This window comes from Streptomyces sp. NPDC000345, from assembly GCF_042898825.1.
In the GTDB taxonomy this organism is placed as follows: domain Bacteria; phylum Actinomycetota; class Actinomycetes; order Streptomycetales; family Streptomycetaceae; genus Streptomyces.
Genome location: NZ_JBIAZE010000028.1, coordinates 1 through 56,798, shown reverse-complemented (window position 1 = coordinate 56,798; position 56,798 = coordinate 1). Strand labels below are relative to the sequence as shown.

Genomic DNA, 56,798 nt, shown 5'->3' with positions numbered 1-56,798 from the left:
GGCGTCGCCTCCGGCAACGGCAAGGGCCAGATCTTCGTCAAGGGCGAGGTCATCAAGACCGTCCCCGAGTCGAAGATCGTGGAGACCCTCATCGAGGAGGCCATGAAGCTGGCCGAACAGATGGAGGCAGCGGGCGTCCCGTCCGGGGAACCGTCGGTGGCGGTAGCGGGCTGACGCCCTCGTCCGACGGGTGGGGGCCGGCGCACCGGGTGTGCGGCGGGGGCGCGAAACCCAGCCCTTTCCGCGTTCGGGGGCGGAAAGCCAGCCCGTCCGGCGTTCGAGGACGAGGCCCGTTCAGGGCCGGCGAGGGGGCGGGGGGCGGCAGCCCCCGGCGGGGTGACGGCAGCCGGCGGTCACCGTCGGCACACCGGGGGCGGCGCGGCTCAGCTTCCGCGGGTACAGTGCGGGGACCAGCAGCCCTGAGTGTGAGGCCCCGCAGTTGTTGACCCAGACCACCTCCCGGGTCCTCGAACCGAGCGACCTGGACGCCGCGCTCGCCGTCCTCGACCGCGAGCCGGTGGCCAACGCCTTCGTCACCTCCCGCGTCCAGGTCGCGGGCCTCGACCCCTGGCGGCTCGGCGGCGAGATGTGGGGCTGGTACGAGGACGGCATGCTGACCTCCCTCTGCTACGCGGGCGCCAACCTCGTCCCGATCTGCGCCACCCCGCGCGCGGTACGCGCCTTCGCCGACCGCGCGCGCAGGGCCGGCCGCCGCTGCTCCTCCATCGTCGGCCCCGCCGAACCCACCGCCCGGCTCTGGAGCCTCCTCGAACCCCACTGGGGCCCCGCCCGCGAGGTCCGCGCCCGCCAGCCCCTCATGGTCGCCGACCGGATGCCCGCCGACATCGCCCCGGATCCCTACGTCCGCCGCATCCGCAAGGACGAGATGGAGACGATCATGCCGGCGTGCGTGGCGATGTTCACCGAGGAGGTCGGCGTCTCCCCGATGGCCGGCGACGGAGGGCTGCTGTACCAGGCGCGCGTCGCCGAACTCGTCGGCTCCGGCCGTTCCTTCGCCCGCCTCGACGACGGGGGCAGGGTCGTCTTCAAGGCGGAGATCGGCGCGGCGACCCCGCAGGCCTGCCAGATCCAGGGCGTGTGGGTGGCCCCGGAGTACCGGGGCAGGGGTCTGGCCGCTCCGGCCATGGCAGCCGTCCTGCGCTACGCCCTCGCGGACATCGCCCCGGTGGCCAGCCTCTACGTCAACGACTTCAACACGGCGGCGAGAAGGACGTACAGGAGGATCGGCTTCCAGGAGGTCGGGGCATTCATGAGCGTCCTCTTCTGACCCACCTGTAGGCTCCCCGCCATGGATCTCGTCATCGGCCCCCTGGACCTCCCCGCCCACGTGGACGAGGCCCTCGCGGTCCAGGCGGTCGCCTTCGGACTGGGCCCGGACGAGGTGGCCGTCCGCCGGCAGATCGTCCTGCGCCACATGACGTACCCGGGCGCGCGGGCCCTCGGCGCGACCACGGCGGAGGGCCGGCTGGCCGGATTCGTCTACGGCATGCCCAACGACCGCACCCACTGGTGGTCCACCGTCGTGGAGCCCTACCTCCGGGCCCAGGGCCACGACCTCTGGCTCGACGACTCCTTCGTCATCACCGAGCTGCACGTCCACCCCGCGTACCAGAACCGCGGCGCGGGCCGTGCCCTGATCACCGGGATCACCGACAGCGCGACCGAACCCCGCTCGATCCTCTCCGCGATCGACATCGAGAGCCCCGCCCGCGCCCTCTACCGCTCCCTCGGCTACCAGGACCTGGCGCGCCGCGTCCTCTTCCCCAGCGCACCCCGCCCGTACGCCGTGATGGGCGCCCCGCTCCCCCTGCTTCGGAAGTAAGGATTTCCGGCGACACCGCGCTCCCGGCTAACCTCCTAGCCATCACCCTTACCCGGCAGGAGTACGAGAACCATGGCGAACGCACCGGTCCAGCGCATGTCCCAGTTGATGGCGAAGACCCTGCGCGACGACCCCGCGGACGCCGAGGTCCTCAGCCACAAGCTCCTCGTCCGCGCGGGCTACGTCCGCCGCACCGCGGCCGGCATCTGGAGCTGGCTGCCGCTCGGCAAGAAGGTCCTCGCCAACGTGGAGCGGATCGTCCGTGAGGAGATGGACGCGATCGGCGCCCAGGAGGTGCTGCTCCCCGCTCTGCTGCCGCGCGAGCCGTACGACGCGACGGGCCGCTGGGACGAGTACGGCGCCGAGCTGTTCCGCCTGAAGGACCGCAAGGGCGGCGACTACCTCCTCGGCCCGACCCACGAGGAGATCTTCACCCTGCTGGTGAAGGACCAGGCGTCCTCCTACAAGGACCTGCCGGTCGTCCTCTACCAGATCCAGCACAAGTACCGGGACGAGGCCCGCCCGCGGGCCGGCATCCTGCGCGGCCGCGAGTTCCTCATGAAGGACTCGTACTCCTTCGACCTGGACGACGAGGGCCTCGCCCACTCCTACGCCCTGCACCGCGAGGCCTACCAGAAGGTGTTCGCGCGCCTCGGCCTCGACTACCGCATCTGCGCCGCCACCGCCGGCGCGATGGGCGGCTCCAAGTCCGAGGAGTTCCTCGCCCCGGCCGGCGCCGGCGAGGACACCTTCGCGGACTGCCCGAACTGCGACTTCGCCGCCAACACCGAGGCGATCTCGTACGAGCTGAAGCCGGTGGACGCCGACGGCGTGGCAGCGCTCGAGGAGATCCCCACCCCGGACACCCCGACCATCGAGACCCTCGCCGCCCACCTGGGCGTCCCGGCCTCCGCCACGCTGAAGAACCTGCTGGTGAAGGTCGACGGCGAGATCGTGGCCGTGGGCGTCCCGGGCGACCGCGAGGTCGACATGGACAAGGTCGAGGCGCACTTCGCCCCGGCGGTCGTCGAGATGGTCACCGAGGCGGACTTCACGGGCCGCCCGGACCTGGTCCGCGGCTACGTCGGCCCGCAGGGCCTCGGGGAGAAGGTCACGTACATCGCCGACCCGCGCGTGGCCCCCGGCACCGCCTGGATCACCGGCGCCAACAAGGAGGGCACGCACGCGAAGAACGTGGTCGCGGGCCGTGACTTCGAGGTCGGCGCGTACGTCGACGTCGTGGTCGTCCAGGAGGGCGACCCCTGCCCGAAGTGCGGCACCGGCCTCAAGCTGGACCGCGCGATCGAGATCGGCCACATCTTCCAGCTCGGCCGCAAGTACGCCGACGCCCTCAAGCTCGACGTCCTCGGCCAGAACGGCAAGCCGGTCCGCGTCACCATGGGCTCCTACGGCATCGGCGTCTCCCGTGCGGTCGCGGCCCTGGCCGAGCAGACCGCCGACGACAAGGGCCTGTGCTGGCCGGCCGAGGTGGCCCCGGCCGACGTGCACGTGGTCGCCGCGGGCAAGGCGCTGCAGACCGAACTGGCGCTCGAGGTCTCCGAGAAGCTGCGGACGGCCGGTCTGCGGGTCCTGGTCGACGACCGGGCCGGGGTCTCCCCGGGCGTGAAGTTCACCGACTCCGAGCTGATCGGCGTACCGAAGATCCTGGTCGCGGGCCGCCGCTCGGCGGAGGGCGTCGTGGAGCTGAAGGACCGCAGGACCGGCGAGCGCGAGGAGCTGACGGTGGACGAGGCCATCGCCCGTCTGACCGCGTGACGCTTTAAGGCACCTCTCAGAGACTTCTGTCGGGGCGTATGGCCGCCTCACAGACTTCTCTCAGACCGTTCCCCGACCGTAGTGCGTGACAGAACGTCACTACGGAGGGGAACGGTCATGGCGACCAGGGAAGAGGAGCGGGGGGCCGCGGCGGCGGTCCGCAGAGGCGCACGGCGTGCGGCGGCCTTCGCCGCCGCCGTCACGCTGGCCGGGGCGGCGGGCGTGTTCGCCCTGATCGGCACCATGCAGGCGGACGCCGGCACGACGGCGAGCGGCAGCGGGACGAGCTCCAGCACGAGCAGCGGCACGGACACGTCGAGTGACACGGCCGGCGGCTCCTCCACCGACACGTCGGGCGACTCGTCCTCGTCCTCCGACGACTCCTCGTCGAGCAGCTCCTCCTCGGACGGCTCCGGCGGCTCCGGCGGCCTCACCCCGCCCTCCGGCGGCTCGGCCGACTCCACCTCGGGGGCGTCGTGACGACCACGCCGCTCAAGCACCGCGCCACGGCCGCCACCGAGTGGCGTGCCCTCGGCACCACGGTCCGGCTGGTCGTCACCGACCCGGCCCTGCTGGACTCCTGCAACCTGCTCCTCGCCCGGCACCTCGCCGAGGTCGACGCCGCCTGCAGCCGCTTCCGCCCGGACTCCGAACTCGCCGCCCTCGACACCACCGCCGGCCGCCCGGTCCGGGTGAGCCCCCTGCTCGCCGAGGCCCTCGACGTGGCCCTGCGCGCGGCCGAGGCGACCGACGGGGCGGTGGACCCGACCGTCGGCTCCGCGATGGACGCGATCGGCTACGACCGGGACTTCACCCTCGTCCGCGAGGACGACCGCCCGGTCCGGCTCACCCTGCGCCGCACCCCCGGCTGGCGCACCGTCACCCTCGACCGCGCCACCGGCACCGTCACCCTCCCCGCCGGTGTCCGCCTCGACCTCGGCGCCACCGCCAAGGCCTGGGCCGCCGACCGGGCCGCGCGGACACTGGCCGACACGGCCGGCTGCGGGGTCCTGGTCGGCCTGGGCGGCGACACGGCCGTCGCGGGCGCGGCCCCGGCGGGCGGCTGGCAGGTCCGCGTGCAGGACGTCACCGGGCCCGTCGACGACACACCCGCCCACGGCGCGTACGCCACCGTCGGCCTGCACAGCGGCGGCCTCGCCACGTCCGGCACCACGGCCCGGCGCTGGCGGCGCGGCGGCCACGAGCTGCACCACATCGTCGACCCGCGCACCGGCCTGCCCGTCCGCTCCCCCTGGCGGACCGTCTCGGTCGCCGCGGCCACCTGCGCCGACGCCAACGCGGCGAGCACAGCGGCCCTGGTGAAGGGCGCGGGAGCGGAGCAGTGGCTGACCCGCCTGGGCCTGCCCGCACGGCTGGTCACGCGGAACGGGGCCGTCGTCACCACGCCCGGCTGGCCCACCGAGGCCGGAGAGGCCGCCGCGTGAACTCCGCGACCCTCTGGTACGCCGACCGGGCCACCGGTGCCGTCTGCCTCGTCCTCTTCACGGTCGTCGTACTCCTCGGCGTCGCCGTCCGCCTGCGGACCCGCGTCCCCGGCCTGCCCCGCTTCGGCACGATGAGCCTGCACCGCTCGCTGTCCCTCTCCGCGACCGCCTTCCTGGCCCTGCACATCACCACCGCGGTCATGGACACCTACGTCGACATCACCGTCGCGGACGTCCTGCTCCCCTTCGTCTCCGACTACCAGCCCCTCTGGCTCGGCCTCGGCACCGTCTCCGTCGACCTGATGCTCGCCGTCCTGATCACCAGCCTCCTGCGCGAACGCCTCGGCCACCGTGCCTGGCGGGCCGTCCACCGGCTGGCCTACGCCGCCTGGCCGGTCGCCCTCGTGCACGGCGTCGGCATCGGCACGGACACCGGCACCGACTGGATGACCTGGCTGACCGTCGCCTGCGTCGCGGCCGTGACCGCCGCCTTCGCCGCCCGCCTCGCCCACGCGGCCCGCGCCGCCCGCCGCACCCCCGCCGCCCTCCTGCGCACCGCCGAAGGAGCCCGACCGTGACCGCCGCCTACGCCGACCTCCACATGTCCCCCCGTCTCCTCGCCCCCGGCGCCGCCCCGGCCGACCTCGCCGCCCATCACCGGCGCTACGGCCCCCTCTCCTACGGCGCCCCCGAGGACATCCTGCGCGCGGTGGCCGCATCAGGTCTCACCGGCCGCGGCGGAGCCGCCTTCCCGACGTACCGCAAGCTCGTCTCGGTCGCCGAGGCCGGGCGCCGTACCGGCCGGGCCCCGGTGGTCGTGGCCAACGGCGCGGAGAGCGAACCCGCCAGCCGCAAGGACGGGACGCTCCTGCACCTCTCTCCCCACCTCGTCCTCGACGGCCTGCAGATCGCGGCCCACGCGGTCGGCGCGGGGGAGGCGTACATCGGCGTGGAGGACGGCGCGACCTGGCTGGAATCCGCCCTCGCCCAGCGCACCGCCGACCCGCTGCCCGTGCGGGTCGTCCGGCTGCCCACGTCCTTCCTCTCCGGACAGGCCTCCGCCCTGGCCCGGTTCGTCTCCGGCGGCCCCGCCCTCCCCGCGCACCGGCTCCCGCCGGTCCGCGAGCGGGGCGTGCACAAGGCCCCGACGCTCGTCCAGAACGTCGAGACCCTCGCCCACCTCGCGCTCGTCGCCCGCTACGGCGGCGACTGGTACCGCAGCGCCGGCACTCCCGCCCAGCCGGGCAGCGCCCTGTGCACGATCCACGTCGCCGGACGCGAACCCCGGGTGGCCGAGGCCCCGTACGGCTTGCCGCTCGCCCGTCTGCTGCCGCTGGAGGGCGCCTCGGCGGTCCTCGTGGGCGGCTACCACGGCACCTGGATCCCGGCCCGGGAGGCCGCCGAACTCACCGTCGACGCCGCCTACTTGGGCGCCGGCGTGCTGGCCGTGCTGCCCGCGGCCCGGTGCGGCCTCACCGAGACGGCCCGCATTCTGCGCCACCTCGCCCTGCAGTCGGCCGGCCAGTGCGGCCCCTGCCTCAACGGCCTGCCCCGCATCGCCGCCGCCTTCCGCACCCTCGCCGCACCCGGCCCCCAGGGCACCGTCCGCATAGACCTCGCCCGCTGGTGCGGCCTCGTCGAGGGCCGGGGCGCCTGCCACCACCCCGACGGCACGGTCCGTCTGGTCCGCAGCGCCCTCACCACCTTCGCCGCCGAGGCCGACGCCCACGCCCGCGGCCACTGCACGGCGACCGACCGCACCCCGCTGCTGCCCGTTCCCCAGGAGGCCTGACATGGACCCGCACATGGAGATGGACATCGACCGGACGTCCTGCCGGGGCCACGGCCTCTGCGCGGAACTCCTCCCGGACCACATCACCCTGGACGAATGGGGCTACCCGCTCGTGGACCGCAGCCCCCTCCCGGCCCGCGCGGTGAAACGGGCCCGCAGAGCGGCGGCGGACTGCCCGGTCCTGGCCCTCAGACTGACGGCCAGTCCGGCACCCTGACCGGCGCGGGGAACCGCGCGAGCCGGCACCCCGCGCCCGCGGCCGACGACGAACCGACGCCCCTCACAGCCATCCCGCGAACTCCAGCAGCAACTCGGCATCCCTGGGCCGCCCCACGCGCAGGGCCCGCACCCCCGACTCCACGGCCCGGAAGAGACTCCACCCCCGCACCCGCTCCTGATCCAGCTCCAGCGACTCCGCCAGCTTCCGCACCCGCCGCCGAGTGGTCGCCGCCCCCGACGGCGAGGCGATCAGGTCCTCCACCCGGTCCCGCACCAGCCGCGCCAGATCGAACGCACACTCCCCGACCACCGGATCCGGACCCACCGCCAGCCACGGCGACCGCTCGCCCGCCAGCACCTTGCTCTGCCGGAACGTCCCGTGCAGCAACCGCCGCTCCGGCTCCGCCGCCACCAACTCCTCCCGGGCCAGGAGAGCCGCGTCCACCAGCGCGCCCACCTCGGAGCCGACGGCGGTCCCCCGCATCGCCTCCGCCTGCCGCCCGGTCCGCTCTGCCACCGTCTCGAAGACACGCGCGCCGCCCGCACCGCTCTCGTCGGGCGGCTCCACCCACAGCCGTCGCAGCGTCCCCGCCGCCTCCAGCAACGCCTTCGCCTCCGGCAGCGACCGCACCGACACATCCGGGTGCAGCCGCTCGAGCAGCAGCACCCCCTCCGCCGAGGGCCCTTCCAGCAGGTGGACGGCGCCCAGGCCGCCCCAGTGCGCCAGCGCGGTCCGCTCCGCCTCCGGCCGGAACCGGGGCGGGGCCAGCTTGAGCACGGCGGGCGTCCCGTCCGCGCGGCGCACCAGTACCACCAGGCTGCTGCGGCCGCCCGGAACCTGCACCCGCTCGACGGTCAACTCGCGTAGAGCGGCGGCCTGTTGGACCGCCGCCGGCAGCTTCTCCAACCAGTCGTCACCGCTCGGTGCCGTCTCACCGAGCGCCCTCACCAGACGCTGCGGCGGTTCGAAAGCCATGCGCGAGTCGTTCCCTTCCCTCTCCGGGCTACGCGGTCGGTGTCGCCGAAACTCCGGAGGTGGCCGCGTCCGTACCGGCCCGCTCGGCGAGCCCAGGGAAGGCTACGCTCCCGCCGCGCCAGCGCGCCGCGCGCACCGCCGCCTCCCGCAGCGCCCCGGCGGCCTCCCTGCGCCGCTCGTCCCCGGCTGCCCGCACCAGGTCGGAGTACACCCCGGCCACGCGGTCCTCCAGCTCCGCGGCGAGCCGGACCGCCGTCGCCGAGTCCGCCACCGGGAACGGCAGCGCGTACCCGGCGCTCGCCGCGACCGGCTCGCCGCCCAGGTCGCGCACCTCGCGCACCAGCGCGTCCCGGCGGGCCCGGTGCGCGTCGTACGCCGACCGTGCCTCGGTGCGCCGCTCCTCGCGGATGCGTCCGCCGACGACGCCGTACCCGTACACGGCGGCGTGCTCGGCGGCCAGCGCCGCCTGGAGTGCCGTCAGTTCCGCGCTCGTCGCCCCGCGCGCCTTCCTCATCGCTTCCCCTCCGTCAGCAGATACGCGTGGGCGGCGCCGGCCGCCGCCACCGAGGCCAGCAGCCGGGCCAGTTCGCCGGGGACGTCCACCAGCGCCGCGGCTCGGGTGTCGGCCAGCGTCCGCTCGGCGGCGGCGAGGGAGGCGAGAGCGTCCTTCTCGGACGACGGGGAGGCCGACGGGGAAACGGACGCCGGGGGAGACCCTGTTGGAGACCCCGACGGAGACCCCGACGGGGAGCCCGACGGGGAGCCCGACGGAGAAGCCGGGGGCGACGGGGACGCCGGTGCCTTCTCGGCGCCCCCGAACGCCTCCACATGCCGCGCCACCTCGGCCCGCAGCGGTGCGAGCCGTGCCGCCAGCGCGGGATGGGCGGCGAGGACGGTGTCGTACCGCTCCACCAGTCGGGCGCTCTCCCGCGCCGCACGCGCGCGTGCCCGCTCGGTGACCGAGGGGCTGCCGCCGACGCTCTCCTCGGGGCCGTCGGAACGGGACGAGCAGCCCACGAACAGCGCGGCCCCGGCGGCCGATGCGAGCAGGGTTCTTCTGCGCGGCCCCGAGGGGGCGCGCGACGGGAGCGGGAACGGCACGGCAGACGTCCTCGGGGAACTCGTACGAAAGAAAGACGAAGCAGGGAACAGGCCCCTGATCACCGTACCTTCGGACCCGCCCGGCCGAGGTCTCCGCCACCCTCCGTGCACAGGTGGACGGCAACACTCCCCGCGACCGGATACCCTTTGACCAGACACGCGACCCATCCCACAACAGCACACGCGGCCGAGGAGTCACCCGGATGAGCACCACCCAGAGCGAGAGGCTGCGAGAGCTCCTGGAACCGCTCGTCGCCTCCCAGGGCCTGGATCTCGAAGAGATCGCCGTGGACTCCGTAGGACGCAAGCGCGTGCTGCGTGTCGTCGTCGACTCCGACACCGGGGCGGACCTCGACCGGATCGCCGATGTGAGCCGTGCGCTCTCGGCGAAGCTCGACGAGACGGACGCGATGGGCCAGGGCGAGTACACCCTCGAGGTCGGCACCCCGGGCGCGGAGCGCGCCCTCACCGAGCACCGCCACTATGTGCGCGCCACGGGCCGCCTGGTGAAGTTCCAGCTGGCCGAGGGCGGCGAGCTCCTCGCGCGGATCCTGAAGGCCGACGACGACGGCCTCGACCTCGAAGTGCCCGGCGTGAAGGGCCGCAAGGCCACGACCCGCAGAGTCGCCTTCCCGGAGATCGAGAAGGCGCGCGTGCAGGTCGAGTTCAACCGCAAGGACAAGGACGAGAAGGAAGAGGAGGCGTAGCCGTGGACATCGACATGAGTGCCCTGCGGGGCTTGGTACGGGAGAAGGAGATCTCCTTCGCCCTGCTGGTCGAGGCGATCGAGTCGGCCCTCCTCATCGCCTACCACCGCACCGAGGGAAGCCGCCGGCACGCGCGCGTGGAGCTCAACCGGGAGACCGGGCATGTGACCGTGTGGGCGAAGGAGGACCCCGAGGACCTCGAGGAGGGCCAGGAGCCCCGCGAGTTCGACGACACCCCGTCCGGCTTCGGCCGTATCGCCGCCACCACCGCCAAGCAGGTGATCCTGCAGCGGCTGCGCGACGCCGAGGACGACGCGACGCTCGGCGAGTACGCCGGCCGCGAGGGCGACATCGTCACCGGAGTGGTCCAGCAGGGCCGCGACCCCAAGAACGTTCTCGTGGACATCGGCAAGCTGGAGGCCATCCTGCCGGTGCAGGAGCAGGTCCCGGGAGAGACGTATCCGCACGGCATGCGGCTGCGGTCGTACGTCGTCCGGGTGGCGAAGGGGGTGCGCGGTCCCTCGGTCACGCTTTCGCGTACCCACCCCAATCTGGTGAAGAAGCTCTTCGCCCTCGAGGTGCCGGAGATCGCCGACGGGTCCGTCGAGATCGCCGCCATCGCGCGTGAGGCGGGTCACCGCACGAAGATCGCGGTCCGTTCCACCCGTTCGGGCCTGAACGCCAAGGGCGCCTGCATCGGCCCCATGGGCGGCCGGGTGCGCAACGTGATGGGCGAGCTGAACGGCGAGAAGATCGACATCGTCGACTGGTCGGACGACCCTGCCGAGATGGTGGCGAACGCGCTGTCCCCGGCCCGGGTCTCCAAGGTCGAGGTCGTGGACCTCGCGGCCCGTTCCGCGCGCGTGACCGTGCCCGACTACCAGCTGTCCCTGGCGATCGGCAAGGAGGGGCAGAACGCCCGTCTCGCCGCCCGTCTCACCGGCTGGCGGATCGACATCCGACCGGACACGGAGCAGGCGTCCGAGTAGACGTCCGACCTGCGGGAGGGCCGGCCGGGGAATAGATCCAGGCCGCGGCCCGCTTAGATCACGTCAGATGTATCGCGGCAACTGTTCGAATCCTGCCCCAAAGGGGTGAGGTGGCCGCGGGGAGGTAGACTTAAGAGTGTCTGGCCGGACGCACGCCGGAGCATGCCCTGAACGCACCTGTGTGGGGTGCCGGGAGCGGGCGGCCAAGACGGATCTGCTGCGCATCGTGGCGATCAAGGACGCATGCGTCCCCGATCCTCGCGGTACGCTGCCCGGCCGGGGTGCGTACGTACACCCCGCACTGGTCTGTCTCGACCAGGCGGTGCGCCGCCGGGCGTTCACGCGGGCGTTGCGCGCCGCGGGAGCGCTCGACACAAAGGCGTTGCGCCAATACGTCGAGCAGACGACAGTTGCCGATCAGGCAACACCGTAAGAAGCGCGTCGCGCGGAACGTCCGTGCGGCTCAGGTACCCCGCGAGTTGGAAGTAGGTCGAGATTGCGATGAGCACTCGATGAGCACGCGATGAGTACGCCCATGAAGTAGCGACGGTCCGGACGCAACCCGGACCTAAAAGGAGCGAAGTGGCTAAGGTCCGGGTATACGAACTCGCCAAGGAGTTCGGTGTGGAGAGCAAGGTCGTCATGGCCAAGCTCCAGGAACTCGGTGAATTCGTCCGTTCGGCGTCTTCGACCATCGAAGCGCCCGTAGTCCGCAAACTGACTGACGCCTTCCAGGGCGGCGGCGGCAAGTCCGCCAAGCCCGCCCCGCGCAAGGCCGCCCCCAAGCCCGGTGCGCCCTCCCCGGCGCAGGCCGCGCGTCCGGCCGCCCCGCGTCCGGCCGCCCCCCGGCCCGCTGCGCCCCAGCCGCCGGCGGCTCCCGCCGCCCCGGCTCCGGCCGCCTCGTCGGCCCCCGCGCCGGCCGCCCAGGGTCCGCGTCCGGTGCCCGGCCCCAAGCCCGCGCCGCGTCCGGCCCCCGCCGCCCCGGAGTTCACCGCTCCGCCGTCGGCTCCGGCCGCCCCGCAGGCCCCGCGTCCGGCCGCCCAGGGCCCGCGCCCCGGCGCGCCGCGCCCCGGTGCCCGTCCGGGTGGGCCCGGCCAGGGTCAGGACCGTGGCCAGGGCTCGCGTCCCGCCGCCCAGGGTCAGCGTCCCGGTGGCGCCGGTGCGCCGCGTCCGGGCGGTGCCCGTCCGGCCGGTCCGCGTCCGGGCAACAACCCCTTCACGTCCGGCGGCAACGCCGGTATGGCCCGTCCGCAGGCGCCGCGTCCGCAGGGCGCGCCGCGCCCCGGCGGCCCCGGTGCCCCCGGCGCCGGTCCCCGTCCGCAGGCGCCCGGCGGCCAGGGCGGCGGTCCCCGTCCCCAGGCTCCCGGTGGCGCGCGTCCCTCTCCGGCGGGCATGCCCCGTCCGCAGGGTGCGGGCCCCGGCGGTCCGCGTCCGGGCGGTCCGCGTCCCAACCCCGGCATGATGCCGCAGCGTCCCGCTGCCGGCCCGCGTCCCGGCGGTGGCCCCGGCGGCCGCGGTCCGGGCGGTGCGGGTCGTCCCGGCGGCGGCGGCCGTCCCGGTGGCGGCGGCTTCGCCGGCCGTCCGGCCGGTCCCGGTGGCGGTGCCCGTCCGGGTGGTGGCGGCGGTTTCGCCGGCCGTCCCGGCGGCGGTGGCCCCGGCGGCGGTGGCGGCGGCTTCGGTGGCGGCGGTGGCCGTCCCGGCTTCGGCGGTCGTCCCGGCGGTCCCGGTGGCCGTGGTGGCACGCAGGGCGCCTTCGGCCGCCCCGGCGGTCCCGCGCGTCGTGGCCGCAAGTCGAAGCGTCAGCGTCGCCAGGAGTACGAGGCCATGCAGGCCCCGTCGGTCGGCGGTGTGATGCTGCCTCGCGGCAACGGCGAGACGATCCGTCTCTCCCGCGGCGCGTCGCTCACCGACTTCGCGGAGAAGATCAACGCCAACCCGGCGTCGCTCGTCGCGGTCATGATGAACCTCGGCGAGATGGTCACCGCGACCCAGTCCGTCTCCGACGAGACCCTCCAGCTCCTCGCGGGCGAGATGAACTACGAGGTTCAGATCGTCAGCCCGGAGGAGGAGGACCGCGAGCTGCTCGAGTCCTTCGACATCGAGTTCGGCGAGGACGAGGGCGACGAGGACGACCTGGTGGTCCGTCCCCCGGTCGTCACCGTCATGGGTCACGTCGACCACGGAAAGACCCGCCTGCTCGACGCCATCCGCAAGACGAACGTCATCGCGGGCGAGGCCGGTGGCATCACCCAGCACATCGGTGCCTACCAGGTCGCGACCGAGGTCAACGACGAAGAGCGCAAGATCACCTTCATCGACACCCCGGGTCACGAGGCGTTCACCGCCATGCGTGCGCGTGGTGCGAAGTCGACGGACATCGCGATCCTGGTGGTCGCGGCGAACGACGGCGTGATGCCGCAGACCGTCGAGGCGCTCAACCACGCCAAGGCGGCCGACGTCCCGATCGTCGTCGCGGTCAACAAGATCGACGTCGAGGGCGCCGACCCGACCAAGGTGCGCGGTCAGCTGACCGAGTACGGCCTGGTGGCCGAGGAGTACGGCGGCGACACCATGTTCGTCGACATCTCCGCCAAGCAGGGTCTGCACATCGACGACCTGCTCGAGGCGGTCATCCTGACCGCCGACGCCTCGCTCGACCTGCGGGCCAACCCGAACCAGGACGCGCAGGGCATCTCGATCGAGTCCCGCCTCGACCGCGGCCGCGGTGCGGTGGCGACGGTCCTCGTCCAGCGAGGCACGCTGCGGGTCGGCGACACGATGGTCGTGGGCGACGCCTACGGCCGCGTGCGCGCCATGCTCGACGACAACGGCAACAACGTGGCCGAGGCCGGCCCGTCGACGCCGGTCCAGGTCCTGGGTCTGACCAACGTCCCGGGTGCCGGCGACAACTTCCTCGTGGTCGAGGAGGACCGTACGGCCCGCCAGATCGCCGAGAAGCGTGCGGCCCGCGAGCGCAACGCCGCCTTCGCCAAGCGCACGCGCAGGTTCTCCCTGGAGAACCTGGACGCCGCCCTGAAGGCGGGCGAGGTCCAGCAGCTGAACCTGATCATCAAGGGCGACGCGTCCGGATCGGTCGAGGCTCTGGAGTCCTCCCTCCTCCAGCTGGACGTCGGCGAAGAGGTCGACATCCGCGTCCTGCACCGCGGTGTCGGTGCGGTCACGGAGTCGGACATCGACCTGGCCATGGGCTCCGACGCCATCGTCATCGGCTTCAACGTGCGCGCGGCCGGCCGTGCGCAGCAGATGGCCGAGCGCGAGGGCGTGGACGTCCGCTACTACTCGGTCATCTACCAGGCGATCGAGGAGATCGAGGCGGCCCTGAAGGGTCTCCTCAAGCCGGAGTACGAGGAGGTCGAGCTCGGTACGGCGGAGATCCGCGAGGTCTTCAAGTCGTCCAAGCTGGGCAACATCGCCGGTGTCCTCATCCGCTCGGGCGAGGTCAAGCGCAACACCAAGGCGCGCCTCATCCGCGACGGCAAGGTGGTCGCGGAGAACCTCACCATCGAGGGCCTGCGTCGCTTCAAGGACGACGTCACCGAGATCCGCGAAGGGTTCGAGGGCGGTATCAACCTCGGCAACTTCAACGACATCAAGGTCGACGACGTCATCGCGACGTACGAGATGCGGGAGAAGCCGCGGGTGTGACACCCCGGTGTACGGGTGCCGGTCCGCGGGGACATCGTTCCCCGCGGCCCGGCACCGCGCCGTGTCCCGGGGGCTACCGCCCCCGGACCCCCGCCGTCGGCCCCGGAGGGCCTCGTCCTCGCATGCCGGACGGGCTGATTGCGTCCGGCCGGCGCCGAGGCGGCGAACCCCGGCCCCTGAGGGACCGAAGCCCCGGCGGACCCGACGTCCCTTCCCGTCCGGCCGACCCGGGCGGGTGAGGGTGCGGGCCGCGCCGAAACCCCGTCGAGCCGACCGCCGGTTCGGGGTACCGTTCTTGATGCCCCTGTCCCATACGGCCGACAGGGCCATCGATCCCGTACCGGCGGGTGAACCGGCAGATACATGTACGTGGGGACTCTGTCCTTCGACCTCCTCCTGGGCGACGTACGGTCGCTGAAGGAGAAGCGCTCCGTCGTCCGCCCCATCGTCGCCGAGCTCCAGCGCAAGTACGCGGTGAGCGCGGCCGAGGTCGACGACCAGGACCTCCACCGCAGGGCCCGGATAGGCCTCGCCGTGGTCTCCGGTGACGCGGAGCACCTGACCGACGTACTGGACCGGTGCGAACGGCTCGTCGCCGGCCGCCCGGAAGTGGAGCTGCTGTCGGTCAGACGCCGCTTCCACGGCGAAGACGACTGACCGCAGAACCGAACAGCAGCAGACAAGCAAGCGAAGCAGGAAGAACGGGAGACGGAGCAGTGGCCGACAACGCGCGCGCCAAGAGGCTGGCGGACCTCATCCGAGAGGTGGTGGCGCAGAAGCTGCAGCGCGGGATCAAGGACCCGCGGCTCGGCTCCCACGTCACCATCACGGACACCAGGGTCACCGGTGACCTGAGGGAGGCGACCGTCTTCTACACCGTGTACGGGGACGACGAGGAGCGGAAGGCAGCCGCCGCCGGCCTGGAGAGCGCCAAGGGCATCCTGCGCTCCGAGGTCGGCCGCGCCGCCGGCGTGAAGTTCACGCCCACCCTGGCCTTCGTCGCCGACGCCCTCCCGGACACCGCCCGCACCATCGACGACCTCCTGGACAAGGCGCGTGCCGCCGACGAGAAGGTCCGCGAGGCGTCCGCGGGCGCCGGGTACGCCGGCGAGGCCGACCCGTACCGCAAGCCCGGTGACGACGAGACGGACGACACCGCCGAATGAACCGCAAGACCACCGCGCCCGACGGCCTCGTCATCGTCGACAAGCCGTCGGGCTTCACCTCCCACGACGTCGTGGCCAAGATGCGGGGGATCGCCAGGACCCGCCGCGTCGGCCACGCGGGCACGCTCGACCCCATGGCCACGGGCGTCCTCGTCCTCGGCGTGGAGAAGGCGACCAAGCTCCTCGGGCACCTCGCCCTCACCGAGAAGGAGTACCTCGGCACCGTCCGCCTCGGCCAGACGACCCTGACGGACGACGCCGAGGGCGAGATCACCGCCTCCGTCGACGCCTCCCGGATCACCCGGGACGCCGTCGACGCCGGGATCGCCAAGCTCAGCGGCGACATCATGCAGGTGCCGTCCAAGGTCAGCGCCATCAAGATCGACGGTGTGCGCTCGTACAAGCGGGCCAGGGAGGGCGAGGACTTCGAGATCCCGGCCCGCCCGGTGACCGTCTCCTCCTTCGCCGTGTACGACGTCCGCGACGCCGTCGCCGAGGACGGCACGCCCGTCCTGGACCTGGTCGTCTCCGTCGTCTGCTCCTCCGGCACCTACATCCGCGCCCTCGCCCGCGACCTGGGTGCGGACCTCGGCGTCGGCGGGCACCTCACCGCCCTGCGCCGCACCCGCGTCGGGCCGTACAAGCTGGACTCGGCCAGGACGCTCGACCAGCTCCAGCAGGAGCTGAGCGTGATGCCGATCGCCGACGCCGCCGCGGCCGCCTTCCCGCGCTGGGACGTGGACGCCAAGCGGGCCCGGCTGCTCACCAACGGCGTCCGCCTGGAGATGCCCGAGGAGTACGCGGGCGCCGGCCCCGTCGCCGTCTTCGACCCGGAGGGCCGCTTCCTGGCCCTGGTGGAGGAGCAGAAGGGCAAGGCCAGGAGCCTGGCCGTGCTGAGCTGAGCCACACCTGCTCCGCTGTGCCCGTGGAGCGGCGGACACGGGGTGACACATCGCCCCGCCGCTCCACGGTCCCCCCTCGGTTCCCCCACCCCTAGGGTGTATCCAGCGCTCGCGGTTCATTCACCCGTCCGGGCAGGCGCTCGGAGTGAACCGAGGGAGCGCAGGGGGGCGCGTTCGTCCCGGTACCTGTTTTCTTGATCACCGCGCGCCTACCGTCGAGCCTGAGGACACACGGGCACGGCGGGGAGGTACCACGATGGCGGGACGGGGCCCGCGGACCGACGACGGCCACCGCGCACCCACCGGAGCGCCCGGCGCCACCCACCCCGCCCCCGGCGCTTCCCGCCGTGACGCCCCGAGCGCCCTTCCGGGCCCCGCCCACCCGGACGCCTCCCTCGTCCGCATCCGCGATCTCGCGGGACGTCCGCGCGGCACCGGCTTCGTCGCCGACCACCTCGGCACGGTCGTCACCAGCCACGAGGCCGTCGACGGCCTGCCCCGCCTCGTCCTGTACGGCGCCGGTGACCGCTGCTGCGCCGTCACCGCGGACGCGGTCACCCCGCTGCCGGAGCTGGACCTGGCCCTCGTCCGCACGCAAGGCCTCGGCCTGGACCCGCTCCCCGTCACCGTCCGGGAGCACGTCGGGACCGGTACGTACGTCCGGCTGGCCGCGGGCTGCTGGCGCGAGGCACGGGTGCTGGACGCGACGCGGGTGACGTACCCGGCCCCGGGCCGCCCCCACCTCGTCGACGGCGCCCTGGAGCTGGCGATCGGCACGGCCGGCCGGGACGCGCTGCGGGCGGGCGGCGGCGCGGCCGGGGGACCGGTGCTCGACGCCGGGACCGGTGCCGTCGTCGCCGTCCTGGGCACCGCCCTCCGGTCCGGCGACCGCGACGCCGCCTTCGCCGTACCCTTGCGTCCCGCCGCCGCGGGACCGCTGGCCGGCCTGCTCGCCCGCAACGCGGCGACCGTCCCCGCCTACGGCGCCGACCTCAATCTCGCGGGCGTCCTGGAACTCACCGCGGCCGCGGTGAGCGCGGACGGCCCGCCCGGCGCCCTCTCCGGATTCCCTGGCGGACCCGGCGCCGGAGCCGTGGCACCGGTCGAACGCGCGCACACAGCAAGGGAGTTCGCCGCCTTCCTCACCGGCCCGGCGGCCGTGCTCGGCCTCGTCGGCGCACCGGGCAGCGGCCGTACGACGGAACTCGCGGCCCTCGCCGCCCGCCGCGGCCGGGGCCCGGAACCCGCCCCCACCCTGTGGCTGCGCGGCGCCGATCTGAGGGACGAGGACGACTCGGTCGCCGACGCGGCCCGCCGCGCGCTGACCCGGGCGGCCCGCATCGTGGCGGCCTCGGCCGGAGTGAGCCCCGCCGCCCTCGGCGACCTCGGCCCCGACCGCGTGGCCCGCCTCGCGCACGCCGCCGGCCGCCCGCTGCTCCTGCTGCTCGACGGCCCCGAGGAGATGCCGCCCGCCCTCGCCCACCGCACGGCCGACTGGACCGAAAGCACGGCGCGTTGGCTGCGGGAGACGGGGGCGCGGCTGACGGTGGCGTGCCGGGCCGAGTACTGGGAGGAGGTGGGCACCGGATTCCCGCCCGAGATGCTGCACGACGGCCGGGAACCCGGCGAGGGGACCCCGCCCGGTGCGCTCCCGCCCTGCGTCCCGCTCGGCGACCTGACCCCGCAGGAGGCTCGCGAGGCCCGCGCCCGGCACGCCGTTCCCGGCACCGCGCTCACCGGCCCCGACGCCCGGCACCCCCTCACCCTGCGGCTCCTCTCCGAGATCCGCGCCATCCAGCCCGCCGCCCTGCCCGCCGCCCCCGCGGCCGCCCCGGTCGACCGCGACGACGTCCTCTCCGCCCACCTCGACCTGATGTGCCTGCGGGTCGCGGTCCGTCTCGCCGCCGAGAACGGCCTGCGCGGCCCGGCCGTGCGCCGGCTCGCGGCCAGGGTCTCCGGCCAGGTGCACGAGGCCGCCCGCCGCAGTCTCGGGCCGGGACAGGGCGAACTGGACCGGGCGTCGTTCGAGGCGCTGTTCCCCCGGGGCCCGGCGCCCGCCCGCCTCGGCGGCGGCACCGGCTGGGCGTCCGCCGTCCTCACCGAAGGACTCCTGGTGCCCGCCGGCAGCGGCTACCGCTTCGCCCACGAGGAACTCGCCGACTGGATCCAGGGCGTCCACCTCGACCTGGACGGCGCCCTGCGCGCCCTGGTCCACCGGCACACCCCCGAAGGCGACCACCCGCTCCCCGTCCCGCACCACCGCATCGGCCCCGTCGTCCAGGCCCTGCTCCACCTCGCCCGCCGGCAGGGCACGGCCCACCTCCTCGTCCGGCTGGAGGAGCTGACCCGGGCCCTGGAGGCCGACCCCTCCTCCTGGTGGGCCGCCCGGCTGCTCGCCGAGACCCTGCCGCGCGTCCCGGACGCGACCCCGTACGCCGGAGTGCTGCGCCCGCTGGCCGACCTGATCGCGGCGGGAGGTGAACGGGCGGCCCGGCGCCCCGAGTTCGGACCCGGCTTCTGGACCCGGCTCGCCCTCCCGCCCGAGCTCCGCCTGGACCTGCTGCGCCGGCTGGTCCTCGCCGACGGGCCGCCGGGCGACCTCGGCGCACCCCGTCATCTCGACGCCGTCGCCCGTCTCCTCGCCGCCGACGCCACCGCCGTACAGCCGTGTCTCACCCGCTGGTTCGACGACGAGCGGCCGCTGCCGGCGGCCCCGCACGCCACCGTGGCGACGGCCGCACAGGCACTGCTGCACACGCACCGGCACCGGGCGCCGGACGACCTCACCGACGTCCTCGTCGGCTGCGGACACCGCCGGGCGGACGAACTGCTCGCCGTGCTGGCGGAGGACGAGCCGTCCGCGCTGTGCCGGGCCGTCGACCGGTGGGCGCACGACGAGCGGCCCGCCCGGCGGGCCTCGGCGGTGACGTACGGTCTGCGCGCCGCGCCCCATGTGACGACCGAGACCGACCGGGCGCTGCTGCGCCACGCCGCGCTCGCCCTGCTCGCCCGCCCCGCCGACTCGCCCCTGCACGGCGGCGCGCTCGCCCTCCTCGTCCACGACCCCGGGAGCCGGGCCCGCCACCTGCCCCGTGCGCTGGAGCGGTTCGCGGCACGCGATCCGCACCTGCCGCCCACGGCGCTGTTCACCGCGCTCGCCACGCACCCCGAGCCGGTCCTGGACGCCGTCCGGGCCCGGCTGGGCGGCCCCCGGGAGTCCGGGGCGGACGGCATCCTGCGCGCGCTCGCCGATGCCACCCCGCCCGGACTCGCCCATCGGGTCGCCGCTCTCGTGCGGGAGGCGGTGGCACGGAGGCCGGAGACCGCCGGGCACATGGCCGCGTACGTCGACCGGCGCCTGGACCGGGGCCCGGCCGTCCGTGCCGTGCTCTTTCCACTGGTCGCGGGCCTGCTCGACAGCAGCGGCCCCGAGCAGGTGCGGGCCGCGCTGGCTGTCGTGCTGCTCGCCCCCGGCACCCCTGAGTCGCGTCCGCTCCGGCGCGAACTGCTGGATTTCCTGCTGGCGCAGGAGCAGGCGCCCGCCGTTCTGGACGCGGTGCTGCACGCGGTCCCACAGCGCGGCGGAGCGGAGCTGCGCGCGCTCGTCCACCGCACCGGGCGGCTCATGACCCGCACCCCCGACGGCGCCACCCGCTTCGACCGCGGCCTGGTCGAGCTGGGACGGCACGTCCCGGGCTTCGCCGCGCAGGTGGCCGGCTGGCTCACCGAGGCGCCGGAGGACTGGGCCGCGGTGATCGGCCCCGGGACACGCCGCATGCTGGAGGGCCTCCCGGGGGTGCGGGTGCCCGCATGACCCGCGGAGGCGCCCGGGCCTGCGCAGGCGCCCGGGGACCCGGACGCACCCGGCTCGGAGCATGGGCCCGTGCACGGGGATGCGCCCGGGTCCGAGCATGTGCCCCCGCACACGGATACGCCCGGGTCCGAGCACGCGCCCGGGGCCGTGGATTCCCCTCCGGCGCACGTGGGCCGAGTCACAGCCTCCATGCCGATGCGGGCAGGAAGCACCCGGCATGGCACCCTTAGACCTGCGCAAGAGGCAACGAAACATACGGACACGGGTTCGAGGAGCGGTCACAGTGCAGCGCTGGCGTGGCTTGGAGGACATCCCCGAGGACTGGGGACGCAGCGTCGTCACCATCGGCTCTTACGACGGGGTCCACCGCGGGCACCAGCTGATCATCCGGCACGCCGTGGACCGCGCCCGAGAGCTGGGCGTCCCCTCCGTCGTCGTCACGTTCGACCCCCACCCGAGCGAGGTCGTCCGCCCCGGCAGCCACCCGCCGCTGCTCGCCCCGCACCACCGCCGCGCCGAGCTGATGACCGAGCTGGGCGTCGACGCGGTTCTGATCCTCCCCTTCACGACCGAGTTCTCGAAGCTGTCCCCGGCCGAGTTCGTCGTGAAGGTCCTGGTCGACAAGCTGCACGCCAAGGCCGTCGTCGAGGGCCCGAACTTCCGCTTCGGCCACAGGGCCGCCGGGAACGTCGAGTTCCTCGCCGAGCAGGGCAAGGTCTACGACTTCGAGGTCGAGGTCGTCGACCTGTTCGTGTGCGGGGAGGCAGGGGGCGGCGAGCCGTTCTCCTCGACCCTCACCCGGCGCCTGGTCGCCGAGGGCGACGTCGCGGGCGCGGCGGAGATCCTGGGCCGGCCGCACCGCGTGGAGGGCGTCGTGGTGCGCGGCGCCCAGCGGGGCCGCGAGCTCGGCTTCCCGACCGCCAACGTCGAGACGCTGCCGCACACCGCGATCCCGGCCGACGGCGTCTACGCGGGCTGGCTGCACGCGGGCGGCGAGGCGATGCCCGCCGCGATCTCGGTCGGCACCAACCCGCAGTTCGACGGCACCGAGCGCACGGTCGAGGCGTACGCCATCGACCGCGTCGGCCTCGACCTGTACGGCCTGCACGTCGCCGTGGACTTCCTCGCCTTCGTGCGCGGCCAGGCGAAGTTCGAGTCGCTGGAGGGGCTGCTGGAGCAGATGGGCCGGGACGTGAAGCGCTGCCGCGAGCTGGTGAGCGCGGCGTCGGAGTAGCCGACGACGGCTCCGTGAACGGCCGAAGGGCGGCCGGTGTCCTCGGACACCGGCCGCCCTTCGTTCATGGCCGCACGCGCACGGCCGCGGGGCCGCTCCGCCGTCGCCGTTACTGCTGCGGGGGCGGCGGGGGCGGTGCCTCGCCGCCGTCCTGCTGCGGCGGGACGGGGGCCTGCGGCGGCTGCGGGTAGCCGTAGCCCGCCGGCGGCTGGGGCGGCTGGGGGTAGCCGTAACCGGCCGGCGGCTGGGGCTGGCCGGGCTGCGGCGGGTACGGCTCATGCTGCCCCGGCTGCCGGCCCTGCGGCGGGTACGGCTGTCCCGGCTGCGGTGCCTGGGGGTGCTGCGGTGCCTGGGGGTGCTGCGGTCCGCCGTACGGCTGTCCTGCCTGCGGCGGATAAGGCTGTTGCGGCTGCGGCGGATACGGCTGGCCCGGGGGCTGACCCTGGTAGGGCTGACCGGGATACGGCTGACCCGGCCCCGGCTGGCCGGGATGGGGCTGACCAGGTCCGGGCCGGCCGGGATAGGCCTGATCGGGATAGGCCTGACCGGGATACGGCTGACCGGGTCCGGGCTGGCCCGGCATCTGCTGGCCCGGCATCGGCGGGGCCGCGACCGGCGGCGGGTTGCCGTCGCTGGTCCACAGGCCGTGCATCTGCTGATGGCGGACGAAGTCCTCCGCGACCATCGCCGCCAGGTTGAAGTACGCCTCCCGCACCTTCGGCCGCATCATGTCGAGGTCGACCTCGGCACCGGCGGCGAGATGCTCGTCGAAGGGCACGACGACCACACCGCGGCACCGCGTCTCGAAGTGCGACACGATGTCCTCGACCTTGATCATCTTGCCGGTCTCGCGCACCCCGGAGATGACGGTGATGGACCGCGAGACCAGCTCGGCGTACCCGTGCGCGGACAGCCAGTCCAGCGTCGTACTGGCGCTGCTCGCACCGTCGACCGACGGCGTCGAGATGATGATGAGCTGGTCGGCGAGGTCCAGCACCCCGCGCATCGCGCTGTAGAGCAGGCCCGTGCCCGAGTCGGTGAGGATGACCGGGTACTGCTTGCCGAGCACGTCGATCGCGCGCCGGTAGTCCTCGTCGTTGAAGGTCGTGGAGACCGCCGGGTCGACGTCGTTGGCGATGATCTCCAGGCCGGACGGGGCCTGGGAGGTGAACCGCCGGATGTCCATGTACGAGTTGAGGTACGGGATCGCCTGGACGAGGTCACGGATGGTGGCCCCGGTCTCGCGGCGCACCCGGCGGCCGAGCGTACCGGCGTCCGGGTTGGCGTCGATCGCGAGGATCTTGTCCTGGCGCTCGATGGCGAGGGTGGAGCCGAGCGCGGTGGTCGTCGTGGTCTTGCCCACGCCGCCCTTGAGACTGATGACCGCGATCCGGTAGCAGGACAGCACCGGCGTGCGGATCAGCTCCAGCTTGCGCTGCCGCTCGGCCTCCTCCTTCTTCCCGCCGAGCTTGAAGCGGGAGGAGGAGGCGGTGGGCCGGCCGCTCTTCGCCTTCTGCTTCTTGTTGTTGAGCAGCCGGTCCGAGGACAGCTCCACGGCCGCCGTGTAACCCAGCGGCGCGGCACCGGGGTTGACCGGCTGCCGCTGGTCGTGCTGGATCGCCTGCGGCCAGGCGGCACCGGCCCGGGGATCGACGGGCTGCTGCGGGGCGTGCGGGGCGTGCGGGACCTGCGGGGCGTGTCCGGCCTGAGCGGCGTCCGGGGCGGGCGCCGGGGCGGGACCGGGCGCCTGGGGCCCGTGCGGGGCGGCTCCGTGCGGCGGCTGCCCCGGGAAGCCCTGCGGAACTCCCTGGGCGTCCGCCACCGGGCCCGGCTGCGGCTGCTGCGGCTGCTGCGGTGCCTGCGGGGCGGGGGGCTGCGGGAAGCCGTAAGCGCCGGGCGTGTTGGGCGCGGGGGGCTGGGGGAAGCCGTACCCACCCTGGGCGTGGGTCGCGGGCGGCTGCGGGAAGCCGTACCCGCCCTGGGCGTCGGGAGCCGGGGGCTGCGGGAATCCGTAGCCCGGCTGGGGAGCGGCGGGCGGCTGCGGTGCCGGTTCCGGTGTGGGTGCGGGTGCCGGGGCGGCAGCCGGGGGCTGCGGGAAGCCGTACGCGGGCTGCGGCGGAGCCGGGGATGCCTCGGGGCCCGGTGCGTGGGGTGCCGTCTGCGGCGCGACGGGCGGCTGCTGGGCTGCCGCAGGGTCGGCCGGCTGCGGCTGCGGCTGGGGCAGCGGCTGGGGCTGGGCCGGCCACTCGGCCGCCGGTGCGGGGGCCGCGGGCTCGTACGACGGCGGCAGCGGCGGCAGCCCGCCCTGCGGGACCGGCGGCGGAGCCCATGCGGGCGGCGCGGCGGCGACCGGGGGCTGGGTCGTCCCGTCCTGCGACTCGGCGGTGTCCGACGACTCGGCGGTCTCCGACGATTCGGTGGTGTCCGTGGACTCGGCGGTGTCCGAGGACTCGGGTGCGTCGGCGGAGTCGTGCTGAGCCGCCGGGTCCTCCGCGGGGGTGCCCTCGGACTCGGGGTCCGTCGGGACGTCGGCGTCCTGAGCCGCCGCCTCGCCGGAGGCGTCCGCCTCGGCCTCGGCGGCACCGTCGTCGGCCGAACCGTCGGGGGAGGCCGTGGCCTCGGCGGCCCCGTCGGTCTCCTCCTGCGCGACCGCGGCGTCCTCATCGGCCGGCTGCCCGTCGGTCTCCGCGCCCTCGGCCTCCGCCGGGCCGGTCTGTTCCGCGATCTGCCGCTTGAGGGCGACCGGTGAGAAGCGCATGGTGGCGCCGCTCTCCAGGTCCCCGCTCACGGGCCGACCCTGCTCGGCGGCCGGGGCCGGCACAGCGGCCGGGTTCGGCGCGGCGGCCGGAGCCGGTGACTCGGCCTGCGGCGGCTGAGGCTGCTGCGGCTGGAACCCGCCGTTCACCGGAAGCCCGGGCACGGCGACGGGCTCCCCCGTGGGAGGCGCGAACGGCGCGGGCGGCGCGGGAGGGGGAGCGAACGGCGCGGGAGCGGCCGGCGGCGTGGCGTGGGGAGCGACGGGCGGTGCGTACGGCGCCGCGGGCACGGCGTTCGCGGGCGCCGCGGTGGCCGGAAACCCGGGCATACCCGGCCCACCCGGCACACCCGGCGGAGCCGGAACGTGCGGAGCGGGAGCGGGAGCGGGAGCCGGTGGCGGAACGGGAGCCGGAGCCTGAGGGGTCGGAGCCGCCGGAGCCTGAGGGTTCGGAATCTGAGGGTTCGGAATCTGAGGGTCGGGAACCGGAGCCGGAACGGGAGCCGGTGGTCCCGGCGGAGGTGCCGCACCCGTGTCCCCTCCCGCACCCGCCGCCGGACCCCCGCCCGCGTTCTGCGTGTACCAAGCGGGCGGCGCGTAGTCGATGGTGAACTCACCCGTCATCTCGATGGCGGATTCCGCGTCGGGCTGGTCATCGCCGGGTGTGGCCCAGCCCCCGCGCGTCCCGTCCCGATCGCTGCTCACAATTCCTCCTGGTGTGGTCGAGCACCCTCATGCACGCCTGTGCCGTGCCGGGGCGCGACCATGTCTCGTCGTACGCAGTGGTTTCGAGGCCGTCCGAGGTCGTCCGACACACCGGCCCTCCCCGGGGACGTCGACACCCACCCCATGGTTTCCGGCACCGCGCCCCACACCAGCCTAATCATCAGATGCCCCGCCCCGGCAGGCCCGCCCACTCTCAGAAGCCGACAAAGGCTGTGAAAGGCTCCGCTGCCCGGTCAGTCCATGCGCCGAGGCGTGCCCAGCAGCCCGATCTCCGCGTCCGTCGGCTGCGTCATCACATACTGCCGGTCGCGGTCGGCGCACCACAGCGTGAAGCCGTCCACCAGCGTGGGCAGTGCCTCCACGTGCTCCCGGGGCAGCGTCAACGCACGGCCCACCTCGGCGGCTTCGTCGGGCGAGATCCGCTGCACACCGACCAGCCGGGCCTGCCGTATCAGGCGCGGCGCGACCGGGCTGAGGTACGGCAGCAGGGTCAGCACGGACTGCCAGGGACCGGAAGCGACCCGTCCGCGCGGCGGCCGCATCCCGCAGTCCCGCACCACCAGCACCGGAGTACCCGCCGAGGCACCCTGCGGGGGCACCCGGCCGACCTCGTACACCGCGAGCCCGTTCTGCCCGCCGCCCATCGCGTGCACCATCTGCACCCAGGCCTGCGGCCGTCCCGTCTCCACGGCCACCCGCGCCCCGGTCGCCGCCGCTCTGAGGGCGAGGACCTGCGCGGTCCACAAACCGCCGATGAGGACGACGTCGTACGGCGTCGGCCGGTTGAACCCGAGCACGGCCGGCCGCCCCTCGGTGTCGACCCCGACGACGACCCCGTCGTCCCCGATGGGCAGGGCGAGGGCGTCCAGTTGGTCCGCCGGCAGGACATGCCGTCCGTTGCGGGGGCCCAGCAGGCCGAACCCGGTGGCCAGTAGGGAGCGGGCCCGCCGGGGCGCCGCGGGCCGCACGCCCCGCGGGGCGCCGGGTGCCCCCGGACCGGTGGCCGTCTGGGGAATGGAGGACGTCACCGGGCACCTCCTAGGGGCAGCGTGGCGAGTACGCCGGGCAACTGCTCACGGTCGAGGCGGGCGAGTCCGGCGCCCGCATGCCGGGCGGCACCCTCCAACGCGCGCCGCGCCGCGGTGAGTTCGTCGGCGCCCCGCCCGGTCACCCGCAGATGGCCGCTGAGCGAGACCTCGTTGCGCTCCGCACGCGTGAGCGTGAGGCTGAAGGTGGTGGCGAGCGCCGGTATCGCGGTGACCAGCGCGAGGAACTGCGGCAGCGAGGGCGCCCTCAGCCCGCCCAGCTGAGGCCAGCGGCGGATCCAGTACACGGTGTGCCGCCGGTTGTCGCAGCGCCAGCTGCGGCCCGACTCCTCGGTGCGGCGGTCCAGCGTGCCGGCTCGCCCGGCCTCGGCCGTCACCAGCGGGTTGGCGCAGGCGGACGTGGCGATGGCGGAGACCAACTCCTCCTCGTTGAGCACGGTCGACCGGAAGCCCGCACCGGTGAGCCGGCTCGCCAGGTGGTCCGCGACCCGTACGACGCACTTCTGCGTCCCGACCAACCCGCCGCCGCGCGCCTGCACCGCCTCCGGGCACAGCTCGGGATCCAGCTTCAGGGCGATCCAGGTGATGCGCACCGCCGGAGCACCCGTCTGCTCCTGCAGCGGCGCGTAGTTGGCGACGGCGACGGACTGCTGGGGCAGGTGCAGCGCGGGCGCGGGCTGGGTGTGCTGGACGATCTGCGCCGACTCCAGCCGGATGCCGTCCACGTCCAGGGCGTCGCGGACCAGACCGAGCGGCAACGGGTGCCGGTCGCGCTGGGCGCGCAGCGCGGTGGCGTCGGCCTCCACCTGGAGAACGGCGGTGACGAACGTCCCGTCCCCGATGAGCCCGACCGGACGGCGGTCACGGGGGCCGAACGCGTAGGTGCGCAGGCTGGGATCGCATTCCACAGCCGGCGCCAGTCCCGGCTCGGTGCCCTCGGGCAGCGTGAGCCGCGCGGCCCGACGCTGCCGGGCCTTGAGCGCCCGTGCGGTGGCGAGCCACTCCGGCAGGGAACGGCCCCGCCGGCGGACGAAGGCGAGCGCCACCAGCAGCACGGCGACCACGGCCGAGGGAATCAGCGCGACCGGGTCGATCACCCAGCCGACCAGCAGCACGGCGCCGGCGAGCTCGAGCAGCACGAGCCGTTGCAGCCGGAACGAGCCGCCCTGTCCGCGACGCGTCCTGAGGTGGAGTGCGCCGCCCTCCCGCGTCGGGGCGCCCGAATCCGGCCGCATCGGCGCCGGTTCCCCCGCAGACGCCGGGGAGATTCCTGTCCGCACCCGCCCACGCGATCGGGCCCGCGTTGCGGAAGCCATCACGCCATCCCCCCGTTTTGCTCACAACCTGCTGGAAATTCCGCGCCACACAGGGCTCTTGAAGCCCACGTACCCTACCCGCTCCACAAGTCCCCGCGGATACCAGGCATAGTAGGGGGCCGGTCTGACATCGGGCGGCGGGGGACTCGGGCCCGCCGGGTGGGGCACGGGGAGACACACGCACTCATGGCATCACGGCGGGACGAACTCAACGCCTACACGTTCGCGAAGCGTCGCACTCTGGCGGCCTTCCTCCAGCCTTCGCCCTCGGGATCGGAGGAGGGTGCGCCCAAACCCCTCCGGGCCGTCGTGCCCAGCATGATCGCCGGCGCGCTGACCCTGGCGGCCTTCGGGGCCTGGGGCATGTTCCAGCCCACGGCGCCGAAGGGCTGGGACGAGCCCGGCACCCGGGTGATCGTGGGCAAGCAGTCCACGACCCGGTACGTCGTCCTCAAGACCGGCAAGACCACGCGACTGCACCCTGTTCTGAACCTGGCCTCCGCCCGGCTGCTGATGAAGGACGCCAACTACCAGGTCATCCAGGTCGCCGACGCGATCCTGGACTCCGGCGACCTGCCGCGCGGCCCGATCCTCGGTATCCCGTACGCCCCCGACCGTCTGCCCTCCGCGGACGAGGCCGGAAAGGCCAAGCGCTGGGCCGTCTGCGAGCAGCCCGGCGGCAAGGGCGACACCGTGCAGGAGGCGACGTTCGTCCTCGCCCAGCGGGATGCCGGCAGGACCGAGGGCTCCCAGCGCCTGTCCGGCGGCGACGTGCTCTACGTGCAGACCCGCGCCGGCGACCGCTATCTGGTCGACGCGAAGGGCACCTCGTACGCCGTCACGGGCACCGAGTCCGACGCGCTCACCACCGCGCTCGTGGGCTCCCGCAAGCCGCAGCTGGTCACGAAGGAGTGGCTCGCCACCCTCCACCAGGGCACGCCCGTCAGCTTCCCCCGGCTTCCCGCGAGCGTCGGCCGGGCGGCCGGGGTGCGGGGCAACCTCTCGGAGGACGAGAACAGGGTCGGCATGGTCCTCAAGACCGAGACCGGCGAAGGCACGCAGTACTTCGTGGTCGTACCGGGCGCGGTGCAGCCGATCACCGAGTTCACCGCCTGGCTCCTCATCAACTCGCCGCAGACGGCCGTACTGAACATGAACGGCGAGGCGCGCACCGTGGGTCTGCAGGACTTCACCGCCGACACCGGTTCCTTCGACGGCCAGCCGGCCAAGTGGCCCGCGCAGCGGGCCCGCCAGGTCAACTCGGCCACCACGGGCTCCGGACGCGACACCGTGTGCAGTGTCCTGCGGGACGTCGACGACGAGAACACCACGACCCTCACCACCTGGGCGGGCACCGAGTACCCCGCCGCCATCACCGCCGACGGCACCAGCACGTACGTCACACCGGGAACCGGTCTGCTGTACACCCAGTCGCAGGGCACCGAGTCCGGCGCCGGCTCGCTGTTCCTCGTCACCGACACCGGCCTGCGTTACGCGGTGCAGGCCAACGGGGACAGCGACAGCGACAAGTCGGACATCGGGGCCGACGGCAAGACGACCTCCGACGGCAGCCCCGAGCCCAGCGAGGCCCAGGTCAAGCTCGGCTACGAGAACGTCAGGCCCGCGAAGGTGCCCCTCGTCTGGTCGGAGTTCCTGGCGAAGGGACCCCGTCTGGACACCAACAGCGCCCGGCAGCCGCAGGGTTCGTGACCCGGCTGACGGCTCCGCGCCCGCTCGCAGACCCGCAGACCTCGTGACCCACGGACAAGGACAGGAGCGACGTACCCGTGTCGCCTTCGAAGACGGCCCTGCTGGCCGCCGCCGCGGTGCTGACCGCGCTGGGCGCCTGCCCGTCCGCCGCGCCGGCGATCTCCGTGCCGGAGGAACCGCGTGTGGACGTACGGCTCGACGGCAGCGGCACCTGCACCTTCCCCGCCGACCCGATCAAGGGCCGGCCCTGGTCGCTGCAGAGGGTCCTGCTCGACGAGCTCTGGCAGGGCACCGACAAGGGCAAGGGCGTCCGGGTAGCGGTCATCGACACCGGCGTCGACGACAAGAACCCACAGCTCACCTCGGCGGTCGACAGGGCGGCCGGACGTGACTACCTCACCAAGGGCAAGGGTGCCGATCCCACGAACGACGAGGTCGGGCACGGCACCAAGGTGGCGGGCATCATCGCGGCCCGGACCGACAACGACACCGGCTTCGTGGGCCTCGCCCCTAACGCGACGATCATCCCGATCCGCCAGAACGACGCCGACAACAGCGGCGACTCGGACACGATGGCCGACGCCATCACCTACGCCGTCGGCCGGGGCGCCGACGTCATCAACATCTCCCAGGACACCACGAAGCCGCTCTCGGCGACCTCCGCGCTGGCGGAGGCGGTCCGCAGGGCGATAGCCGAGCGGGTGGTGATCGTCGCTTCGGCGGGCAACGACGGCCTGGACGGCGAGGTGAAGGACACTTACCCGGCGGCCTTCCCCGGCGTCCTCGCCGTGGCCTCCTCCGACCGCAACAACGAGCGCGCCTCGTTCTCCCAGTCGGGCACCTTCGTCGGTGTGGCCGCGCCCGGCGTCGACATCGTCTCCACGGTCCCCGGCGGCGGCCAGTGCACGGACAACGGCACCAGTTTCTCCGCGCCCTTCGTCGCCGGAGTGGCGGCCCTCCTCAAGGAGAAGCACCCCGACTGGACCACCGCCCAGATCGTCACCCAGATCGAGCAGACGGCCGAGCGCTCGATCAACGGCCACGACAACTACGTGGGGTGGGGCGTGGTGGACCCCGTGCGCGCCGTCCAGGACTCCGACGTGGCCGATCCCGCGTCCTCTCCCACTCCCGACCCCGGCCCCAGCCGGGCCTCCGCTCCGGACGTCGCCCCGTTCTCCCTCGCGGAGACAGCCGAGGAACGCGACGAGAGGTACGCCACGTACGCCCTGGGCATCACCGTGACACTGATCGCCGTCATCGCCGGCACGGCCATCGCGGCCAGGGACCTGCGGCGACGGCGCGGCAAGGGTCTCTCGGCATGAGCGGCGGCGAACTCCCCGGAGAACCCTTTGCAGTTGGAAGCACCAGGGCGAGTGACTAGAGTGTCCGGTGGTATCACATGAGTGATACGCACGGGGGCGGTGCGACGCTGCGACCGCGCGGCGCGCGGAAGACACAGCATCTTGCCCGCCAGGGCGGCCACCGTCGCATCAGGAGGAGGGCAGGAAGCCATGAGCGTCAATTTCAGCGACGCGGAACTCACGGACCTTGCTGACAAGATCCGCGAGTTCCACCACAACGTCAGTGACCGTGTGACGTCCCTCAACAGGGTCGTGGACATGATCCAAGGGGGCTGGAAGGGCGCGGCCGGCAAGGAGTTCGACTCCGTCCAGCAGAGTGTGAACCAGCACCTGAGGAAGCTTCAGGACAACCTCGTCGATCTCGAGGAAGTCATGCGGATGAGCGTCAAGGGCTTCTCCGCCCAGGAGCAGGAGCGGATCTCGGACATCCGCAAGGTCGACAACTCGTACCAGGTGACGAGCCGCATCACCGACCTTGCCTGAGCCGCACCCCAGACGCCACTGAGGAGGACCTGACCATGAGCGACGCCGGACGCACAGCAGTAAATTACGACACCGTCACCCAGGCCGCGAGCGACGTCCGCAAGACGGCCGGTGACCTGGTCGAAGGCCTGGAGACCCTGATGAGCAGGGTCAGGGCGGTCGCCGAGACCTGGGAGGGCGAGGCGAAGACCGCCTACACCGAGATCCAGCGCTCCAGCAGCGAGGAGATGGATCTGATGTGCCAGAAGCTCGCCCGCATCGCGAAGCTCCTGGACGAGTCGGTCATCGGCTACTCGGACACGGACCACGGCAACGCGGCACGCTTCCGGATGCTGATGGGCTGAGCCGACCCCTGACGCGACTACGGGGAGGCGGTGCCAGCACCGCCTCCCCGTACTGTTTTCCACGGCGTCACCGATGTGCGCCGCGCTCAGCGACGACCCAGTGCCCCGCTCCTCCCTTTCATGATGCCGTCGTCAGCGTGGGAGCGCCGGACGGCGGAGTGAAGTCCTTCTGGCAGCCTGTCTGGAGCTGCGCTTCGAAGAACATCCTGCCCGCCAGCTGGGCGAGGTCCTGCTGGGCTCTGTCGTCATTCCTGCCTGCGGAACCGGTGGCGGTAGCGATGACCGACAGGTAGGGGTGGCCCATCCCTGAGGTGTGGCTTGACCCCTCCGAGGCGGACCTGCACTCGATGTAGATCGCTGCCCGCCTGTCCCAGGTGATCGCGTCGGTGCCCAGGCCGAAATGGGAAACGTCAGACGCGCCGTCGACCCCCAACTGCGAGAGCCAGTCCTTCTGAGAGCCGTCCTTCATTTCGGCCGTCATCTTGAGGGCTCCGCTGCTGGTTGAGTTGACGCAGGTGAGTTTGAGCGAGCTGTCCGTGGCAACGCGAGACCAGCTCGACTTGAACGAGGAGTCCGGGGAGAGGAGCCTTTCCAAAGGATCGACATGCGCGGAGAAGACCCCTTCATTGCACGTCTCCGAGGCCTTGAGCTCCTTCCCGTCGGTGTCCGAGGTGACGGCCCACAGAGTCCCCCCGACACCGACCGCGACCAGGGCGCCGACTGCGATGCCGATCAGGCGACGCCGCCCGGTAACAATGCTCACGTGAATCTCCAGTGGTTGTGGACCAGTGCCTACGCTTTTCCTCGCTGCCTGCGGTACTCGTCCAGGACGGAATGAGCATGGTCGTTGCCCTGCAAATGCCCCTCGCGTACGGCGGACTCGATCTGTGCGGGGTCCAGCCCCGACGGGAAGGCGCCGTTTGCCGCCGATGCGGCCAGCTGAGCGGCCTGCAGCGTCGAAGCCTTGTGTGTCTCCCAATCCTTGCCGGACTTGAAGAGTGCCTCTCCGGACCTGTCCTGAGGATCCGGGAAGAGCCCGTCGATCATCTGCCCCGTCAGGTCCTCGGTCGCCGCCACCGCGAACGCGCCGGCCACCGGTGAAGCCGCTGTACTGACCCCCACGCCGATTCCGATGCTCGCGGCAGTGTTCGCCCAGGCCTTCCACTTGTCCATGTTCTTGTTGAACTGGGCGTCACCTTCGGCGGATTTCTGGATGTCTGAGTCCTGGCGTGCCAGGCCCAGCACTCCTTGGACCTCGGAGTTCCTGGAGGAGATCTCCTGGATGGTTTGCCGTGTGGTCTCACCGTATGCGTCGGGGTTGGCGAGGTGGTAACCCATCAGGTCGCTGGTGTACAGCGACTCGCCGATGTTGAGGGCCTTGTAGCCATCAGGCGTCTGACCGAGGTCGTACATGAAGCGGGTGATGTCCTGCTCACTGAACTTGGCCTGGGCTCCACTGAGGGGGTAGAGATCGGCGAGCGTGGCACCTCCGGGGTCGCCGCCGGAGAGCGCCCTGTGGATGTCGGGCATGTACTCCGCTGCCATCTGCCCCAGGCTCTCCTCCATGCCCTTGTGCAGCTTGAAGTCGTCCTTCGGGTCCGAGATCCCGTGGACGACCTTAGTCATCAGCTCGGCCTGGTCCTTCGTGTGGGGATGCAGGTTCGCACTCGGGCCCTCGTCGTAGGCGTGACCGGTCGTGGCCGCTTCCAGCGCGTGGGAGAGGGAGCGGTAACCGGCCGAGGCTCCGGTGTCATTATCGCCGGTACCGTCCGACGGCCACTCGCGCTCAGATGTCAGGTAGTCGAAATTCTTGTCGTTGGAGAAGAAATCGATGGACGCTTCGGAATTGTGTCCGAGAGCCTGCATGAAACCTGTCATGGGGTCCTGACCCCTGTCGTCCTTCGCGCCGAAGTTCAGATCCGTCTCCGAGTTGCGCGTCCAGAAGTCAGCGGGTGAGAGGGGACCGTCCCAACGCTTGTCCTCCTTCATCAAAGCGTTTCCGTAGTCATGGAGGAACTTGGTGTCGTAGTTCCCCTCCCGCATGAGATTGCTCATCACCTGGAAGCCATAGGGATTCGCCGCGTCCTCGCTGTCGATGCGGCTGCCGCCCAGGTCGATGACTTCCTTCTCCCAGGCGCGCATGGCCGCGCTGTCGGAATGGGTGGCCGAAGCCAGCGAGCGACCGAGGTTGTTCTGCAGGGCTTTGAGTTGCTTCAGGCGTTCCTCGCTGGGCTCATTGGGAACCCGCGAGTATCCGTCGCCCTTCGGGTCGGCCATGGCTGCCCAGAACTGAAGCGTTCCCTTGCCGCCCAGACCCGTCGCGAATTTCTCGTTGAAGAGAGGGTCGCCCTCGTGTTTGGCGAGCACCTTGTTCATGTGCTCGATCTGGGGGGTGGTCATGTCCTTGCCCAGTTTCGCCAGCTCGACCATCGCTCGAGCTTCCTTGAGCGATTCCTTCCGCTCCTTGGTGGCCTCGCTGATGCTGGTCGCGGTCTGGGTGTTGAAGCCCTTGTTGCGGCCGTTGGCGTCGTTCGTGAGGGCCCACTGCAGTGCGGTGTCCGCGTCGTCGGCGTCCTTGAGCGCCGCCTCGATCCGGTTGTTGCAGTCGTGGACCGTGTCGAGATAGCCCTTCTGGAGAGCCGCCTGCTGTCCGTTCTCCGCCTTCGAAGTGTCACAGTAGACGTGACCCTCCGCAGTGATCTCGAGATACTTGTCGTCGTGGACGTAGCTCTCGATTTTCTTCAGCTCGTCTTTGGCTGCCTGAAAAGCGTCATGAGCGCTCTTCAGGAGGTCGTGAATGTCCTTGGCTTCGTCGGAGGCAGCCTTCATCTGCTTCTCGACGACATCGAACTTGCCCAGGGCCTCGTCCGCAGTCTCACCCTTCCAGTTGGATTCGGTGAGCCCCTTCGTCACCGTCGTGCCGAAAGATCGCGCGATCGTGTCGAACTGTCCCGGAAGGTTACGCCACTTGTCGACCGCATCCGACAGAGTGGACAGGTCAAGTGAGCCAAGCTGCTGATAGGTGATTCCCATGTCAGTGCTTCTCCCTCACGTCCTTCAGGCTGTGGGCCTTCTGGCGCCGCTTCTCCTCTTCCGCCCGGAACTCGGCGGCAGAAGTGCGCAGGTTTCCGGCCACGCCCTTGTCGAGCAGCTCGTCCATGTACTGCATCTGAGCGCGCCAGCGCTTCTGGAATGTGGCGATCGCGGCTTGGGACTTGAAGCCCTTGAGCTCGATCTTGCCGGTCGCGGACATCGTCTGGTCGTCTGCGTCCCTGAAGTTCGAGCGGACGGTGTCAGCCTTCTTGGCCCGCTCCTCGAGGACGCTCGAGTCCACGTCCAGAGTCGGCTGCGCCGCACCTCCGCCCCCACCGTCGGCAGGCAACTGGTTGAGCCGCATGCTGCTCTCCTGGCGAGCCACGGCGGAGTTGCGGGCCTGGCCCCACATCTCATCGAACGACACGTCGTTTCCTTCGCTTGGTCAGCGGCAACTGATGGATCGTGGCTCAGCGGGCCGAGTGCCGGCCCGGGCCGGACGACCCGTCGGTGGGTGAGCCGGTGATGCGACCCTGCGGTTGCCCGTAGGGCGGGTACGGCTGCTGCTGGGTGGTGTACGGCGCATAGGCCGGCGGGACCGGTGCGGCGGCCGGCTGGGCGGCGCGGCGCTTGCGGGCACGCACCTTCGGGACGGCGACGGCGGCACCGAGGAGCGCGGCGGCGCCGAGACCGAGGGCGATCCAGAGGGGCGCGTCGCCGTCGTCGCCGCTGTCGGCGGCAGCGGTCGTGTCATCGGCCTTGCTGTCGTCCGTCGCCGAGCCCGAGGACGGGGAGTCCTTGGGCGACGGGGAGACCGAGGACGCTGTCGCCAGGTCCGGAAGCGGGTACTCGTCCGCAGGGCCCGGGTCACCGGGGCTCTGGAGCGCGACGCGGGGGCGGACGATGCCGTACCCGAAGTCGTCGTTACGGGTCCAGCTCTTCTCGTTGCCCTTCATGGTGTTGATGAGGACGCGGAGGACCTGGTTGTTCGTCCAGGTGGGGTGCTTGGACCAGACGAGGGCGGCGGAGGCCGAGGCGATCGCCGTGGCGTCACTGGTTCCTTCGGTCCTGCAGACCTGCGTGCCACCCAGGCAGGCATGAATCATGTTGTCGCCTGGTGCGGTGACGTCGACTTCTGCGCCGTGCTGTGAGAAGGAGGCTCGCTTCACGTCCTCCGTGACCGCTCCTACGCCGACGACACCAGGAGTGGAGGCCGGGTACTGAGGCAGATTGGACGTGTCACCGCTGTTGCCGACGCCGGCGAAGATCAGCTTGCCCTTGTCGAGGGCGTACTTGACGGCGGAGGCCAGCTCCGGCGTTCCGACGTTCTTTCTCCCGGAGGCGTTGGCGGCCGCCATGGAGATGTTGATGATCTGCGCCTTGGAGTCCGCCGCGAACCTGATGGCCTGGGACATCACGCGGGAGTACTCCGAGCCCGTGTCCACCTGACCGAAGTCCTCGGTGGAGTAGCGCATGCGGATGGGAAGAACCTTGGCTCCCGGGGCGAGACCGTAGGAGCCGTCGAGGGAGCCCCGGGCACTCGTCGCGGCGATGAGCGCCGCCATGTTCGTGCCATGGCCGGCCAGGTCGGTGTGCTCGTTGCCGCGTTGACCCGAGAAGTCCTTGCCGTCCAGTACCTGGCCCTTGAGGTCGGCCAGGGATGTGTCGACCCCCGAGTCGATGACGGCGACAACGACACCCTCGCCGGTGCTGGTCTTCCACATGTCGTCGGCCTGCATCGCGTCGAGAAACCACTGCCGGGCCCGGACGGACTCGGCGTGGGCGGGAGTCGCGGCTATGCCTACCAGCAGTAGGCCGAGAGCAGCCGACACCACCGAGACGGGCCGCAGTGTTCGCTTACCGCTGGTACTCATCTGTCTTCCTGGTTGGGGAGTCGTGCCGGACTCAGTCGACGACCGGGGGAACGGCCCGACGGTTGTTGGCGGCCCAGGTCTCCTCGTCCTCGACGAGGTAGTCAGGTCGCCTGCCGTGCTGCTGATCGCGCCGGGAGCCGGGAGCGTTCGACGGGTGGGCGTTTGCCCCGCTGCGGCCGGCAGCCGGGCCGTGCTCCGGGGCGGCGGAGCCGGCGGCGGGCCGTACCAGTCCCGATCCGCCGGGTGTGAAGGGGCGCGGGTTGGTGCGGCCCGGCTGCGGACGGCTGCCCACGATCCCGCCGGATTCCGACGCGAGACGGCGCCCCCCGGTCAGGCCGCCTCCGGCGCTCCCGCCTCCCGTGCCCTGCATGCCCGGAGTCATACCGCGCATCATCGGCGCGCGTCCCTGCGCCGTTCCGCCGCCGATGACGGTTCCGCGCGGAATGCCCGTGGACCGTCCCGCCCCCGGAGTGACCGGTCGGCCGCCGAGGATGCCGCTCTCCCGAGGGAGACGCGCCGCCGCTCCGTTGGTGATCCCCTGGCCGGGCAACTGGGGAAGACGCGAAGTCGACGGCATGCGCCCGGGCGCTACGGGGTTCGTGCCGCCCCCGCCGCCTCCGAAGGCGGGTGGCACGACACCCGGTTGAACGGTCGGCGCAGGCTCAGGACGTGGGGGTGCTGTCTGCGGCCCGGCGGACGGTGGGGCGGTGGCGGGGAGCGAGGTGTCGGGCAGCGTGCCCACCCCGTCGATTTCCATGTCCGCGGCCGGGACCGTCCGCGTCGGCTGATGGCTGGTTCCCGTGGTGCCGAGGTCCACATTGGTCCGTGATGCCGAGCCAATGGAGGCATGGCCTCCCGCACCGCCGCCGCTCGTGTGCGAAGTGGTGGAGGAAAGGCCTCCGGTGCCGGACTGGGCGTACTGAGATCCGGTCGAGACGTAATCGCTGTCGGGCTCGACCCACCATCCCGAGCTGCCCGTGTTTCCTGCCGGTGGCGAGAACGTAGGCGGCTCCACGCTGTTCACCTGTTGCGCCGAGTACTCGTACGCCTGCGCCAGCTTCTGCATCTGCTGGATCGCCTCGGCGCGGGCGGCCTCGATGCGGGCCTGGGCCGCCGTCGCGTCGGTCTGGGCGGTCTGGGCCAGAGTCCGGGCGTCGGGGTCGTTGCGGGCACCGGGCTGCTTGGCCGCCGCCATCGTGCTCTTGGCGTCGGCGAGGTCCGCCTGGGCCTGGGTCGTCTCCGAGACCTTCGGCATCGCGGCCTTGGCCTCGGCAACGGCCTGAGCCACCGTCTCCATCCACCGCGACGCCACCTCGGCGTACTGACCGAGACGGAGCGTGGCGCTGGCCGTCTGCCCGCCCCAGTCACGGAAGGCGTCACCGCCCTCACCCTGCCACTCGAGTCCCTTGACGTGTGTCATGAGGTCGTCGCCGATCTTCGTGATCGTCGAGGCGGCCTTGGTGAGCTTGCTGGCGAGAGTGGAGGCACTTTCCGAGGAGGCGGAGTCGAGCATGGCGGCGAGCTGCTCGTGCGTCATGGACTCGAAGTCCGTACGCGCGAGCTTCGGCTCCTTGCCCTGCGGCGTCCCGGCCATCAGAAGCTCTCCTCGCTCTCGGCGCCCGACTGGGTCGCACCACTGCTCTCGCGCTGGGCGTACGGATCCCGCTCAGCCACGTAGTACTTCTCCGCCTCCGCGTTGACCTCCTTCATCCGCGCCCGGATGTCGTCGTCCAGGTTCGCGTAGCCCACGCGAGAGGCGTGCACCGCCAGACCCATGCCCTCGATCTGCGTGCTGAGTGCTTTGGAGAGGTTCTCCAGCTCGTCGTGCACGAGGGTGTAGGAGTCGTAGAGGAACTGCGCTTCCTTGAAATCGGCCGAACCCAACTGCGCGCGGGCAAGGCGGTCCTGTCCCACCTTGCCCGGAGCCGCCTCCGACTTGTCGAGCTCGATCAGCAGCTCGTCCACCCGCTTCTTGAAGCCCTCCATGGCGGTGTGCTGGATGTCCAGCGCCATCTGAGGGTTGACGTTGTACAGGGTGTCGAACGACTTGCCCGTGTCCGGCGCATCGCTGTCCGCGGCGCCGCCCCCGTTTCCACTCACCTCAGCAGCCTCCCCGTTCTCCCCGTGCAATCAAGTCGAGCCCGATCAGTCAAGACGAGACAAGGCTCGATCAGTCACTCTAATGGCGTTGCGGAAGCAAGCCCACCTGGATAAGCGACGTGCCTCGCTTGCGTGACACGAACACGCCCCGTCCCGGCGGCATCGGCCGGCTCCGGACGTTGCCGAGGATGTCACCCTCGCTCGGATCGCCCGACAACACCACGCCCTGCGCGCCGAGTTCCTTCACACGCTGCATGAAGGACTCGTACATGGCGCGCGAGGCGCCGGCCGTGTTGCGCGCCACGATGAACTTGACGCCGACGTCCCGTGCGAACGGCAGGTGTTCCACCAGTGAGGACATCGGATTGCCGGAGTTGGTCGCCACCAACTCGTAGTCGTCGATGATGACGAACAGTTGCGGTCCGCTCCACCAGCTACGGTCGCGAAGCTGCTGCGGCGTGATGTCCGGCTTGGGCGTGCGCATCTCCATGAACTGCCGGATGGCGTCCATGTGGACCTGCATCGCCGAGGCCATCGGCGCGTACTCCAGGAGGTGCTCCTCCGACACCGTCTCCAGCATGGTGCGCCGGTAGTCGCCCACCACGATCCGTGCCTCGGCGGGTGTGTAGCGCTCCGCGACCTGCTTCGCGATCAGGCGCAGCAGATTCGTCTTGCCCGCCTCGCTCTCACCGAAGACGAGGAAGAACGGATCGGCGTCGAGGTCGATGAAGACGGGCTCCAGGTTCGCCTCGTCGATGCCGATCGCGATGCCGTGCTGCGGGAACTCGAAGCCCTTGGGCAACTGCTCGGCGGGCAGCTTGCGGGGCAGAAGGCGAACCGTAGGTGCCGCCGGGCCCTGCCAGCCCGTCTTCACTGCCTGCACCAGCTGTGCCGTGGCGTCGGTGAGGTCGTCGCTCGCCGACGACGAGTCGACCCGCGGCAGCGCCGTCATGAAGTGCAGCTTCTCCGGGACCTGACCACGTCCGGGCACGCCCGTCGGCACGTTCTGTGCGACCTTGCGGTCGAACTCCGAGTCCATCGCGTCACCGAGCCGCAGCTCCAGCCGGCCGAGGACCTGGTCCTTGAGGACCGCCCGCACCTCCATGTACCGAGAGGCCGAGAGCACCACGTGGACGCCGTATCCCAGGCCGCGGCCCGCGAGGTCGGTGACGACGCCGTCGAGGCCCTCGTAGTCGTTCTTGAAGTTGCCCCATCCGTCGATGACGAGGAAGACGTCCCCCCAGCCCTCGTCGGACAGTTCACCCGCGGCACGCCGACGGCGATACGTGGCGATGGAGTCGACGCCGTTCGCCCGGAAGAACTGCTCGCGCCGGTTGAGGATGCCGGCCACCTCCGCGACGGTACGCCGCACGCGCTCCGGATCCAGCCGCGACGCCACACCGCCGACATGCGGCAGGTCGGCGACCGCGCTCAGCCCGCCACCGCCGAAGTCGAGGCAGTAGAACTGCACCTCGTGCGGTGTGTGCGTGAGTGCGAAGGACGCGACGAGGGAACGCAGCAGCGTCGACTTGCCGGACTGCGGTCCGCCCACGATCAGCATGTGGCCGGCCGCGCCGGAGAAGTCCGCGTACAGCACCTCGCGCTTCTGCTCGAACGGCTTGTCGACGAGGCCGAGGGGGACCGTCAGCCCGCCCAGCCGCGTGTATTCCGCAGCCTGCAGCCCGCGCTGCGCCGACACCGCCAGTGGCGGCAGCAACTGGTCCAGCGAGGGCGCGAGGTCCAGTGGGGGCAGCCAGACCTGGTGGGCCGGTACACCCTGGCCCTCCAGCCGCTGGACGATGACGTCGAGCACCGTGTCGGCCAGCGCGTCGTCGTCCTGCCGGGCGGCCGTCTGGGCGGCCTGAGCGGGATCGGGAGCGGAGTACACGACGGGCACCGGTACCGCGGTGAACAGCGCCGGGCGGCGCTCGATCGGCATCCTGCCCTGGGTGACCTCGGGAGCGCCCGCGCGGTACGTCCCCGATACGTAGGCCGCCTTGAAGCGGACCATTTCGTCGGTACCGAACTTCAGATATCCCGAGCCGGGCACCGACGGCAGGTGGTAGGCGTCCGGCACGCCCAGGGCCGCCCGCGATTCGGCGGCCGAGAACGTCCGCAGACCGATCCGGTACGACAGATAGGTGTCCAGACCCCGCAGCCGGCCCTCCTCCAGCCGCTGGGACGCCAGCAGCAGATGCACACCCAGCGAGCGGCCGATACGGCCGATCTGGATGAACATGTCGATGAAGTCCGGCTTGGCCGTGAGCAGTTCGCTGAACTCGTCGATCACGAGGACCAGGGAGGCCAGCGGCTCCAGCGGGGCGCCGGCGGCCCGCGCCTTCTCGTAGTCGTGGATGTTGGCGTAGTTGCCGGCGGCCCGCAGCAGCTCCTGGCGGCGCTGCAGCTCGCCGCGGATCGCGTCGCCCATGCGGTCGACGAGCGTCAGGTCGTCGGAGAGGTTGGTGATGACGGCGGCGACGTGCGGCATCTGCGACATGCCGGCGAAGGTCGCGCCCCCCTTGAAGTCAGCGAGGACGAAGTTCAGCGTCTCCGAGGAGTGCGTGACGGCCAGGCCCAGCACGAGTGTGCGCAGCAGTTCCGACTTGCCGGAACCGGTGGCCCCCACGCACAGGCCGTGCGGCCCCATGCCGTCCTGGGCGGCCTCCTTCAGGTCCAGCATCACGGGCTGGCCGTCCTCGCCGACACCGATCGGCACGCGCAGGCGCTCCGGCGTGGACCGCGGTCGCCAGGTGCGCGCGACGTCCACCGACGCGGCGTCACCCAGGCCCAGCAGGTCGGTGAAGTCGAGGTTGGCGAGCAGCGGTTCGTCGTCGTCTCCGCCACTTCCCATGCGCAGCGGTGCCAGCTGCCGGGCGAGCGCCTCCGCGGCGGGCAGCGACAGGGCGTCGGGCATGCCCTCCCAGGCCGTTCCGCCCCCGGAGTCCAGCCAGAGACGCTCGGGGCGCACGACGATGGAGAGGTCACCGCGCGGCTGGTCGAGTTCACCGGGGACGACCTCGACGATGGTCACCCCCTGGAGCCCCTCGGCCGCGGCGAAGGCCGAGGTCGGAGGCACGATGCCACCGTCCAGGACCACCAGGACGTGCGGCTGGTCCAGCACCGGTTGACCGTCCCGGCTGAAGCGCGGCCGCCCGTCCAGACGGGCTGTCAGCAGCTGTTCCAGTTCGCCGAGGTCGTCACCGAAGAGCCGTCGCGTGCCGGAGCCGTCCAGCCGTCCCGGTACCTGGCAGTGCGGCAGCCACTTGGTCCAGTCCCAGCGGGCCACGGCGCCGGGCGAGGCCACCACCGCGACCACCAGGTCGTCGGGGGAGTGCAGGGAGACGGCCTGGGCCACCAGCGCGCGGGCGGCCGACTGGGCGCAGCCCGCGTCGCCGGACACCGTCATGTGGTAGAAGGCGCGCAGTGACAACGCAACCGGCAGCCCGTCCAGTTGACTGTGCACCGCGAGGAAGCGCTGCATGGCGCCGGCGCACAGCGGCTCCAGCTCGTCGACCGGCGCGGTGTCCGGCGCGACCAGCGGAGTGGACAGCTGCTGTGGGCCCAGCCCTATCCGGACCTGTCCGAAGTCGCCGTCCCCGACGCGGCGTTCCCACACGCGGCTGCCCTCGGCCACCAGCGCCCACAACTGCTCCGGCGCGGGGTGCAGATACAGCTGGGCGTCGCGCTGCCTGAGCGCGGTCCTGCGGACCGTGCGACGCGTCTGCGTGAGGTACCTGAGGTAGTCGCGGCGCACGTCCGCCATTTGCCCTTGCGTACCCCGGCGATACCGCACGATCTGCGCCACCACCATTGCCGCGGTCGACACCAGCATCAGCACACCCATGATCCGCATGAACGGATGGGCGTTCGGCGATGCGAAGTAGAACACGACGGACGAGCCCATGCCGAGCGTCGGCAGGACCTGCATGAGCACGCCCTCCTGCTGCCCGCGCGGCAGCTCGGGAGGAGTCTCCAAATGAAGCTCATCCACGGGCACTTCGGGCGGCAGGGTACGCGGCGGGCGCTTGATGACGATCTGGCTCACCGGAGCATCAATCCCCCTGGGCGGACGAGTCGTTGCCTACCGGCACCCCCGTGGTGACGGCCGCCATCCGCTGCGGCGCGATCCTACTTGTCACCTCTGACGCACCGGCCGATAGGGTGGCGCCCGCAGCGTGCGCATCCGCGAAGCAGGGGGTCAGTGAAGGTGAGTACGACCGCGGCGACAGGGTTCTGCCGAGTCACCGTCGTGGCGCCGGACAGTCGTATCGACGTGGCGCTTCCGGTGGACATCGCCGTGGCCGACGTCTATCCGGAGATCCTTCGGCTCACGGGCCAGACCCAGCCGGCCGGCGCCCCGACGGGGTATCACCTGGTGCGCCGGGACGGCCGCGTCCTGGACGGCGCCCGAACCCTCGCGGACGAACGGGTCCTCGACGGCGAGGTGCTCGCCCTGCGGCCGTTCGCGGCATCCCTGCCTCCCGCGGTCTACGACGACGTCTCGGACGCCGTCGCCTCGGCCGTCGCCCGCGACCGTCACCTGTGGAGCGACGACCTGCTCGGCGTCGCCGGCCTGGCCGGGGGCTCGCTGCTGCTGCTCCTGCTCGGTTTCGTCCTCTGGTTCGCCGATCCCGTCCGCCATGACATGCACGGTCTCGCCGGTGTCATCGCGGGCGGCCTCGGCGTCCTGCTGACCGCTTTCGCGAGCGTACGAGCGCGTGTGTACGACGACCGGCGGACGGCGGTCGCCGTCGGACTCGGTGCCCTGCCCCTGTTGTTGCTCGCCGGTTCCGGGATCGTGGCCCCGGATGCCGGCCAGGGGCCGGGCAGGCTCCAGTTCATGCTCGGCTGCGTGACCGTCCTGATCGCCTCCGTCGTCCTGGTCGCGCTCACGCCCAGCGGGGACGCCCCCTTCGTGGCGGCGACCTTCCTGTCGGCCGTGGGCGCTCTTGCCACGTTCGTGATGATCGTCACCGAGGCGTCCGCCACCGCCACCGCGTCGGTGTGCGCCCCGGTCGCCATCGGCATCGTCGCCTTCCTGCCTGGCCTCTCCGCACGGTTCGCCCGCCTGCCCATCGGGTATGCCTCGCCGCGCTCCGCCGCCCAGGACGACCTCGATCTCGACCCGGCCCAGTCCGCGGACACCGAGGCCCTGGACGCCGAGGGCATCGCAGCCCAGGCCCGGCGCGGCCACGAGATGCTGCTGGGGCTGGTCGGTGGAACGGCCGCCGTCGTCGTCGGGGCCGGCGCCGTGCTCGGGTTCTCGGACAACGTCTGGGGACAGTTGTTGGCCCTGGCCACCGGCCTGGCCATGCTCATCCGCGCCCGTCTCTTCCGCTACACCTCTCAGGTGGTCTGCGTCCTCGCCGCCGGAATCGCCGCCGTCGCCCTGCTGTTGCTCGGCCTCGCCCTCAACCCTCCGGCCGCGGCGGTGACGGAGTTCGTCCTGCACGGCGACAGAGGTGCGCTCGACCTGCGCACCGCGTGGCTGACGGCCGCGATCGCCGGGGGGGCCGCACTGATCACGGCGTGCGGTCTGATCATCCCGAAGAAGGGCCTCTCGCCGTTCTGGGGGCGCTTCCTCGACCTCGCCGAGGGCACGGTTCTGCTCACGCTCGTCCCGCTGTGCCTCGCCACGGTCGGCGCGCTGACCGCCGCACGCTCCCTGGTCGGCTAGGGCCACCGAAACCAACCCGCAGACAGGCGAACCGCGTTTCGGTCAACCCGTCGCTCTTTCGATCCGCCCCACAGCGCAACATTGCGACAAAGCGGCACCAAAACAGATAAAGGACCCCGCGTGAGCTTCGGCCCGCCCCCCTCCGTGTACACCCAGTCCGCCCTGACCGCGGAGACCCGCGGCCGCAAGCGCCGCCGTGCCTGGCTGCTCGGACTGCTCGTGCTCGTGCTCGTCACGGCTCTGGGGGCCGGCGGTGTGCTCCTGTGGGGACGTGACGGCGGTGGCACCAAGACCTCCGACAACCAGCAGGACACCCGCCAGGGCCCCCTCGACATCCGCCAGACCGTCGAGAAACAACCCGCGAGCACGGTCGGCACCATGGCCTTCCGTTTCTCCGTCGACGATCTGAGCCCCGGCGAGTCGTACGAGCTGCCCGGTCTGTGGGCCACCGACAAGATCCTCGCCAAGGGCATCAACAAGACCCTCGTCGGCTTCGCCACAGGCACCGACGCCGCACCCGGCGACGAGAAGTGGAAGCTCCCCCTCGACGGCCCCATCTGCGGCTACACCCGCCATGTCACCGGCGACAACCGCACCGCCGTGCTCTATGCGGGCAAGGACGAGGAGCACGCCCTCTGCGACCACGTGGCGTTCTTCGACCTCGATGACGGCGACGAGATCTGGTCGCACGAACTCCCCGTCCACGGCATCGGTGCCTCCCCGAAGAAGCCGACGACCGGCGCCCTCCAGGACACCCCGAGCGTGACCCTCACTCACGACACGGTGGCCGTCACCTGGGGCGGCGGCTCGATCGCGTACGACATGGACCACGGCAGGCAGCGATGGAGCACGAAGGTGTCCGGAACCTGCCATGACGCTGGTGCCGCCGGCGGAGGTGCGCTGCTCGTGCGCCAGGAGTGCTGGAGCGGCGACAAGAACCTCCCCATCGACACCTGGGACTTCATGACCTTCAAGGTCCGCGAGGTGGACCCGGCCACCGGCCGCACGGTGTGGACGTACTCCGCCGCCAAAGGTGTCCGCGACGTCGACATCCCGTCCTCCGATCCCGCCGTCCTCGCCGTCTCGGCCGGCGACACCGGCATCACCGAGCTGCTCTCCCTCGACGGCGACGGCAAGAACCGGGCCACGATCCGCCTCCGGTCCGGCACGTACGTCGGCGAGTGCGCGTACGAGGACGAGTACCTCGTCGTCGACTACTGCCCGACCGTCGCCGTCGGAGCCGGCCAGGTCTTCCTGCGGAGCAAGGACGACATCGCGAAGCACACCACGAACTGGGTCATCGGCTTCGACCTGGCGACCGGGAACACCACCCAGAAGTTCGAGTCAGGCCCCGACGCCCTGCTGGTCCCCGTCGAGGTGAGCGGCGACCGGCTCCTCGCCCTGCGGGAGAGCCAGGACGGCATCTCACCCAGTGCCCTCGTCGCACTCGACCCGAAGACCGGCAAGGAGAGGCCCTTCTTCTACTTCGACCTGCCGCCCGAGGCGGAGAACTTCACCTCGATCGCCTTCAGCGACGTCCTCGTCCACGACGGCCGTCTCTTCTTCAGCGCCAAGTCCGTCATCGGCCCCGCCAAGGGGCGGCCGCGCTGGGTCTACGCGGTCCTCGGCATCGAGGGCAGCACGCTGAAGAACCCCTGAGCAGGAGTACGGAGTACTGGCCACGAATGGTGGCGGCCGGCGCCGACCGACCGCCACTCCACCTACGCCGCCATACCTACGCCGCCAACACCTACGCCCCCGCCCGGGACCCGGGCTCCAGATCGAACTCCCCGTCCCGCGCCCCCAGCACGAACGCCCGCCATTCCCCCTCCGTGTAGCGGAGCACGGTGTCCGGGTCGAGCGAGGACCGCATCGCCACGGCACCGCCGGGCAGGTCCGCGATCTCGACGCGCTCCTCGTGCTCCTCCGTACCGGGCGCGCACCTCCACTCGACGCCGGAGATGTCGAGCGCGTACAGCTCGTCCCGCTCGCGCTCCTTGCGCGCCTTCATCTCCGCTTCCGTCTCCGCCATGCCGCAGCGTCCCCTTCCCGACGTGCCGACCGCCCGAGGTGCCGACGGCCCGGCTCGTCGCATTGCCGACCTTCGCTCCGTCTACGATCCGAGCGTCACCCTAGTGGTCCGCTTTCCGCGGCGGTGAGGGTTCGGATACCGGGGGGAAGAAGCCTGCTACCTCCTGGTACCCTGGCTGTCGGCCGTTTGTGTACGCACCCCCGGAGCCCCCTCAGGACACCCTGATGGACCTGGAGGCCGCGCCCAGCGGATCCCCGCCTCCCGAGTAACGGAAGCTCCCCCGAGATGTAGACCGGGGGCACTCGGTGGCCCATCACAGACTATTGAGGAGTACGCGTGTCGCTCGACGCCGCTACGAAGAAGCAGATCATCGCCGAGTTCGGCCAGAAGGAGGGCGACACCGGCTCCCCCGAGGTCCAGGTCGCCATGCTCTCGCGTCGGATCTCCGACCTGACCGAGCACCTCAAGACCCACAAGCACGACCACCACTCCCGCCGTGGTCTGCTGATCCTGGTCGGCCAGCGTCGCCGCCTGCTGCAGTACCTGGCCAAGAAGGACATCCAGCGCTTCCGTACGCTGGTCGACCGCCTCGGCATCCGCCGCGGTGCGGCCGGCGCCAAGTAAGACGCCGTGAGGGGAGCGGTTCCCGTTCTAGGGGGCCGCTCCCTTTGCTGTACGTACGGAAACGTGCGGACTGTCACCGCCCCTTTGTAGTGTGGTAGCACGACGCATGACGTACGACACAGAGTGATGACACGTACCCGTCGCGGGTAGGCCGTCATCACATACAGAACGAGGAGACGCGCACCAAGCCGCCGCCGGTCCTCGGTAGTGGCCCCCGGGGGGAAGTGAGCCCCGGGTGCTTCGATCGAAGACCGGCCCGCACAGCACGGAGCGCCTCTCCGCCACCGTCCCCCTGCCACACGGGCAGCCGAGGGACGAAAGACGACAAGTAACGGAGAAAACGCTAGTGGAGAACGAGACCCACTACGCCGAGGCCGTCATCGACAACGGCGCCTTCGGTACCCGCACCATCCGCTTCGAGACGGGCCGCCTGGCCAAGCAGGCCGCCGGCTCCGCCGTGGCGTACCTGGACGACGACACCATGGTGCTGTCGGCCACCACCGCCTCCAAGAACCCCAAGGACCAGCTCGACTTCTTCCCCCTGACGGTGGACGTCGAGGAGCGGATGTACGCCGCCGGCAAGATCCCCGGCAGCTTCTTCCGCCGTGAGGGCCGTCCCTCCGAGGACGCCATCCTCACCTGCCGCCTGATCGACCGCCCGCTGCGCCCGTCCTTCAAGAAGGGCCTGCGCAACGAGATCCAGGTCGTCGCCACGATCATGGCGCTCAACCCCGACCACCTGTACGACGTCGTCGCGATCAACGCCGCGTCCGCGTCCACGCAGCTGGCCGGCCTGCCCTTCTCCGGCCCGATCGGCGGCGTCCGCGTCGCGCTGATCCGCGGCCAGTGGGTCGCGTTCCCGACGCACACCGAGCTCGAGGACGCCGTCTTCGACATGGTCGTCGCGGGCCGCGTCCTGGAGGACGGCGACGTCGCGATCATGATGGTCGAGGCCGAGGCCACCGACAAGACCATCCAGCTGGTCAAGGGCGGCGCCGAGGCGCCGACCGAGGAGGTCGTCGCCGCCGGTCTGGACGCCGCGAAGCCCTTCATCAAGGTGCTCTGCAAGGCCCAGGCCGACCTCGCCGCGAAGGCAGCCAAGCCGACCGCCGAGTTCCCGATCTTCCTCGACTACCAGGACGACGTCCTCGAGGCCCTCACCGCCGCCGTCAAGCCGGAGCTCGCCTCCGCGCTGACCATCGCGGGCAAGCAGGAGCGCGAGAGCGAGCTGGACCGCGTCAAGGCGCTCGCCGCCGAGAAGCTCCTGCCGGAGTTCGAAGGCCGCGAGAAGGAGATCTCCGCCGCGTACCGCTCGCTCACCAAGCAGCTGGTCCGCGAGCGCGTGATCAAGGAGAAGAAGCGCATCGACGGCCGCGGTGTCACCGACATCCGCACGCTGGCCGCCGAGGTCGAGGCCATCCCGCGGGTGCACGGCTCCGCCGTGTTCGAGCGTGGCGAGACCCAGATCCTGGGCGTCACCACCCTCAACATGCTCCGCATGGAGCAGCAGCTGGACACCCTCTCCCCGGTGACCCGCAAGCGCTACATGCACAACTACAACTTCCCGCCGTACTCCACCGGCGAGACCGGCCGCGTCGGCTCCCCGAAGCGCCGCGAGATCGGCCACGGCGCCCTCGCCGAGCGCGCCCTGGTGCCGGTCCTGCCGACCCGCGAGGAGTTCCCCTACGCGATCCGCCAGGTCTCCGAGGCGCTCAGCTCGAACGGCTCGACGTCCATGGGCTCGGTCTGCGCCTCCACCATGTCGCTGCTGAACGCCGGTGTGCCGCTGAAGGCCCCGGTCGCCGGTATCGCCATGGGCCTGATCTCCCAGGAGATCGACGGGGAGACGCACTACGTCACCCTCACCGACATCCTCGGTGCGGAGGACGCCTTCGGCGACATGGACTTCAAGGTCGCCGGCACCAAGGAGTTCGTCACCGCCCTCCAGCTCGACACCAAGCTGGACGGCATCCCCGCCTCCGTCCTGGCCGCCGCCCTCAAGCAGGCCCGTGACGCCCGCCTCCACATCCTCGACGTGATGATGGAAGCGATCGACACGCCGGACGAGATGTCCCCCAACGCGCCGCGGATCATCACCGTGAAGATCCCGGTCGACAAGATCGGTGAGGTCATCGGCCCCAAGGGCAAGATGATCAACCAGATCCAGGAGGACACGGGCGCCGAGATCACGATCGAGGACGACGGCACCATCTACATCGGTGCCGCCGACGGCCCCTCCGCCGAGGCCGCCCGTACGACGATCAACGGCATCGCCAACCCGACGATGCCCGAGGTCGGCGAGCGCTACCTGGGGACGGTCGTCAAGACGACCACCTTCGGCGCGTTCGTGTCGCTGCTCCCCGGCAAGGACGGTCTGCTGCACATCTCGCAGATCCGCAAGCTGGCCGGCGGCAAGCGCGTGGAGAACGTCGAGGACGTCGTCGGCGTGGGCCAGAAGGTCCAGGTCGAGATCGCCGAGATCGACTCCCGCGGCAAGCTCTCCCTGATCCCCGTGATCGAGGGCGAGGAAGGCTCTTCGGACGACAAGAAGGACGACGCCGACCAGTGACGTCCCGTGGCTCCGAGGCGACGGCCCGCACCTCTTCGGAGGCGCGGGCCGTCGCCCGTACCCAAACCCTGATCAAGGGCGAGAACGGCATCGGTACGGTCCGCAAGACCACCCTCCCGGGCGGCCTGCGGATCGTCACCGAGACCCTGCCCTCGGTCCGCTCCGCGACCTTCGGCATCTGGGCCCACGTCGGTTCCCGCGACGAGACCCCCGCGCTCAACGGCGCCACGCACTACCTGGAGCACCTGCTCTTCAAGGGCACCTCCCGGCGTAGCGCGCTGGACATCTCCTCGGCCCTCGACGCCGTCGGCGGCGAGATGAACGCGTTCACGGCCAAGGAGTACACGTGCTACTACGCGCGCGTGCTCGACGCCGACCTGCCGCTCGCCATCGACGTCGTCTGCGACATGCTGACCGGCTCGCTCATCCTCGAAGAGGACGTCAACGTCGAGCGCGGCGCGATCCTCGAAGAGATCGCCATGACCGAGGACGACCCGGGCGACTGTGTGCACGACCTGTTCGCGCACACCATGTTCGGCGACAGCGCCCTCGGCCGCCCGGTCCTCGGCACCGTCGACACGGTCAACGCCCTCACCGCCGACCGCATCCGCCGCTTCTACAAGAAGCACTACGACCCGACGCACCTCGTGGTGGCGGCCGCCGGCAACATCGACCACACCAAGGTCGTACGCCAGGTCCGCGCCGCCTTCGAGAAGGCGGGCGCCCTCAAGAACCCCGACGCCGCCCCGATCGCCCCGCGCGACGGCAGGCGCACGATCCGCGCCGCGGGCCGGGTCGAACTGCTCGGCCGCAAGACCGAGCAGGCCCACGTCGTCCTCGGCATGCCCGGCCTGGCCCGCACGGACGACCGCCGCTGGGCGCTCGGCGTGCTGAACACGGCCCTCGGCGGCGGGATGTCCTCCCGGCTCTTCCAGGAGGTCCGGGAGAAGCGCGGCCTGGCCTACAGCGTGTACTCGTACACCTCCGGCTTCGCCGACTGCGGCCTGTTCGGCGTGTACGCCGGCTGCCGGCCGTCGCAGGTCCACGACGTGCTGAAGATCTGCCGCGACGAGCTCGACCACGTCGCCGGGCACGGTCTGTCCGACGACGAGATCGAGCGCGCCATCGGCCAGCTCCGGGGCTCCACGGTCCTCGGCCTGGAGGACACCGGTGCGCTCATGAACCGCATCGGCAAGAGTGAGCTGTGCTGGGGCGAACAGATGTCCGTCGACGACATGCTGGCCCGGATAGCGGCGGTGACCCCGGACGAGGTCCGTTCGGTGGCCCGCGACATCCTGGGACGGCGCCCGTCGCTGTCGGTCATCGGCCCGCTCAAGGACAAGCAGGCCTCCCGTCTGCACGACGCCGTCGCCTAATCCACTCCCGTAAGGAAGCACAACAGATGAGCAAGCTGCGTGTGGCGGTCCTCGGCGCCCGGGGCCGGATCGGTTCCGAGGCGGTCCGGGCGGTCGAGGCCGCCGAGGACATGGAGCTGGTGGCCGCCCTGAGCCGCGGCGACAAGCTGGAGACGCTGGCGGAGACCGGCGCCCAGGTCGCGGTGGAACTCACCACGCCCTCCTCCGTCATGGAGAACCTCGAGTACTGCGTCCGGCACGGCATCCACGCCGTCGTCGGGACGACCGGCTGGACCGACGAGCGCCTCACGCAGCTGAAGGGCTGGCTGGCCGCCTCTCCCCGGACGGGTGTGCTCATCGCGCCGAACTTCTCCATCGGCGCCGTCCTCACCATGAAGTTCGCGCAGCTCGCGGCGCCCTGGTTCGAGTCCGTCGAGGTCGTCGAGCTGCACCACCCCAACAAGGTGGACGCCCCTTCCGGAACCGCCACCCGCACCGCCCAGCTCATCGCCGAGGCCCGCCGCGCGGCCGGCTGCGCCCCGGCCCCGGACGCCACGGAGACGGCCCTGGACGGTGCTCGCGGAGCCAGCGTCGACGGCGTCCCCGTGCACGCCGTCCGTCTGCGCGGCCTGCTCGCCCACCAGGAGGTGCTGCTGGGCGGCGAGGGCGAGACCCTCACCGTCCGCCACGACTCCCTGCACCACTCCAGCTTCATGCCGGGCATCCTGCTGGGCGCCCGCAAGGTGGTGACGACTCCGGGCCTCACCTTCGGGCTGGAGAACTTCATGGACCTCGGCTGAGCCCCGTCATGCGCGCCAAGCTCTCCTACGCCGTCACGGCCGCCGTCCTGGTCTTCTACTTCGTCCTGGTCGGCAGCCGTGGCGTCATGCTCATCCAGTCCGGCACGCTGCTGACCGTCACCTTCGGGGTGGCGGTGCTGATCCTGCCGGTCATCGGGGTGTGGTTCCTGTGGAAGAACACCCAGTTCGTGCGCCGGGCCAACGCACTCGCCGCCGAGCTCGACGCCGAGGGCGGCCTGCCCGTCGACGAGCTCGAGCGCACCCCGGCCGGCCGGATCGACCGGGACTCGGCCGACGAGGTCTTCGCCCGGCGCAAGGCCGAGACCGAGGCGGCCCCGGACGACTGGCGCACCTGGTTCCGCCTGGCCGTCGCCTACCACGACGCCCGTGACACCCCGCGCGCCCGCAAGGCGATGCAGCGCGCGATCACCCTCCACGACGGCAGGCGGACCGAGGCCGCCTGAGAGGCCTCGCGACGACCGCACCGCCGTATGCCGAAGGGGCCGGCCCGCATCTCGCGCGGACCGGCCCCTTCGGCATACGGCGTATCAGACGAGCCGGTTCTCCGAGGCCCACGCCTCGACGGCGTCCGCGGCCCGGTCGAACGCCTCGGTCCGCCCCAGGAAGTCCGCTCCGTGCGTGGTCAGCAGTATGGCGGCCTCCTCCGTCGGGCGGTCCCGTCGGACGAGCGTCAGCGCCTCACCCTGGACGGTCCGCGGCAGCCCCAGCCAGCGCACGGGCTGCTGCGCCGTCCGCACCGCCGCGACCCGGCCCCAGGGAACCGTCCGCGTGACGAGGAAACGGACCTGCCGCAGTCCGCGCGAGCTCACCCAGACGCCCATGCGGAGCAGGCGCAGCGCACTGGCGATCACCAGCACCGAGATCCCGAGGATCACGCCGGCCTCGGAGACCGACCCGGTCAGCGCGATCACGACCGCCGCGAGCAGCACGTACGAGGCGAGCAGCAGTGCCAGGGCGGCCACCGCGACCCGCCAGGGCCCGGGCCGGTAGGGGCGCCGCCAGCGCTCACGGTCCTCGAAGGGCAACGGGACATCGTCCGCAGGCTCGAAGGCGCGGTCGGCCGTCAGGAAGGGCAGGGGCACGGCTGGTCCTCACTCGTCCATGCGTGGGCTGTGCCCGGTGAGGCTATCGCGTCAGTGCCCCCGGGCGGCCTGTGACTGCTGTGACTGGTGTGACTGGTGTGACTGCTGTGCCGGAGATGAGTGGTCCACGGTGAGTGCCGGTCTTCCGATGACCACGGAGCCGACGAGCGCGGCCACGATCGTCAGCCCCAGGAGCCAGCGCCCGGCTGTCTGCCCCGCGGAGGACCGCTCACGGGGAGGGGGAGTGACATCGCTGGTGAACAGGGTTACCGCGTCCTTCGGAGGGTCGTACAAGAGGTTTCCATGAGTACAGACGCGCGAGGAGCGCAAAAGGTGCCCGCTTTCACCCCGGTTTCATAGGACCCGGGTGGTGAAGACCCCGTTTGGCGGGCCGTAGAGTGGCGTCGCCGAATGACGAGATGGGAAGGACCCTCCGAATCGTGACCCCCACCCCGGACGACGACTTCAAGATCGACCTCCGCAGCGACGTCAGCGTCGAGCTGGTCAAGCACAGCGCGGCGGACTCCGACGTCCTCTTCGCGGCCCGTGTGTCGACCGTCGGGGAGCAGTCCCTGGACGAGTTGAACAAGGACCCGGAGCGTTCGAAGGGGCTGATCAACTACCTCATGCGCGACCGGCACGGCAGCCCGTTCGAGCACAACTCGATGACGTTCTTCGTCAGCGCCCCGATCTTCGTCTTCCGCGAGTTCATGCGGCACCGGGTCGGCTGGTCGTACAACGAGGAGTCGGGTCGCTACCGGGAGCTGCAGCCGGTGTTCTACGTGCCGGACGCCTCGCGCAAGCTCGTCCAGCAGGGCCGCCCCGGCAAGTATGTGTTCGTCGAGGGCACCCCGGAGCAGCACGACCTTGTCAGCCGGGCCATGGAGGACTCGTACCGCCAGTCCTACCGGACCTACCAGGAGATGCTCGCGCAGGGCGTCGCCCGCGAGGTCGCCCGCTCGGTCCTGCCCGTCGGCCTGTTCTCCTCGATGTACGCCACCTGCAACGCCCGCTCGCTGATGCACTTCCTCGGCCTGCGCACCCAGCACGAGCTGGCCAAGGTCCCCTCCTTCCCGCAGCGGGAGATCGAGATGGTCGGCGAGAGGATGGAGGCCGAGTGGGCGAAGCTCATGCCCCTCACCTACGCCGCCTTCAACGCCAACGGTCGTGTCGCCCCGTGACGAAGGCCTGTTCTCCCGTCCGGCACACATGTACGGGCCGCTCGCGCGAAGTGTCCGTATTGCGGCATTTGGAGAAGTTCATCTAGCCTGATCAAACGGACCCGGTACTGCTTGAACCCCCGAGCAGGCAGTACCGGGATCCGCATTTGTCGTGACGTTTCGTAACCCCCCGAGGGCAGACCACGGGGTGAGCAACGAGTAGCGTGTTCCCCATGGCTCCGACCTCCACTCCGCAGACCCCCTTCGGGCGGGTCCTCACCGCCATGGTCACGCCCTTCACGGCGGACGGCGCACTCGACCTCGACGGCGCTCAGCGGCTCGCCACCCACCTGGTGGATGCAGGCAACGACGGCCTGATCATCAACGGCACCACCGGCGAGTCCCCGACCACCGGCGACGCGGAGAAATCGGACCTGGTACGAGCCGTCCTGGAGGCCGTCGGCGACCGGGCCCACATCGTGGCCGGCGTCGGCACCAACGACACCCACCACAGCATCGAGCTGGCCAAGGCCGCCGAGCGGACGGGCGCACACGGCCTCCTGGTCGTCACCCCCTACTACAACAAGCCCCCGCAAGAGGGCCTCCACCGCCACTTCACGTCGATCGCCGATGCCACCGAGCTGCCCGTCATGCTCTACGACATCCCCGGCCGCAGCGGCGTCCCGATCAACACCGAGACACTCGTCCGCCTCGCGGAGCACCCGCGGATCGTCGCGAACAAGGACGCCAAGGGAGACCTCGGCCGCGCGAGCTGGGCCATCGCGCGTTCCGGCCTCGCCTGGTACTCCGGCGACGACATGCTGAACCTGCCGCTGCTCTCCGTGGGCGCGGTCGGCTTCGTCTCGGTCGTCGGCCACGTCGTCACCCCCGACCTGCGCGCCCTCGTCGACGCGTACGTATCCGGCGACGTCCAGAAGGCCACCGAGATCCACCAGAAGCTGCTCCCCGTCTACACGGGTATGTTCCGCACCCAGGGCGTCATGACCACCAAGGCCGCGCTCACCCTGCTGGGCCTGCCCGCCGGACCGCTGCGCTCGCCCATGGTCGAGTGCTCGCCCGAAGAGATCGGCCAGCTCAAGATCGATCTTGCCGCAGGCGGGGTACAGCTCTGACAACAGACTTCACAACTGAATAGGCAGGCCACCGGTGCCTGCGACCACAACGACAACTGCTTCTGCACGAACGTCACGCGCGCCACGTGCCCTACCGGTACGTGGCGCGCGTGTTTGAGGAGAGTCTTTTGAGTCATCCGCATCCCGAACTGGGCCCGCCCCCGCCGCTCCCCGAGGGCGGCCTGCGGGTCACCCCGCTCGGCGGCCTCGGCGAGATCGGCCGCAACATGACGGTCTTCGAGTACGGCGGCCGTCTGCTGGTCGTCGACTGCGGAGTGCTCTTCCCCGAGGAGGAGCAGCCCGGAATCGACCTGATCCTGCCCGACTTCTCGTCCATCCGTGACCGTCTGGACGCCGTCGAGGGCATCGTCCTGACCCACGGCCACGAGGACCACATCGGCGCCGTCCCCTACCTCCTGCGCGAGAAGCCGGACATCCCGCTGATCGGCTCCAAGCTGACCCTCGCCCTCATCGAGGCGAAGCTCCAGGAGCACCGCATCCGCCCGTACACCCTCGAGGTGGCGGAGGGGAACCGCGAGCGCATCGGCCCCTTCGACTGCGAGTTCGTCGCCGTCAACCACTCCATCCCGGACGCCCTCGCGGTGGCGATCCGCACCCCCGCCGGCATGGTGGTGCACACGGGTGACTTCAAGATGGACCAGCTCCCGCTGGACGGCCGCCTCACGGACCTGCACGCGTTCGCACGTCTGAGCGAGGAAGGGATCGACCTTCTTCTCTCCGACTCGACGAACGCCGAGGTCCCCGGCTTCGTTCCGCCGGAGCGGGACATCTCCAACGTCCTGCGCACGGTCTTCGGGAGCGCCCGCAAGCGGATCATCGTGGCGAGCTTCGCCAGCCACGTGCACCGCATCCAGCAGATTCTGGACGCCGCCCACGAGTACGGACGCCGGGTGGCCTTCGTCGGCCGCTCGATGGTCCGCAACATGGGCATCGCCCGAGACCTGGGCTACCTCAAGGTCCCGCCGGGTCTCGTCGTGGACGTCAAGACCCTCGACGACCTCCCGGACCACGAGGTCGTCCTGGTCTGCACGGGCTCCCAGGGCGAACCGATGGCCGCCCTGTCCCGCATGGCCAACCGCGACCACCAGATCCGTATCGTCCCCGGCGACACGGTCATCCTGGCGTCGTCCCTGATCCCCGGCAACGAGAACGCGGTCTACCGCGTGATCAACGGCCTGACCCGCTGGGGCGCGAACGTCGTCCACAAGGGCAACGCCAAGGTCCATGTCTCCGGCCACGCCTCGGCGGGTGAGCTGCTGTACTTCTACAACATCTGCCGCCCGAAGAACCTGATGCCGGTGCACGGCGAATGGCGCCATCTGCGCGCCAACGCCGAGCTGGGCGCCCTGACGGGTGTCCCGCACGACCGCATCGTCATCGCCGAGGACGGCGTCGCCGTCGACCTCGTCGAGGGCAAGGCGAAGATCTCCGGCAAGGTCCAGGCGGGCTACGTCTACGTCGACGGCCTCTCGGTCGGCGACGTCGGTGAGCCGGCGCTGAAGGACCGGAAGATCCTCGGCGACGAGGGCATCATCTCGGTCTTCGTGGTCGTGGACTCCTCCACCGGCAAGATCACCGGTGGACCGCACATCCAGGCCCGCGGCTCGGGCATCGAGGACTCGGCCTTCGGGGCCGTCACCCCGAAGATCGCCGAGGTCCTGGAGCGCTCCGCCCAGGACGGTGTGGTCGAACCCCACCAGCTGCAGCAACTCATCCGCCGCACCCTGGGCAAGTGGGTCTCCGACACCTATCGCCGCAGGCCGATGATCCTCCCGGTCGTGGTGGAGGTCTGAGCGACGTACAACCCCTCGCACGTGCCCTCGTACGTGTGAACCTGGAGCGGGGGGGGGGGGGGGGGGGTGGGGGGGGGGGGGCCGCCCCCGGGGGGGGGGGGCGCCCCCCCCCCCCCCCCCCCCCCCCCCCCCCCCCCCCCCCCCCCCCCCCCC

47 protein-coding genes and 1 pseudogene are annotated in these 56,798 nt (G+C 71.7%); 32 read left to right on the top strand and 16 right to left on the bottom strand.

Features of this window, described 5'->3' with window-relative positions; genetic code table 11:
* From ACFY30_RS38920 to ACFY30_RS38880, 9 genes and pseudogenes are all read left to right on the top strand, one after another.
* Positions 1-174 (top strand): annotated as a pseudogene (locus ACFY30_RS38920) (4-hydroxy-3-methylbut-2-en-1-yl diphosphate synthase); the annotation flags it as partial.
* A gap of 265 nt (positions 175-439) precedes the next feature.
* Positions 440-1,288, top strand: coding sequence for a GNAT family N-acetyltransferase (locus ACFY30_RS38915; protein ID WP_390849871.1), 849 nt, complete (start codon positions 440-442; stop codon positions 1,286-1,288).
* Between the two features lie 21 nt (positions 1,289-1,309).
* Positions 1,310-1,843 (top strand): GNAT family N-acetyltransferase, encoded by a 534-nt coding sequence (locus tag ACFY30_RS38910; RefSeq protein WP_390824155.1) that lies wholly within the window; start codon positions 1,310-1,312, stop codon positions 1,841-1,843.
* Between the two features lie 72 nt (positions 1,844-1,915).
* Positions 1,916-3,619 carry a proline--tRNA ligase gene (locus tag ACFY30_RS38905; RefSeq protein ID WP_390849870.1) on the top strand — a complete coding sequence of 568 codons (1,704 nt, stop codon included), beginning with the start codon at positions 1,916-1,918 and terminating at the stop codon, positions 3,617-3,619.
* A gap of 117 nt (positions 3,620-3,736) precedes the next feature.
* Entirely contained in the window at positions 3,737-4,099 is a 363-nt protein-coding gene (locus ACFY30_RS38900; RefSeq protein WP_390849869.1) for a hypothetical protein, read from the top strand.
* Positions 4,096-5,064, top strand: coding sequence for an FAD:protein FMN transferase (locus tag ACFY30_RS38895; RefSeq protein WP_390849868.1), 969 nt, complete (start codon positions 4,096-4,098; stop codon positions 5,062-5,064). Before ACFY30_RS38900 ends, ACFY30_RS38895 begins: the two co-directional genes overlap by 4 nt.
* Complete coding sequence (locus ACFY30_RS38890) at positions 5,061-5,642, top strand: ferric reductase-like transmembrane domain-containing protein (RefSeq protein ID WP_390849867.1); 582 nt, start codon at positions 5,061-5,063, stop codon at positions 5,640-5,642. The genes ACFY30_RS38895 and ACFY30_RS38890 overlap by 4 nt, the downstream gene beginning before the upstream one ends.
* Positions 5,639-6,856: an NADH-ubiquinone oxidoreductase-F iron-sulfur binding region domain-containing protein gene (locus tag ACFY30_RS38885; RefSeq protein WP_390849866.1), complete on the top strand. Its 1,218-nt coding sequence runs from the start codon at positions 5,639-5,641 to the stop codon at positions 6,854-6,856. The genes ACFY30_RS38890 and ACFY30_RS38885 overlap by 4 nt, the downstream gene beginning before the upstream one ends.
* A gap of 1 nt (position 6,857) precedes the next feature.
* Positions 6,858-7,073, top strand: coding sequence for a ferredoxin (locus ACFY30_RS38880; protein WP_390849865.1), 216 nt, complete (start codon positions 6,858-6,860; stop codon positions 7,071-7,073).
* Between the two features lie 63 nt (positions 7,074-7,136).
* Here the strand turns inward: ACFY30_RS38880 and ACFY30_RS38875 are convergent, their stop codons facing one another.
* The 3 genes from ACFY30_RS38875 to ACFY30_RS38865 are packed head-to-tail and all read right to left on the bottom strand — an operon-like array spanning position 7,137 to position 9,152.
* Positions 7,137-8,051 carry an aminoglycoside phosphotransferase family protein gene (locus tag ACFY30_RS38875; protein WP_390849864.1) on the bottom strand — a complete coding sequence of 305 codons (915 nt, stop codon included), beginning with the start codon at positions 8,049-8,051 and terminating at the stop codon, positions 7,137-7,139.
* Positions 8,052-8,079: 28 nt separating this feature from the next.
* On the bottom strand, positions 8,080-8,565 hold the full coding sequence (locus tag ACFY30_RS38870) for a ferritin-like domain-containing protein (RefSeq protein ID WP_390849863.1): 486 nt from the start codon (positions 8,563-8,565) through the stop codon (positions 8,080-8,082).
* Positions 8,562-9,152, bottom strand: coding sequence for a hypothetical protein (locus ACFY30_RS38865; RefSeq protein ID WP_390849862.1), 591 nt, complete (start codon positions 9,150-9,152; stop codon positions 8,562-8,564). The genes ACFY30_RS38870 and ACFY30_RS38865 overlap by 4 nt, the downstream gene beginning before the upstream one ends.
* A gap of 203 nt (positions 9,153-9,355) precedes the next feature.
* Between ACFY30_RS38865 and rimP the strand changes: the two genes are divergently transcribed.
* The 9 genes from rimP to ACFY30_RS38820 all read left to right on the top strand — a co-directional run bounded on the left by rimP (position 9,356) and on the right by ACFY30_RS38820 (position 21,630).
* The gene (gene rimP / locus ACFY30_RS38860; RefSeq protein ID WP_390662651.1) at positions 9,356-9,859 is read left to right on the top strand and encodes a ribosome maturation factor RimP; all 504 of its coding nucleotides are present in this window, start codon (positions 9,356-9,358) and stop codon (positions 9,857-9,859) included.
* 2 nt (positions 9,860-9,861) lie between these two features.
* Positions 9,862-10,848 carry a transcription termination factor NusA gene (gene nusA, locus ACFY30_RS38855; protein ID WP_390849861.1) on the top strand — a complete coding sequence of 329 codons (987 nt, stop codon included), beginning with the start codon at positions 9,862-9,864 and terminating at the stop codon, positions 10,846-10,848.
* A gap of 136 nt (positions 10,849-10,984) precedes the next feature.
* Positions 10,985-11,281 carry a YlxR family protein gene (locus ACFY30_RS38850; RefSeq protein WP_390662653.1) on the top strand — a complete coding sequence of 99 codons (297 nt, stop codon included), beginning with the start codon at positions 10,985-10,987 and terminating at the stop codon, positions 11,279-11,281.
* A gap of 149 nt (positions 11,282-11,430) precedes the next feature.
* Positions 11,431-14,514, top strand: a complete 3,084-nt coding sequence (gene infB / locus ACFY30_RS38845; protein ID WP_390849860.1) for a translation initiation factor IF-2 — start codon at positions 11,431-11,433, stop codon at positions 14,512-14,514.
* Between the two features lie 363 nt (positions 14,515-14,877).
* On the top strand, positions 14,878-15,171 hold the full coding sequence (locus ACFY30_RS38840) for a DUF503 domain-containing protein (RefSeq protein WP_390849859.1): 294 nt from the start codon (positions 14,878-14,880) through the stop codon (positions 15,169-15,171).
* Between the two features lie 59 nt (positions 15,172-15,230).
* Positions 15,231-15,680, top strand: coding sequence for a 30S ribosome-binding factor RbfA (gene rbfA, locus ACFY30_RS38835; protein ID WP_390662564.1), 450 nt, complete (start codon positions 15,231-15,233; stop codon positions 15,678-15,680).
* On the top strand, positions 15,677-16,582 hold the full coding sequence (gene truB, locus ACFY30_RS38830) for a tRNA pseudouridine(55) synthase TruB (protein WP_390849858.1): 906 nt from the start codon (positions 15,677-15,679) through the stop codon (positions 16,580-16,582). Before rbfA ends, truB begins: the two co-directional genes overlap by 4 nt.
* A 256-nt stretch (positions 16,583-16,838) precedes the next feature.
* Entirely contained in the window at positions 16,839-20,396 is a 3,558-nt protein-coding gene (locus tag ACFY30_RS38825; RefSeq protein ID WP_390849857.1) for a serine protease, read from the top strand.
* Between the two features lie 283 nt (positions 20,397-20,679).
* The gene (locus tag ACFY30_RS38820; protein ID WP_390849856.1) at positions 20,680-21,630 is read left to right on the top strand and encodes a bifunctional riboflavin kinase/FAD synthetase; all 951 of its coding nucleotides are present in this window, start codon (positions 20,680-20,682) and stop codon (positions 21,628-21,630) included.
* A gap of 109 nt (positions 21,631-21,739) precedes the next feature.
* Here ACFY30_RS38820 and ACFY30_RS38815 read toward each other — a convergent pair whose 3' ends face one another.
* The 3 genes from ACFY30_RS38815 to eccE form a co-directional block, all read right to left on the bottom strand.
* The gene (locus tag ACFY30_RS38815; protein WP_390849855.1) at positions 21,740-25,090 is read right to left on the bottom strand and encodes an SCO5717 family growth-regulating ATPase; all 3,351 of its coding nucleotides are present in this window, start codon (positions 25,088-25,090) and stop codon (positions 21,740-21,742) included.
* A gap of 254 nt (positions 25,091-25,344) precedes the next feature.
* Positions 25,345-26,139 (bottom strand): hypothetical protein, encoded by a 795-nt coding sequence (locus tag ACFY30_RS38810; RefSeq protein ID WP_390849854.1) that lies wholly within the window; start codon positions 26,137-26,139, stop codon positions 25,345-25,347.
* Positions 26,136-27,392 carry a type VII secretion protein EccE gene (gene eccE, locus ACFY30_RS38805; RefSeq protein WP_390849853.1) on the bottom strand — a complete coding sequence of 419 codons (1,257 nt, stop codon included), beginning with the start codon at positions 27,390-27,392 and terminating at the stop codon, positions 26,136-26,138. Before eccE ends, ACFY30_RS38810 begins: the two co-directional genes overlap by 4 nt.
* Positions 27,393-27,659: 267 nt before the next feature.
* On the opposite strand from eccE, the gene eccB reads away from it, so the two are divergent.
* The 4 genes from eccB (at position 27,660) to ACFY30_RS38785 (ending at position 31,371) form a co-directional block, all read left to right on the top strand.
* A complete protein-coding gene (gene eccB, locus ACFY30_RS38800; protein ID WP_390849852.1) occupies positions 27,660-29,183 on the top strand; it encodes a type VII secretion protein EccB in 1,524 nt (507 codons plus the stop codon).
* A 77-nt stretch (positions 29,184-29,260) separates the two neighbouring features.
* Positions 29,261-30,505: a type VII secretion-associated serine protease mycosin gene (gene mycP, locus ACFY30_RS38795; RefSeq protein WP_390849851.1), complete on the top strand. Its 1,245-nt coding sequence runs from the start codon at positions 29,261-29,263 to the stop codon at positions 30,503-30,505.
* Positions 30,506-30,694: 189 nt separating this feature from the next.
* Positions 30,695-31,027: a WXG100 family type VII secretion target gene (locus ACFY30_RS38790; RefSeq protein WP_390849850.1), complete on the top strand. Its 333-nt coding sequence runs from the start codon at positions 30,695-30,697 to the stop codon at positions 31,025-31,027.
* A 35-nt stretch (positions 31,028-31,062) separates the two neighbouring features.
* Entirely contained in the window at positions 31,063-31,371 is a 309-nt protein-coding gene (locus ACFY30_RS38785) for a WXG100 family type VII secretion target (protein WP_390849849.1), read from the top strand.
* 118 nt (positions 31,372-31,489) lie between these two features.
* On the opposite strand, the gene ACFY30_RS38780 is transcribed toward ACFY30_RS38785, so the two are convergent.
* From ACFY30_RS38780 to eccCa, 7 genes are all read right to left on the bottom strand, one after another.
* Positions 31,490-32,134, bottom strand: a complete 645-nt coding sequence (locus ACFY30_RS38780) for a hypothetical protein (RefSeq protein ID WP_390849848.1) — start codon at positions 32,132-32,134, stop codon at positions 31,490-31,492.
* A 29-nt stretch (positions 32,135-32,163) separates the two neighbouring features.
* A complete protein-coding gene (locus ACFY30_RS38775; protein ID WP_390849847.1) occupies positions 32,164-34,404 on the bottom strand; it encodes a hypothetical protein in 2,241 nt (746 codons plus the stop codon).
* Position 34,405: 1 nt separating this feature from the next.
* Positions 34,406-34,831: a hypothetical protein gene (locus ACFY30_RS38770; RefSeq protein ID WP_390849846.1), complete on the bottom strand. Its 426-nt coding sequence runs from the start codon at positions 34,829-34,831 to the stop codon at positions 34,406-34,408.
* A gap of 43 nt (positions 34,832-34,874) precedes the next feature.
* A complete protein-coding gene (gene mycP, locus ACFY30_RS38765) occupies positions 34,875-36,278 on the bottom strand; it encodes a type VII secretion-associated serine protease mycosin (protein WP_390849845.1) in 1,404 nt (467 codons plus the stop codon).
* 31 nt (positions 36,279-36,309) lie between these two features.
* Entirely contained in the window at positions 36,310-37,872 is a 1,563-nt protein-coding gene (locus tag ACFY30_RS38760) for a hypothetical protein (RefSeq protein ID WP_390849844.1), read from the bottom strand.
* Positions 37,872-38,378: a hypothetical protein gene (locus tag ACFY30_RS38755; protein ID WP_390849843.1), complete on the bottom strand. Its 507-nt coding sequence runs from the start codon at positions 38,376-38,378 to the stop codon at positions 37,872-37,874. The genes ACFY30_RS38760 and ACFY30_RS38755 overlap by 1 nt, the downstream gene beginning before the upstream one ends.
* Positions 38,379-38,457: 79 nt before the next feature.
* On the bottom strand, positions 38,458-42,423 hold the full coding sequence (gene eccCa, locus ACFY30_RS38750; protein ID WP_390849842.1) for a type VII secretion protein EccCa: 3,966 nt from the start codon (positions 42,421-42,423) through the stop codon (positions 38,458-38,460).
* A 162-nt stretch (positions 42,424-42,585) separates the two neighbouring features.
* On the opposite strand from eccCa, the gene eccD reads away from it, so the two are divergent.
* Both eccD and ACFY30_RS38740 read left to right on the top strand, forming a co-directional pair.
* A complete protein-coding gene (eccD, locus tag ACFY30_RS38745) occupies positions 42,586-44,055 on the top strand; it encodes a type VII secretion integral membrane protein EccD (protein WP_390849841.1) in 1,470 nt (489 codons plus the stop codon).
* 120 nt (positions 44,056-44,175) lie between these two features.
* Positions 44,176-45,714, top strand: a complete 1,539-nt coding sequence (locus ACFY30_RS38740) for a PQQ-binding-like beta-propeller repeat protein (protein WP_390849840.1) — start codon at positions 44,176-44,178, stop codon at positions 45,712-45,714.
* 91 nt (positions 45,715-45,805) lie between these two features.
* On the opposite strand, the gene ACFY30_RS38735 is transcribed toward ACFY30_RS38740, so the two are convergent.
* Positions 45,806-46,087, bottom strand: coding sequence for a DUF397 domain-containing protein (locus tag ACFY30_RS38735; RefSeq protein ID WP_390849839.1), 282 nt, complete (start codon positions 46,085-46,087; stop codon positions 45,806-45,808).
* Between the two features lie 336 nt (positions 46,088-46,423).
* On the opposite strand from ACFY30_RS38735, the gene rpsO reads away from it, so the two are divergent.
* The 5 genes from rpsO (at position 46,424) to ACFY30_RS38710 (ending at position 51,899) form a co-directional block, all read left to right on the top strand.
* The gene (gene rpsO / locus ACFY30_RS38730; RefSeq protein ID WP_016432306.1) at positions 46,424-46,711 is read left to right on the top strand and encodes a 30S ribosomal protein S15; all 288 of its coding nucleotides are present in this window, start codon (positions 46,424-46,426) and stop codon (positions 46,709-46,711) included.
* Positions 46,712-47,057: 346 nt separating this feature from the next.
* Complete coding sequence (locus tag ACFY30_RS38725; RefSeq protein ID WP_390849838.1) at positions 47,058-49,280, top strand: polyribonucleotide nucleotidyltransferase; 2,223 nt, start codon at positions 47,058-47,060, stop codon at positions 49,278-49,280.
* On the top strand, positions 49,277-50,656 hold the full coding sequence (locus tag ACFY30_RS38720) for a M16 family metallopeptidase (RefSeq protein ID WP_390849837.1): 1,380 nt from the start codon (positions 49,277-49,279) through the stop codon (positions 50,654-50,656). The genes ACFY30_RS38725 and ACFY30_RS38720 overlap by 4 nt, the downstream gene beginning before the upstream one ends.
* A gap of 26 nt (positions 50,657-50,682) precedes the next feature.
* Positions 50,683-51,435, top strand: coding sequence for a 4-hydroxy-tetrahydrodipicolinate reductase (gene dapB, locus ACFY30_RS38715; RefSeq protein ID WP_390849836.1), 753 nt, complete (start codon positions 50,683-50,685; stop codon positions 51,433-51,435).
* Positions 51,436-51,443: 8 nt separating this feature from the next.
* Positions 51,444-51,899, top strand: a complete 456-nt coding sequence (locus ACFY30_RS38710) for a hypothetical protein (RefSeq protein WP_390662591.1) — start codon at positions 51,444-51,446, stop codon at positions 51,897-51,899.
* 84 nt (positions 51,900-51,983) lie between these two features.
* Here the strand turns inward: ACFY30_RS38710 and ACFY30_RS38705 are convergent, their stop codons facing one another.
* Complete coding sequence (locus ACFY30_RS38705) at positions 51,984-52,538, bottom strand: hypothetical protein (protein WP_390849835.1); 555 nt, start codon at positions 52,536-52,538, stop codon at positions 51,984-51,986.
* Between the two features lie 51 nt (positions 52,539-52,589).
* Entirely contained in the window at positions 52,590-52,832 is a 243-nt protein-coding gene (locus tag ACFY30_RS38700) for a hypothetical protein (protein ID WP_390849834.1), read from the bottom strand.
* A 146-nt stretch (positions 52,833-52,978) separates the two neighbouring features.
* Here ACFY30_RS38700 and thyX point away from each other — a divergent pair, with 146 nt between their 5' ends.
* The 3 genes from thyX (at position 52,979) to ACFY30_RS38685 (ending at position 56,645) form a co-directional block, all read left to right on the top strand.
* The gene (thyX, locus tag ACFY30_RS38695; RefSeq protein WP_390849833.1) at positions 52,979-53,719 is read left to right on the top strand and encodes an FAD-dependent thymidylate synthase; all 741 of its coding nucleotides are present in this window, start codon (positions 52,979-52,981) and stop codon (positions 53,717-53,719) included.
* A gap of 212 nt (positions 53,720-53,931) precedes the next feature.
* Positions 53,932-54,831, top strand: coding sequence for a 4-hydroxy-tetrahydrodipicolinate synthase (gene dapA, locus ACFY30_RS38690; RefSeq protein WP_390849832.1), 900 nt, complete (start codon positions 53,932-53,934; stop codon positions 54,829-54,831).
* A gap of 128 nt (positions 54,832-54,959) precedes the next feature.
* Positions 54,960-56,645, top strand: a complete 1,686-nt coding sequence (locus ACFY30_RS38685) for a ribonuclease J (RefSeq protein ID WP_390849831.1) — start codon at positions 54,960-54,962, stop codon at positions 56,643-56,645.
* Positions 56,646-56,798 lie beyond the last annotated feature (153 nt).

Excerpts from the sequence above, each read along its gene's own strand:
- ACFY30_RS38900 (WP_390849869.1), top strand. The coding sequence starts at position 3,737 with ATGGCGACCAGGGAAGAGGAGCGGGGGGCCGCGGCGGCGGTCCGCAGA.
- ACFY30_RS38710 (WP_390662591.1), top strand. The coding sequence starts at position 51,444 with ATGCGCGCCAAGCTCTCCTACGCCGTCACGGCCGCCGTCCTGGTCTTC.
- ACFY30_RS38790 (WP_390849850.1), top strand. The coding sequence starts at position 30,695 with ATGAGCGTCAATTTCAGCGACGCGGAACTCACGGACCTTGCTGACAAG.
- dapA (WP_390849832.1), top strand. The coding sequence starts at position 53,932 with ATGGCTCCGACCTCCACTCCGCAGACCCCCTTCGGGCGGGTCCTCACC.
- dapB (WP_390849836.1), top strand. The coding sequence starts at position 50,683 with ATGAGCAAGCTGCGTGTGGCGGTCCTCGGCGCCCGGGGCCGGATCGGT.
- eccB (WP_390849852.1), top strand. The coding sequence starts at position 27,660 with ATGGCATCACGGCGGGACGAACTCAACGCCTACACGTTCGCGAAGCGT.
- ACFY30_RS38870 (WP_390849863.1), bottom strand. The coding sequence starts at position 8,565 with ATGAGGAAGGCGCGCGGGGCGACGAGCGCGGAACTGACGGCACTCCAG.
- eccE (WP_390849853.1), bottom strand. The coding sequence starts at position 27,392 with ATGCGGCCGGATTCGGGCGCCCCGACGCGGGAGGGCGGCGCACTCCAC.
- ACFY30_RS38760 (WP_390849844.1), bottom strand. The coding sequence starts at position 37,872 with ATGGCCGGGACGCCGCAGGGCAAGGAGCCGAAGCTCGCGCGTACGGAC.
- ACFY30_RS38785 (WP_390849849.1), top strand. The coding sequence starts at position 31,063 with ATGAGCGACGCCGGACGCACAGCAGTAAATTACGACACCGTCACCCAG.
- truB (WP_390849858.1), top strand. The coding sequence starts at position 15,677 with ATGAACCGCAAGACCACCGCGCCCGACGGCCTCGTCATCGTCGACAAG.
- ACFY30_RS38825 (WP_390849857.1), top strand. The coding sequence starts at position 16,839 with ATGGCGGGACGGGGCCCGCGGACCGACGACGGCCACCGCGCACCCACC.
- ACFY30_RS38775 (WP_390849847.1), bottom strand. The coding sequence starts at position 34,404 with ATGGGAATCACCTATCAGCAGCTTGGCTCACTTGACCTGTCCACTCTG.
- ACFY30_RS38910 (WP_390824155.1), top strand. The coding sequence starts at position 1,310 with ATGGATCTCGTCATCGGCCCCCTGGACCTCCCCGCCCACGTGGACGAG.
- ACFY30_RS38905 (WP_390849870.1), top strand. The coding sequence starts at position 1,916 with ATGGCGAACGCACCGGTCCAGCGCATGTCCCAGTTGATGGCGAAGACC.
- rimP (WP_390662651.1), top strand. The coding sequence starts at position 9,356 with ATGAGCACCACCCAGAGCGAGAGGCTGCGAGAGCTCCTGGAACCGCTC.
- ACFY30_RS38840 (WP_390849859.1), top strand. The coding sequence starts at position 14,878 with ATGTACGTGGGGACTCTGTCCTTCGACCTCCTCCTGGGCGACGTACGG.
- ACFY30_RS38880 (WP_390849865.1), top strand. The coding sequence starts at position 6,858 with ATGGACCCGCACATGGAGATGGACATCGACCGGACGTCCTGCCGGGGC.
- ACFY30_RS38735 (WP_390849839.1), bottom strand. The coding sequence starts at position 46,087 with ATGGCGGAGACGGAAGCGGAGATGAAGGCGCGCAAGGAGCGCGAGCGG.
- mycP (WP_390849845.1), bottom strand. The coding sequence starts at position 36,278 with ATGAGTACCAGCGGTAAGCGAACACTGCGGCCCGTCTCGGTGGTGTCG.
- ACFY30_RS38875 (WP_390849864.1), bottom strand. The coding sequence starts at position 8,051 with ATGGCTTTCGAACCGCCGCAGCGTCTGGTGAGGGCGCTCGGTGAGACG.